The organism is Pseudodonghicola xiamenensis DSM 18339 (assembly GCF_000429365.1).
Taxonomy (GTDB): Bacteria; Pseudomonadota; Alphaproteobacteria; order Rhodobacterales; family Rhodobacteraceae; genus Pseudodonghicola; species Pseudodonghicola xiamenensis.
The window spans coordinates 55,960-113,630 of the sequence record NZ_AUBS01000001.1; the positions used below are offsets into that span (position 1 = coordinate 55,960).

The following is a 57,671-nucleotide window of genomic DNA, read 5'->3' on the forward strand; positions in this document are numbered from 1 at the left end:
GCGGCGGAGCGGGTGTTGCCCATCGCCTTGGCCATCTCCGGCACCTTCGGGTCGTGCAGGGTGCAGATCACCGCATTGTCGGCAGGCAGGCGCGGGCGGGTGATGCCTTCGGAGACCATGCGCGCATCGCAGAGGATCGGCGCCCCGGCCTGAAGCGCGGCGCGCGCGGCCTCGGCCATGCCGGCAGAGAATTCGACGTCGCGCTCCAGCCCAACCAGACCGGCGGCATGGATCATGCGGACGACGACGGGCTCCTCCTCGGGGGTGAAGCGGGCGAGATCGGCCTCGGCGCGGATGGTGGCGAAGCTTTCGGCATAGATCGCGGCGCCATCGGTTTCGTAAGCATGGGGCATTCAGGGGCCTTCGTCGGTCAAAGGTTCGGGATGGGATATCAGCGTTTCGGGGCTGAGATCGCGGCGGTTGGGTGGATCGCTGGCGCGGCCCTGGCGGATCAGATCGAAGCGATCCGGGCCGGTGGCGACCAGCGTTAGCGGTGCCGGGCCCGGGTGGGCGCAGCCCTTGGCGCAGCCGGAGATATGGAGGCTCTGGGCCGCCGTCAGATACGGTGCCAGCACGCGGGCGAGTGTCCGGGTGGCGGCGAGCGCCTGCGGACAACCGGGCGCGCCGGTGCAGGCGGAGATTCGCAGGCGCGGGTCTTCGGGATCGGTGATCAACCCGGGCAGCGCCGGAGCTGTCCCGGCCCCTTCGATCAGCAGCATGCGCCAGGGGGAGAGCCGCAGTGGCCCGAGATCGGCGAGGTGGGTGAGCGTTTCAGACCGCATCTGGCCGAACTCCAGTGCCACCAGTACACCGCCGGGGCAGGGACCCGGGCCGGGGGCAGGCGCGGCTTGGGCCATGGCGGCCTGGCCAAAGCGGCCGGGCGGCACGGCGCCGCGGCCGAGATGCCGCGCCATGCGTCCGCGCCCCTCTGGCGCGCCACCGCTGTCGAGGAACCAGCGTGCAAGGCTCAGCGCGGTGCTGGCAGCGGTGGCGATGGTCACCCGCGCGCCATGCGTCTCGCCGTCGGCGCGGCAGATCAGCCCGCCATTGGCGCCACGTTCCAGCCGGATATCGGCGGGGGTGTCGGCCAGGACCGGCGCGGGGCCACAATCGATGGCAAAGCCGAACTTGCCGGGCAGATCGGGTGCGTCATCCCTCATCACCGCATCGGTCAGTGTGCGGGCGATGCGGTGGCTGGCATCGCCCGACCTCCAGAACGGCGTCAGCAGGATGTTGCGCCGGGTCTCGACCGCGATGCTGCCATCGACCAGACCCAGCGTGCGCAGCCCGTCGATCAGCGCGGTGTGGCTGGCTGGGGTGATGCCGCGCAATTGCAGGTTGGCGCGGGCAGACAGGTCGATCAGCCCATTGCCATATCGGTCCGCCAGATAGGCCAGACCGCGCGCTTGTTCCGGGGTGAGCCGGCCAAGGGGTGCGCGAATGCGCACCACCAGCCCATCGCCCGAGGCCATCGGGCGCAGCGCGCCGGGGCACCAGCCCTGAATGACCGGATCGCTCATGCCGCCCCCTCCAGCGCCGCAGCGATGGAGTTGCGCCGGGTGATCCAGAGGCCCGCCGCCTGCAACGCGCGAAAGCGGTTGCGCAGCGCTTGCAGTGCCTGCGGGTTCTCGCGCGCCATGAAGTCGACCAGATCGGCGCGCCCCAGGGTGGCGTCGAAATAGAGATCGAACAGATGCGCGGGAACCACCCCCGCCAGATGCGCGAAGGCGGCCAGATGATCGAGCGTCGCCGCAATCTCCGCCGCGCCGCGAAACCCGTGGCGCATCATGCCGTTGGCCCAGTCGGGGTTGGCGGCGCGCGCCCGGGTGACGCGGGCGATTTCCTCGCCCAAGGCACGGGCGCGCGGCGCCTCGGGGCGGGTCGCGTCGAGGTGATAGAGCGCCGGGGTTTTCGCGCCAAGATGCGCGGCGGCAGCGGCGAACCCAGCCTCATGCGCGGCGTAATCGGCGGCCATCAGCAGATCGGTCTCTGTCAGATCCTGCAGATGGACGAAGGCATCGGCCTGCCGCACCCGGGCTTCCAGCGCGGGGCGGTTCGGGTTGATTTCCCCTTTTACGTCAATGCTGTGAGAAGAGGAGTTGATCCAGGCCTCTGCCGCCAGGGCGCGTCCCTCGTCGCCATAATCCTCCAGCGCTGCGCCCATGTTCAGCCCGTAGGCGCCGGGCCGGGGCCCGAAGACGCGCGGGGTGCGGGTGAGATAGGGGTTGTCCTCCGCCGTCTCCTCTCGCGCGGCCAGCGCCTCGGCCCCGGCCTCGAACATCTGCGCCAGCCCCGGAAAGACATCGCGGAACAGGCCGGAGACCCGCAAGGTGACGTCGATCCGGGGCCGGTTCAGCAGGGTCAGCGGGATGATCTCGAAGCCGCTGACGCGTTCGGAACCCTCGTCCCACGTCGGCGCCAGCCCCGCCAAGTGCAGCGCCATGGCGAATTCCTCGCCTGCGGTGCGCATGCTGGCCGAGCCCCATAGGTCGATCATCAGCCCGCGCGGCCAGTCGCCATGATCCTGCAGGTGGCGGCGCAGCAGTTCCTCGGCCAACTTGACCCCCTGCGCATGGGCGGCGCGCGACGGCACCGCGCGCGGGTCGGTGGTGAAGAGGTTCCGTCCGGTGGGCAGCACATCCGACCGCCCCCGGAAGGGGGAGCCGGAGGGACCTGGCGCCACGAAACGGCCCGCCAGCGCCGCCAGCAACCCGGCGCGTTCCTCGGCGCCGCAATCGCCGCTGCCGAAGACATGCAGTCCCTCGCCGAACTGGCTTTCCTTGATGTCGCAGACGAACCGGTCGATGCGGGTGATCGCCTCGGCGGCAGAGGTATCGGGACCAAGCCCCAGATCGTCCTCTACCCCGGTTCCCCGCGCCTCGGCCCGGATATCGGCGATCAGCCGGTCGCGGCGGCCCGGGTCCAGCCCGTCGGCGGTGGAATATTCGTCCAGCAGATGCTCCAGCCGCCCCAGCCCCTCGGGCAATTGGGTCTGCGCAAGGGGCGGCGGCAGATGGCCGAGCGTCACCGCGCCGATGCGGCGCTTGGCCTGCGCCGCCTCGCCGGGATCATTGACGATGAAGGGATAGATCACTGGCAGATCGCCGATCAGCGCCTCGGGCCAGCAGGCGGGCGACAGGGCGACGGATTTGCCCGGCAGCCATTCCAGCGTGCCATGGGCGCCGATATGGATCAGCGCATCAGTCTGCGCGCTGAGCCAGAGATAGAAGGCGACGTAAGAGTGGCGCGGAGTGCGCGACAGGTCGTGATACTCCTCGGCGCGGGCCTGAACCGTGCCCCGTTCCGGTTGCAGCGCGATCAGCGAATTGCCGCTCCGGATCGCGGCGAAATGGAAGGCGCCGTCACGCACGCCCAGGTCATCCTCTGCCGCGCCCCAGGCGGCGGTCAGATCGTCTTGCAGCGCCTGCGGTAGGGCGGAAAGCGCCGTGCGGTAGTCGGCGACAGGCCAGCTCAGCGTTTCGGTCATCAGGCTTTGCCCGAGGTCGGGCAGGTGCGCGGTGGCGTGACTGGTCTCCCGCAGCTCGGAGAGGATCGCGTTGCACGAGGCCAGGGCGTCCAGCCCCACTGCATGGGCCAGTTGATGCGCCTTGCCCGGATAGGTCGACAGCACCAGCGCCAGCCGCTTGTCGGCGGGCTGCCGCGTTGCCAGCCGGTGCCAGCCCGCCACACGGTCGGCCACGGCGGCAATGCGTTCGGGGTCGGGTCGATGGGTCAGCCGGGCGAATTGCAGATCGGGATCGCGGGCGCCCGCGGATTTGAAGCTGATCACCCCGGCGAAGATGCGCCCGTCAACCTCTGGCAGGACCACATGCATCGCCAGATCGGCGGGGGACAGGCCACGGTCGGCCTCGGCCCATTGGCGGCGCTCGGCGGTGGAAAGGGCGACCTGGAACACCGGGCAGGCGCCGGCGTCGAGCGGCGAGGGTGCTCCATCGCCGCCCTTGGCGGAAAAGGCGGTGGCGTTGACGATAGCGGCGGGTTTGAGGCGGGTGATCTCGGTGCGCAGCCAGGTGGCGGCGCCGGGCTCCTTCAAACTGGGAGCGAAGGCGCCGATGGCGGTGAACCCGCGCGCCTCGAGCGCCGCGATCAGCGCGTCGATCGGATCGGTATCGGCGGAGGTGAGGTAGGAGCGATAGAAGGTGACAAGGGCAAGCGGCCGCTCGTCCGGCTCGGGCGCTGCGACCACGCCAAGGCCGGGGCGATAGAAGCCCGCTTCGGACACCGTCTTGGCGCCGGCGACGGGGCCGGCGTAGAGACCAGCAGAAAGGGCAAGCTGCGCCAATGCCGCCTGGGCCGCCACCGCGCCACCGGCGTCGCAGAGCATCTGCAAGCGGCGCAAGGTGCTGGTGGGCAGGGTGGAGAGCGCGTCAAGGCGCGGATCGGGGCGGCCATCGGCGGCGAGGATCGCCAGCGCGGTGCCCTGATGGCGTGCCATGTCCTGCAGCACTGCCAGCCCATAGGTCCAATAGCTTTCCCCGCCGATCAGCCGCACCAGCACGCCCTTGGCGCCGTGCAGTGTCTGCTCGGCATAGGTATCGACCGACAGCGGATGACGCAGCGCTGCCAGATTGGCCAGCCGCAGCGAGGGCAGGCCGCCTGCCGCGCGTTTCCAGCCCGCCGCGAAAGCGCCGAGATCGCTGTCGGAAAACGACAGCACCACCAGATCGGCCGGGCTCTGGCCCAGATCCTGCGGGGTGTCGGTGTCCTCCAACCCGTGACTTTCGCGGAAGACGACGTGCATCAGTGGGCTCCGCCTGCAGTCATGCATAGAACACCGGATCGCTTGCGATCCGGATCGCGCCCGACCCCGCCCCCCAGTGCGGGCGCGATTGCGCCCCCCCTCGGCGTCGGGAGCGATCCTGCGGTGTTCGGTGGAAATAGTCGGCGTCCGCTCATCCTGCCTCAGGCCCCCAGGATGGCGCGGATCGCCGGTTCGTCGATGTCGTGATGTTCCGCGATCACCACCAGATGCGACCGGCGCGGCGCGTCCCCCCAGGGGCGGTCGTATTGGGTGCGCAGACGTTCCCCCACCGCCTGAACCAGCAGCCGCATCGGCTTGCCGGCCACGGCGACATAGCCCTTCACCCGCAGCACATGCTGATCGCGGGCGAGCCTGAGGATCGCTGCCTCCAGCGCGGCGGTATCGGCGATCTCGCCCAGATCGACGACGATACTGTCGAAATCGTCGTGTTCGTGATCGTCGGCGCCGTCGTGATGCGAGGGCCGCGCGTCGAGGTCGTCCTCGGCCGCCGCTTCCAGCCCCAGCACCACGCGTGGGTCGATCACCCCTTCGGTCATCGGCAGCACCGGCAGCTTGCGGGGCGCCTCGGCCTCGATCACCGCAAGGGCGGCGGCAAGGCCTGCCTCTCCCGCCAGATCGGCCTTGGAGAGGAGCACGATATCGGCGCAGGCGATCTGATCCTCGAAGACCTCGGACAGCGGGGTTTCGTGGTCCAGGCTGTCGTCGGCGGCGCGCTGCGCCTCGACCGCGTCGACATCGGGGGCGAAGCGACCGGCGGCCACCGCTTCGGCATCGGCGAGCGCGATCACCCCGTCCACGGTGATGCGCGACCGGATCGCCGGCCAGTCGAAGGCCTTCAGCAGCGGTTTCGGCAGGGCGAGACCGGAGGTTTCGATCAGGATGTGATCGGGACGTTCGGGCAGCGCCATCAGCGCCTCGATCGTCGGGATGAAATCGTCGGCGACGGTGCAGCAGATGCAGCCGTTGGCAAGTTCGACGATATTCTCGGCCGGGCAATTGTCATCGGCGCAGGATTTCAGGATGTCGCCATCGACGCCGGCGGTGCCGAATTCGTTGACCAGCACGGCCAGGCGCTTGCCCTGCGGGTTGGCCATCAGGTGACGGATCAACGTGGTTTTCCCGGCGCCGAGGAAACCGGTGATGACGGTGACGGGGGTTTTGGTCAGATCGGACATGCGCGGTTACTCCTGCGGCGGTAGGCGGGCGATGGATTGTTTGCGAAAAATCACCGGACGGTCGCGCCAGGGCACGATGCCATCCGCGGTCGCGGCATAGGCGGCGATGCCGTCGAGGATTTCGGGCAGATGGATGTCGGGATCGAGATCGCCATAGATATAAGTCCAGCGATCGGGCCCGCCGCTCAGCGCCAGCGTGCAGCCGCGTGAACAGGCCGAAAGGCATTCCACCGGGCGCAGCGTCACGCCCTCGGGCAGATCGGCGACTTCGAGAGCCGACAGCATCCGTGTGCCCGGACGCGGTGCCTCTGCCTCGGCGGGTTGGCCGCGCCGGCAGGTGGTGCAGACTGTGATCGTGACCCCGGCCATGATCCCCTCCTGTCAGAGGGCGAGGGGAGAGAAGAGGCCAGCACGGGTATCCGCCAATGGGACAGCCCAAAGCCGGTCGCGAAACACCCCGTTCGCCCGTTGCATCAACATCTGCTGGCAGGTCTCCCGGCTTGCGGATGTCGGAGCCTTTCGGCCCCGGTGGTCTGCCCACCTTCCCAGCCTGTCGGCCAGTGGTCGGGCGACCTCTCCGGTCACGGTCGCGGGGGCGGCTGCGCTTTGGCCCTGACCCTTACGGGCGGTGGACCTATCGCATTCCCTCTTGGCCTGTCATGGACAGGAACCAGCAGCGCCACCTGAGGCAAGCAGGCCCCGATTGTCAAGCCGCCCCGTTCCCTGACGGGGGGGGGCAAGTGGCCGGCCAAGGTAAGATCGTTGCATTGGGAGATGTCGTGCAGGGCCTTTTGCCATTTGCGAAAAACTGATCGTGATGTCCCGCAGGCGGTGCCTTCGGCACGATGGGCAAGCCGCCGTCGACCTGGGCATTCGGAAAAAGATGGCTGCATGGCGGTGCGGTGGCGGCCAGGCATGCCGGGCGGGCCTGCATGACGCGCGCTGTGCCGGTCTCTCCGCCGCGGCGGACAGGAGGATTTTCCGGCCTTTTCCGGGGGGCGGATCCAGGCCGCAGAAAAATCTGCGAAAATGTGGAAAGGCCGCTTGACGGGGCAGGGGGAGCACCATAATACAGCGCAACGTTCCGGGGCGACCCGGACGGCAGCGAGCGGTTGTAGCTCAGTTGGTTAGAGTACCGGCCTGTCACGCCGGGGGTCGCGGGTTCGAGCCCCGTCAACCGCGCCATCGCTGCCCAAACCCCGGTCCGGGGGTCATCGGACCAAATGAAAGTTGATGCGCGGTTGTAGCTCAGTTGGTTAGAGTACCGGCCTGTCACGCCGGGGGTCGCGGGTTCGAGCCCCGTCAACCGCGCCACTTTCATTTCTTTCCCAAACGTCTCTGAGACGCCGATTTCCAAATCGGCAGCAATAATCCCAGATCGGTACCTATTGGGAGCTTTCGGACCACAGGTGTCGGCGGGATTGCCTGCCCCCCTTGATCCAATCTTGACAGATTTACGACATTTGACTGACCTTTGGGAACCTTGGCTCCCCGTTGCTTGCGATGGCGCTGCGTTCGAGGCTGTAACGCCCTCCGGGTGGCCGTTCTTGTAAGCTCTGCAGCAATCGAGAGCCTTGGGCGACTGTCCGTCCGGCGTGACTGCAGAGGCCGGATTGCCAGAAGCTGGAAGGAGCCGAAGAAGCTGGAAGGAGCCGAAATAGTGACTCAGCCATCCCTCGTTGCGCGGGGAAAGCGAGAAGTCTTCACCCTCATGGGGCTGATTCTTCACGATGCCGTCGTCGTCCGCATGTTTCTGACACTGCTGGCCGCGACCATGGTGATGATCGTGCTTTACGTGATCGCCGGCATCTGGGATGGCGAATACGCCCTGGCGCATGTCATACGGCATAATTTCGACCTCGGGCTCGATGACGTCTTTGCCGAGAACTTCAATCACGGGCTGTCATTTCTGGTCGCGGTGCTGATGCTCTTGAGCTTTTTCGAGATCCGATCCCGGGCGCTGATGTTTCTGGTCGTACTCTACAGCTTCATTTGGTTCGATGATTCCTCACAGTATCACGAACGGGCCGGGGGAAAGATCGGCGCGGCGCTGCATATCCCGGTGTCGCATGGGCTCGGCCCGCAGGAATATGGCGAACTGCTGGCCTGGGTTATCGCCGGGCTCTGTGTCGGGGCGGTCTTCCTCTGGGCCTGGTTTGGGCGTCGCCCCGGCGATCTGGGGGTGCTGCTGCCCTTCTTCATGTGCTTCGTACTGCTGGTGATCTGCGCCGTGGTGGTGGACATGCTGCATGCGGTGCTGCCGGCGGGGTTCAGCGAATTGGCTGGGGTGGTCGAGGATGGCGGCGAGATGCTGGCAATCACTGCCAGTGCCGGCCTGGCGATCGGCCTGTCGCGACATGCGCGGGAGTATTATCGCGCGGTCTCGCCCGCTGCCGCCGAAGGGTGAGCGGCAGGAGAAGAGACAAACGGCGCGCCCTCGGGGGACGCGCCGTTGCTGTTTTCGCGATGCGACCGCCTCAGGCTGCCTTGGTCAGCGCTGCCAGCACCCGTGCCCAGGAGCGGATGCCCTTGTGGAAGCTTTTCACATCGTATTTCTCGTTCGGGCTGTGGATGGCGTCGTCGTCATTGGCGAAGCCGATCAGCATCGAATCGAGATCGAGGATCTTCTTGAAGAAGCCGGCGATCGGGATCGAGCCGCCCATGCCAGTAAAGACCGCCTCGCGCTCCCATTCGTCCGACAGCGCTCCGCGTGCCGCTTCGAACTCCGGCCGGGTGATGTCCATCACCGGCGCGCGGGAGCCTTCCAAGTCATTGTCCCAGGTGACCTTGGCGTCGGTCGACAGCCGGTCTTCCACATGCTTGCGGATTTTCAGCCGCAGCGCATCCGGATCCATATCGCCGACCAGACGGCAGGTGATCTTGCAATGCGCCTCGGACGGGATCACCGTCTTGGAGCCGGCACCGTTGTAGCCGCCCCAGAGCCCGTTGATCTCCAGCGTCGGGCGGGCCCATTGCTGTTCCAGCGTCGAATAGGCCTTTTCGCCATGGGGTTCGGTGAAGCCGACCGAACTGAGGTATTCCTCTTCATCGAAGCCGCAGGTCTTCCATTGGCGCAGTTGGTCTTCCGGCACCTCATGGACGCCCTCATAGAAGCCTTCCACCGCGACGCGCCCGGTCTCTTCATCATAGAAGGACGTCACGAGGCGGGAGAGTTCGCGCAGGGGGTTCAGTGCCGGGCCGCCGTAATGGCCTGAATGCAGGTCAATGCGCGGGCCGGTGATGGTGAATTCATCCTTCAGCATGCCGCGCAGTTGCGAGGCGATCGACGGCACGCCGCGCGACACCATCGAGGTGTCGCAGATCAACGCCAGGTCGGCTTTCAGTTCCGCTGCGTTCTCCTGCATGAAGGGGATCAGCGACGGCGAGCCGGACTCTTCTTCGCCCTCGAAGAAGAAGGTGATGCGGCAGGGCAGGCTACCGTGGATTTCTTTCCAGGCGCGGCAGGCCTCGACAAAGGTCATCAATTGCCCCTTGTCGTCCGAGGAACCACGGCCGCGGATTACCGGGCCGTTCGGCGTGTCTTCGATCTGCGGTTCGAACGGCGGGGTTTTCCACAGGGTCAGCGGATCGACTGGCTGCACGTCATAATGGCCGTAGAACAGCAGATGCGGCACGCCTTCGGCGGCTTCGCCGACATGGCCCACCACCATCGGGTGGCCGGGGGTGGGGCGTTTCTCGGCCTCGATGCCCAGGGATTTCAGATCGGCGACCAGCCAGTCGGCGGCGGTGTCGCAGTCGGCCTTATAGGCCGGATCGGTCGAAATCGAGGGGATCCGCAGAAACTCCATCAACCGGTCGGTGGCCTTGGGCAGATCGGCATCGATTCGCGCGAGCACGGCATCGAGGGACATGAGAACACTCCTGGAAGTAGTTTTGATGGCGGGACACTAGCACCGCACTCCGGGGTGTCCAGCGCCACCGGGGATTTTACGGCGTGCCTTCGGAGCCTTTGCCCCGATGGAGGCAGCGCGACATGCAAGCCCTCGGGCCTCTGGCAGTCTGCGCTCCCGGTCTCGTGTCTTGACACAGGTCAAGGAAAGGACGTAGCGGCACATTATAGCCTGTAAAAGTGGCAGGCTGCCCCCTATAACTGCTCCATTCGGAGAGGAGGGGGCGCTGGAGGCCAAGGCCGAAACTGGGCCATTGACCCGGCGCGCCGGAATGTCAAAGCGAAGAGGAAGACGCGTGGACTATAACGCACAACTGGATTTCGCGATCGACCGTCTGCATCAAGAGGGCCGTTATCGGACTTTCATTGATATCGAACGCAAGCAGGGTCAGTTCCCGCATGCGACTTGGCGCAAGCCCGATGGCAGCGAACAGCAGATCACCGTCTGGTGCGGCAACGATTATCTGGGCATGGGCCAGCATCCTGTCGTTCTGGCCGCGATGCACGAAGCGATCGACGCCACCGGCGCGGGGTCTGGCGGGACACGCAACATTTCCGGCACAACCGTTTACCACAAGCGGCTGGAGGCCGAACTTGCCGATCTGCATGGCAAGGAAGGGGCGCTGGTCTTCTCTTCCGCCTATATCGCCAATGACGCGACGCTTTCGACCTTGCCGAAGCTTTTTCCGGGGCTGATCATCTACTCGGACGAGCTGAACCATGCCTCGATGATCGAGGGGATCAAGCGCAACGGCGGTGCGAAGCGGATCTTCCGCCACAACGATCTGGATCACCTGCGCGCACTGCTGCAGGCCGACGATCCGAAGGCGCCGAAGCTGATCGCCTTTGAATCGGTCTATTCCATGGATGGCGATTTCGGGCCGATCAGGGAGATCTGTGATCTGGCCGACGAATTCAACGCGTTGACCTATCTCGACGAGGTTCATGCGGTCGGCATGTATGGTCCGCATGGCGGCGGCGTGTCCGAACGTGACGGGCTGGCGCATCGGATTGACATCATCAACGGGACGCTGGGCAAGGCATTTGGTGTTTTCGGCGGTTATATCGCGGCCTCGGACAAGATGTGCGACGCGATCCGCTCTTATGCGCCGGGCTTCATCTTCACCACCTCGATCCCGCCGGCGGTGGCGGCCGGGGCGGCGGCGTCGATCCGGCATCTGAAGACCGATCAGGCGCTGCGCGACAAGCATCAGGAACAAGCCAAGGTCCTCAAGCTGCGGCTGAAGGGGCTGGGCCTGCCGATCATCGACCACGGCAGCCATATCGTACCGGTGGTGGTGGGGGATCCTGTCCACACCAAGATGCTGAGCGATATGCTGCTCGAGCGGTATGGGATTTACGTGCAGCCGATCAATTTCCCCACCGTCCCGCGCGGGACCGAACGGCTTCGGTTCACGCCGTCGCCGGTGCATGGATCCGATGAAATGAACCAACTGGTTCAGGCAATGGACGAGCTTTGGTCCCACTGTGCGCTGAATCGTGCCGAACTGGCCGGGTGACCTCACTCTTTTGTGCAAATCTTCTTGCGGTGTGGTAGTTTTGTCTCAACAACAAGCACAGGCGAATCTGGCAGGCGATTCCACTGTGTGACTTGGAATTTCGCGGCAGGCGGCACGGGGCGGCAGGGATGATCGGGCGCAAGCTTCAGCGCAAATCTGAAGAAGACAAGGCTGTCGAACTGAAAGGTTTCGACGATTTCGAGGTCCGTCTCGGCGACATGATGCGCGGAGAACGCGCAACCATGGGGAAGTCCCTGCTTGATGTGCAGCGAGAGTTGCGCATCAAGGCCAATTACATCGCAGCGATCGAGAATACCGACCCTTCCGCTTTCGATACGCCCGGTTTCATTGCCGGCTATGTGCGCTCCTATGCCCGATATCTGAACATGGATCCCGATATCGCTTTCGCGGCCTTTTGCCGGGAAAGCGGTTTTACCGTGGCGCATGGCATGTCGTCGCAAGCCTCTGGGGTCAGGCCTGGGCGGGTGGTAGAAAAGAAGCTTTCCCAAGGGGGGGAACGCGACCCATTCACCGCCCCGAATACGCCCTTCATTCCCGAGCGCGAAGGTTTTTTCAGCCAGATCGAACCGCGTGCGGTGGGCTCTTCGCTTGTGCTCCTCGCCCTGATCGCCGGCATTGGCTATGGCGGCTGGACCGTGCTGAAGGAAGTCCAGCAGGTGCAGGTGGCGCCGGTCGAACAGGTGCCTATGGTGCTGTCCGATCTCGATCCGCTGAAAGGCGCTGTCGCATCGCGTGCGGCGGGGGATGAAAACGACGCGCCGAGCGCCGAGGCGCTTGATCGTCTTTATCGGCCGCAGGCGCTGGATGTGCCGGTTCTGATGGCCCGCGACGCACCGATTTCCACCCTCGATCCGCGTAGCGTCGGAACGCTGGCTGCGCCTGAGCTGCCGCAGGTCCAGATTGCATCGGCCGAACCGGTCCGACCGGAAGAGAGCGTGCCGCAGGTGGTCGAACAGGCCGCGCCTCATCTGGCCATGGTGGCGGTCCGTCCGTCTTGGGTCCGGGTGCGTGCCGCCGACGGATCGGTGATCTTCGAAGGCATCATGGAAAGCGGCCAGACCTATCAGATCCCCGCCACCGAGGAACCGCCGACGCTGCGGGCCGGCGAATCCGGGGCGATCTATTTCGCGGTCAACGGCAAGCACTACGGTCCGGTGGGGGAACGCGGGGTGGTAACGTCGAAACTGCCGCTGTCGATCGATGCCGTTACTCAGCGTTATCAGGTCGCGGATCTGCAACAGGATCGCGATCTGGCCCGCATGGTCGCAGAGGCGCAGACCACCCAGACCGAGGGGCAGTAGGCCTTTGCCCCGGGCCGGGGCTGGTGCCGGGGAAGGGGGGTGACCAATCCCCACAGGGGCTGATTGCCAGAGTGCCATTGCGGATAGGACGCGACCGGCCTATTTAGCGGGCAACGGACACCAGCAAACGGACCGCCGTCATGTCGCTGAACCAGGTGCGCCCTTGGCGCAACATCTATCGCCGCAAATCTCGTCAGATCATGGTGGGTAATGTCCCCGTGGGGGGCGATGCGCCGATCTCGGTGCAGACCATGACCAATACGCTGACCACGGATGTTTTTGCCACTGTGGCGCAGGTCCAGGCGGCGGCAGAGGCCGGCGCCGATATCGTTCGGGTTTCGGTGCCGGACGAGGCTTCTGCCAAGGCGCTGAAGGAGATCGTGGCCGAAAGCCCGGTGCCGATCGTCGCCGATATCCATTTCCACTATCGTCGCGGTATCGAGGCGGCCGAGGCCGGCGCTGCCTGCCTGCGGATCAACCCGGGCAATATCGGCAGTCCCGAGCGGGTGCGCGAGGTGATCAAGGCGGCCCGCGATCACGGCTGTTCGATGCGGATCGGCGTCAATGCCGGGTCGCTGGAAAAGCATCTGCTTGAGAAATACGGTGAACCCTGTCCCGAGGCGATGGTGGAATCCGGGCTGGAGCATATCCGCATTCTCGAGGACAATGATTTCCACGAGTTCAAGATCAGCGTGAAGGCCTCGGACGTGTTCCTGGCCGCCGCCGCCTATCAGGGCATCGCCGAGGTGACCGATGCGCCGATCCACCTGGGCATCACCGAGGCCGGCGGGCTGATGTCGGGCACGATCAAATCCGCCATCGGCCTGGGCAACCTGCTGTGGATGGGGATTGGCGACACCATCCGCGTCAGCCTGTCCGCCGATCCGGTGGAAGAGGTCAAGGTCGGCTATGAGATTCTGAAATCGCTGGGGCTGCGCCATCGCGGCGTCAATATCATCTCTTGCCCGTCCTGCGCGCGGCAGGGGTTCGATGTGATCAAAACGGTGGAAATCCTGGAAAAACGGCTGGAGCACATCAAGACGCCGATGTCGCTGTCGATCATCGGCTGCGTGGTCAATGGCCCGGGTGAGGCGCTGATGACCGACGTGGGTTTTACCGGCGGCGGGGCGGGCTCCGGCATGGTCTATCTGGCTGGCAAGGCCAGTCACAAGATGTCGAATGACCAGATGATCGACCACATCGTGATCGAGGTTGAAAAACGTGCCGCCGCGCTTGAGGCCGAGGCGGCAGCCGAGGCACCGGAAGCCGCCGAATAACCGGCTGGTCTTTCGCGACGAAAGACATATCTGCAAGTGAGCTTTGCGCTTTTGCCGGGGCCGCAGGGCTGGCGGCGGCTGTTCCTCTGGGGCAGAAAGGGCGCGATAGCCAGAGATCGAGCCAGAAGAGGGGCACCTGCCGATGACCACCCGCGAAGCCGTATTGGAAGAGCTGAAGCAGATCACCGATCCCGTCAGCGGCCAGGATATCGTCAGCGCCGGTGTCGTGCGCGCCCTGACTGTCGAGGCGGGGGAGGTCCGTTTCGTGATGGAGATCGACCCGAAGCTGGCCGAGCGGATGGAAACCGTCCGCGCCCTGGCCGAGGAGCGGCTGCGCCGCCTGCCGGGGGTGGAAAAGACCTCGGTCATGCTGACTGCCCATTCCGACAAGGCACCGCCGGATCTGAAACCGGCGGCGAAACCCAAGCCCGCCGGTCCGCAGCGGGTGCCGGGGGTCAAGCATGTCATCGCCATCGCCTCGGGCAAGGGCGGCGTCGGCAAATCGACCGTGGCTGCCAACCTCGCCGTGGCGCTTGCCGCCGAAGGAAAGCGCGTCGGGCTGCTGGATGCCGATATCTATGGCCCCTCCCAGCCGCGCATGATGGGGGTGAACAAGCGGCCGGGCAGCCCTGACGGCAAGACCATCATCCCGCTGCAGGCCCATGGCGTCACCATGATGTCGATCGGCCTTATGCTGAAGGACGAGACACAGGCGGTGGTCTGGCGTGGCCCGATGCTGATGGGCGCGCTGCAACAGTTGATGATGCAGGTCGAATGGGGCGAACTTGACGTGCTGCTGATCGACCTGCCGCCGGGCACCGGCGATGTGCAGCTGACGCTGGGCCAGAAGTTCGTGGTCGATGGTGCCATCATCGTCAGCACGCCGCAGGACGTGGCGCTGCTGGATGCGCGCAAGGGCATCGACATGTTCCGCCAGCTCAAGACCCCGATCCTCGGCATGATTGAAAACATGTCGACTCATATCTGTTCGAATTGCGGGCATGAGGAGCATATCTTCGGCCACGGCGGCGTTCAGGCCGAGGCCGAGAAGCTGGGCGTGGCGCTGCTGGCGGAAATTCCGCTGCATCTGGATATCCGCCTGGCAGCCGACGGTGGCACCCCGATCACCGCCGCGCAGCCCGACAGCGCCCAGGCCGCCGCCTTCCGCGAGGTGGCACAGAAATTGATCGCGTCGGGGCAGGTCTGAAACTGTGTCGGAGGCGGTCGTGGATGCTGTCAGGCAGGCTTAATAGACATATGCGGTTGTGAGGGCGGCGGAAACTTCGGCTTCCAGCGCATTAAGCAGGGTGATCGAATTGGTCACCGCCGCATCGCTGAGCGTGATGACAACATCGTCGCCTGTCTGCGTTACCTCGACCGCATCGAGACCGCCGATCCGCCCCAGATAGATCGTGTCGCCCACTTCGAAATCGGTGATCACATCGGCACCGCTGGCATTGTCATCGCCGAAAGTGCTGAAAATGAACCGATCCTCGCCGGCGCCGCCCGTCATGGTGTCGTCGCCGTCACCTGAATCGAGATAGTCATTTCCACTGCCGCCGATCAGGATATCCTTGCCGGCGCCGCCATGGAGACGATCCTGACCCATACCGCCGTCCAGCCGGTCGCGGCCGTCGCCGCCCGAGACCGAATCGCGCCCGATGCCGCCAAACAGCCTGTCGGCACCTGTCCCGCCGCCGACGTAGTCATGCCCGTCCCCGCCGCGCAGGACATCGTTCCCGCCGCCGCCATAGAGATAATCGTTGCCGGTTTCCCCGAAGATGTGATCCTGGCCGACCCCGCCCTTGATGTAGTCCTGCTTTGCCCCGCCATAGAGCCAGTCGTCTCCGGCGTCGCCATAGATGGTATCGAGCCCGGCCCGCCCGCGGATCACGTCATCCCCGGCAAAGCCGTGCAGGGTGTCCTTGAATTTGGTACCGGTGATATCGTCATCGCCCCCCAGCATGGTGAGCAAGGGCGCGCGGCCTCCCATCATCTCGGCCCAGATGATGCTGGCGTCGCCATCCACCTCGGTGATGGTGGCGAAAGGGGCGCCCTCTATGGTCAGCGTTATGCTCGTTACCGTGCCGGCCACGGTTCCCAGCACGCCATAGGTGAAACTGCCCTCAAGCAGAAGGTCGATATGTGTCCACTGAATCCCGTCTTCCGACAATGCCGTGCTGTATTGACGGGTCGATTGGGCCAGGATCGTACCGTCGTCACCGGACAGCGGCCCGTCGATCTTGAGGATGTTGCCCAAATTCCGCGTCAGCTCGTCGAACTCAGCCGGCAAGGCGTTGAAAGAAATGATAGCCATGGATAATCCCCCCAATGAGATTGGTTGCCACACTGCCCGGCGCCCAGGGCGGTGAATTGGAGGGGGAGCGCCACACTGCCACTTTAGCAGGGTTGGGTGTTCGGGGAAGGGGCAATCTGCCGCCCCTCAGTTCAGATCTTCCAGCAGCCGGCCATGGCGGCGGGTTTCCTCCAGCAGGGCACCCAGCGTCTCAAGCCCTTGCGCCTTCAGCATCGGCAGCATGCGGCACAGAACCTCTGCCGTGGCGCGGGCGTCTCCCAGCGCGGTGTGGCGTCGGTCCTTGGGGATGGCGATGCCGAGGCGGGTGCAGATCGCATCCAGCGTGTGGCTTTCCGTTGTCCCGAACAGCACCGCTGACAACAGCACGGTGTCGAGGATCGGATGATCCCAGACCAGCCCGCTGTGCTTGGCCTGCCGGCGCAGAAAGGCCATGTCGAAGGGGGCGTTATGGGCCACGATCACCGCGCCGTTGGCAAAGCGGTTGAAACTGGCCGCGACGCTGTCGATCCCCGGCGCGCCGGCCACCATGGCATCGGTGATCCCGTGCACCCGGGTCGAGGCCGGCGGGATGCGCCGCCCCGGATCGACCAATTGGTCGATCTCTTCGCCCGGAAGGATGCGGCCGCGCAGCACCCTGACCGCGCCCAGTTGCACGATCTCGTCCTTATGGGGCAGAAGCCCGGTGGTTTCGGTATCGAAGACGACATAGGCCAGATCCTCCAGCCGCCGCGCCTCCAGCGCCAGATCGTGGGGCTGATCCAGCAGGGCGAAATCATAGACCAGCGGGCGGGGGGCCTCGGGGGCGATCTCTGCGGTACTGTCGTCAAGGATCAGCAGATAGCCCGGCGCGTCGCCCAGCGGTTTCATTCGGCAGCGAAAGCTCAGTTCGCCATGGGTGCAGGGGGCAACCAGCGTCACCTCCTGGCCGGTCTTCGCCAACCGCGTATAGGCGGTCTCGATCGCGCCCCGGTCCAGATAATCGAACAATGAGGCGTTGAGCCGGGGATGCGCCACCTGGGCCAGCATCCCGGCGGCTTGTCCGTCATAAAGCACGATCTGATGGCCCGGGTTCAGCAGAACCGTGGCGATCGGCACCTCGGTCAGCAGTGAGGCGAGCCTTGCCTTCTCGGCCTCGAGCCGGGCGGTCTCTGCCGCGACCGCGCCGGCGGTCGCCAGCGTGCTGGCCGAGAGCTGCCCCGCCATTGCCGCCGCTGCCGGTCCCAGATCGCCCAGATAGCGCACCCCATGCAGATCGAGATCGGCCTCCACCCCGGCATGGGCGCGACCGCGCAGCTGGGCCGCCAGCCGTTCGATCGGCCGGGCGACATTTTCGTCGAACAGCAGCCAGATACCCACCGTCAGCGCGCAGAGCCCCAGAACCGCGATCAGCCCGGCAATCACGAAGCTGTCGACAGCCTGGCCCACGCCCGCACGGGCGTAGCCGGCCCAGAGGCCGAGCCCGATCGCCGCGCTGCCCCCGAGCGCGAGCAGGCAGAAGAACAGAAAGATCCGCAGCCGCAACCGCATCAGCTGCCTCCGGTACAGAGCGCCGTCATCAGCGGGTCGTCCATCCCGGTCACCTGCCAGTCGGCGCCGGAGATCTCGCCATCGGAGGTGAAATCCGCCTCCACCCCCAGAAGCGCCTGCCGTTCGCCGGGACAGTCGACCGCGACGGTGACCCATTTCGGCGCCGACCAGCGGGCAAACAGATAGAGATCGGCCAGATAGAGCCCGGGCCGCGCCGGGTTCTGCCGCAGGCTGCCCCGGTCCAGCGCGATGAATCGTTCGGTGATCGGTACCAGATAGGTCCAGGGCCGCCAGCCCTGGCGCTGGCGCACCTGTTCGATCACCTCGACCCCCTCGGGCAGGGCGGCGACGCTGCGTCCGTACCAGCTGTATTCGCTGCTCAGGGTGACCGTGATCATCGCGATCCCCGCCGCCGCCGGCACCAGCCAGCCGGGCAGCCGGCCACGGCTCAGCCGACGGATCAACAGCATGACGCCGCCGGTGGCGATCCCCGCCACGATCACCGCGATCAGTTCCAGTACCATATGGTCTTTCCTTCGTTTGCCATCGTCGCCGCGTCTGCGGCGTCGTCTTTGTCCGATATTCCCGCCCGAGGGGCTGGCCGTCCAGCCCTGGCGTTCTTCAGCCCAGCATGCCCTTGCCCTGACCCAATGCCGATTGCAGCGTCTTCACCACCACGAAGGCGTCGCGCAGGTGGCTGCGTTCGAAATCCGACAGATCGGCGGGAGAGAGGTAATTGTCCGGCCGCCCGCCGGCGCGGACCTGCGCCGCCTGATGCGCCAGCCGGGTTTCGGCGATCAGGTCATAGGCGTCCAGAAGATCGCGACCGCCCGATCCGCTCAGCAGGCCTGCCGCTGTCGCCGCTTCCAACCGCGCCCGGGTGCCGACCGGGGGGAGCTGTCCCTGCAGCGCGTAAATCCGGCCCAGATCGACGACAGGCACCACCCCGGCGTGTTTCATGTCGATCGTGTTGCGATGTTCACCCGAGCGGATGGTCGCCAATCCTCTGAGCAGCCCGAGCGGCGGCGTGTGTTTCAGGGAATTGGCGATCATATGGGCGACGAAGATCGAATTCCCCGAAGCCGCTCTGAGCGTTTCCGCCTGCAGCCCGTCGAACAGCGCAGGGTCGCCACCGATCGGGCGCAGGTCGAACATGACCGAGGCCAGCATCTGCGCCTCGGGGTCGGGCCGGGCGATCCAGCCCGCGAAATACTGCCGCCAGACGCTCAGCGGCTGACGCCAGCGCGGGTTGGTCGCCATCATGTCGCCGGGGCAATAGAAATATCCGCAGGCATCGAGCCCGTCGCTGACGTATCGCGCCAGATCGGCGAAATAGCCGGTCCTCTGCGTCTCGGTCACATCGTCGCTCAGGATCAGGCAATTGTCCTGATCGCTGACCCCGGTCTGCTCTTGCCGGCCCTGGCTGCCGCAGGCGAGCCAGAGATAGGGCACCGGTGGCGGGCCGAACTTCGCCTCGGCCAGCGCCAGCAGCCGGCGGGTGGCGGTATCGGCCAGATCGGTGATCAGCCGGGTGGTGACCTCGTGCCGGGTGCCGCCGGCGATCAGTTGCACCAGAAGACGCGGAATGCGCGCGGTGGTGCGGGCCATCTCTTCTCCGCTCGTGGCCCGTGCGAGGGTGGCAACCAGTTCGCTCGAACTCAGCGCCTGCACGCGGGTCAGGTCGGTCTGGGTGACGATGCCCAACAGTTGGCCCGCCTCGATCACCGGCACATGGCCGATGCGATGCTCCATCATCAGATGCAGCACATCGGCGCCGATGGCGGTGGGCGGCAGGCTCTGGGGATCTGTGGTCATGATCTCGGCCACCGGCGTGGTAGGCGCACGCCCTTCGGCCAACAGACGGGCCAGATCGCGCAGGGTGAGGATGCCGGTCAGCCGGCCGGTCTCGTCTGTGACGCAGAGGCAGGAGATATGCGCCTCGCCCATCCGGCGGGCCGCCTCGGCCGCACTGTCATCGGGCCGGCAGGTGCGGGGGGAGGGGGCCATGAAACTGTCGATCCGGGCCGAGGATAGATCGGTCCCCGCGCGGGTGGCGGGGCGGCGACGGTCGAAGAACCGGGCAAAGCGCGGCTCGGCCTGCATCAGCCTGTCGAACTCTGCCCGCGGCAGCAGCAGCAAGAGCGTCGGCGCGGTGGCATGGGCCGAGGTGGCGGCGAGCCCGTCGCGGATCAGCCCGCGCTCGCCGAAGGAATTGCGCGGCCCCAGCAGCGACAGGGGGATGGCGTTGTCGTCGCGCACCTCGACTTCGCCGTGATGCAGAAGATAGAGCCCCTCCAACCGGTCGCCGATGGTATAGACCGGATCGCCTGCAGCGAGCTCGATCAGCCGGAACTTCGGTGCGAGGCTGGTCAGCCGGTCGCCCTCGAATGTGTCATAGGGGTGCACCGAGGTGAGGAAGCGGATCAGGTCGGTCTGGGAGAGGGGCATGGGCAATCGTCGCTTGAATGCAGTGTCTGGAAATTCACGTTTCCGGCGGGTCAGCCGCTGATCGCTCCTGACCCTCCCGCCCAGGGGCAGAGGCGATGCGTTCCCCTCGGGGCCGGCGATCCTGAGCGCTTGAAGTCAACTGTAGTCGCCACGTCCGCCGCAAGAGAAGAAATTGCTGGGACGTCTGATCTGGGCTGTAAACTCCAGCCACGCCCCGGCGAAACTCGGGACGTGGCGCAGAGGAGGCCGACGTTGCGGAAGGGAGAAGGCCGCCGCGCCGGCGTCGCGCCCCGGGGGGACCCGGGACGCCGAGGGATCAGTGATCCTGTGCCGCGCCGGCACCGCGCGGGATGCGCACGCTTTCGACCAGATCCTTGATCTCCTGCGGGGTCTCCTTGGTCATGCCGGAGACCGCATAGGCGACCACGAAGTTGATCAGCGCACCCACCGCCCCGAAGGAGGTCGATTTGATCGGCCCCAGCAGCGGGTCGGCATCGGTGAAGCTGTTGGTACCCGGTACGAAGAACCAGCCCTTGTGCAGGAAGATATAGACCAGCGTCACCACCAGGCCGGTGACCATCCCTGCGACCGCGCCGACATTGTTGATGCGGGTCGAGAAGATGCCCATCATCAGCGCCGGGAAGATCGAGGCGGCGGCCAGACCAAAGGCCAGCGCCACGGTCTGGGCGGCGAAGCCCGGCGGGTTCAGACCCAGCCAGGTGGCCACGACGATGGCCACGGCCATGGCGATCCGGGCTGACAGAAGTTCGCCCTTTTCGCTGATGTTGGGGGTGAACTGGCCCTTCATCAGATCGTGGCTCACGGCCGAGGAGATCGCCAGCAGCAGGCCCGCAGCGGTGGAGAGAGCGGCGGCAAGGCCGCCGGCGGCCACCAGGCCGATCACCCAGCTGGGCAGGTTGGCGATTTCGGGGTTGGCCAGAACCAGGATGTCGCGGTTGAACTTGGTCAGCTCGTTGCCCTTCCAGCCGGCGGCTTCCGCCCTGGCCTGCATCTCGGGGCTGGCGTCATTGTAATACTGGATCAGCCCGTCGCCGTTCTTGTCTTCCCAGCCGAGCATGTTGGTCTTCCGCCAGGTCTCCATCCAGGCGTATTTCGGATCGGTTTCGATCTCTTCGACCGAGACCGCATCCCCATCGGTGCCATTGGGCCACATCATATCGGTGATGTTCAGCCGCGCCATGGCACCTACCGCCGGGGCGGTCAGATAGAGCAGCGCGATGAAGACTAGCGCCCAGCCCGCCGACCAGCGCGCATCGGCGACGCGGGGCACGGTGAAGAAGCGCATGATGACATGCGGTAGACCGGCGGTGCCGATCATCAGCGACAGGGTGAACAACAGCATGTTCAGCGTGTTGCCCTGCTGGATGGTGTATTCGGCAAAGCCCAGATCGTGCACGATCTGGTCGAGCTTGGCCAGAAGCGGCTCGCCGCTGGCGGCATGATCGCCGAACAGGCCCAGTGCCGGCACCGGGTTGCCGGTGAGCTGCAGCGAGATGAAGATCGCCGGGATGGTATAGGCGAAGATCAGCACGACATATTGCGCCACCTGGGTATAGGTCACCCCCTTCATGCCGCCGAAGACGGCATAGGCAAAGACGACCACGGCACCGATCAGCAGGCCGGTGGTGTTCGACACTTCGAGAAAACGGCCGAAGGCGACGCCGACGCCGGTCATCTGGCCGATCACGTAAGTTACCGAGGCGATGATCAGGCAGATCACCGCGACCAGACGCGCGGTCTTGGAATAGAAGCGGTCGCCGATGAACTCGGACACGGTGAACTTGCCGAACTTGCGCAGATAGGGCGCCAGCAACAGCGCCAGCAGCACGTAACCGCCGGTCCAGCCCATCAGATAGGCCGAGGTGTCATAGCCGCCGAAGGCCAGCAGCCCGGCCATCGAGATGAAGGAGGCCGCGGACATCCAATCCGCCGCCGTGGCCATGCCGTTCATCACCGGGTGAACCCCCCGGCCAGCGGCATAGAATTCCGATGTGGAGCCGGCTCGGGCCCAGATCGCGATACCGATATAAAGCGCGAAGGAGGCGCCAACGAAAAGCAGGTTGATGGTAAACTGATCCATGGCGCTCACTCCTCGTCCACGCCGTATTCACGGTCGAGAGCGTTCATCCGCCAGGCGTAGAAGAAGATCAGCGCCAGGAAGACCAGGATCGACCCCTGTTGTGCGAACCAGAAGCCCAGATCGGTGCCGCCCACGGCGATCCCCGACAGCATCGGGCGCAGCAGGATGCCGAAACCGAACGAACAAAGCGCCCAGATTACCAGGCTGATCAGAATGATGCGCAGGTTGACCTGCCAATAGGCCTTGCCGGCCCCCGGACCTTGGGCCGAGCCTTGTGTTTTATCCGCCATCGCGGTTCCTCCTTGCTTCCTCCTGGGTGCCGGCCCCTGTCGTCGGACGGGAGGGTCGGGCGCCCGCTCCTTATGTGCCGCCGGTCCTGCCGGCAGGCATACCTCCCCCGGTCCGCCAGGGCGGTCCGCTGGAAAATCTCGATGTTCGGGTCTTAGGGTCTTGCGGTGCGGGGCCCCGCGATCAGGGCCCCGGTCTTGCGATGTCTCAGGCGATGGCGGCGCTGACGATGCGCGCCATTTCCCCGGCAATGGTGTCGATCTGCCCCATGGCGTCGATCGCTTGCAGCACGCCCTTGTCGCCGTAATAGGCGATCAGCGGCGCGGTCTGGGCATGATAGGCCTCGAGCCGGCTGGCGACGGTTTCGGCCTTGTCGTCGGCGCGGCGTTTCATTTCGGTGCCGCCGCATTTGTCGCAGGTGCCCGCGACCGCGGGCTGTTTGAAGCTGTCGTGATAGCCTTCGCCGCAGCTGCCGCAGGTGTAGCGGCCCGAAATCCGTTCGACCATGGCGCCGTCATCGACTTCGAGGCTGATGGCGGCGTTGATCTTCTGGTCGCTCTCGGCCAGCAGATCGTCCAGCGCTTCGGCCTGCACGGTGGTGCGCGGGAACCCGTCGAGGATCACGCCACGGGCGCAGTCGGGCTCGGCAATGCGGTCGCGCAGGATGGCGATGACGATCTCGTCACTGACCAGTTGGCCTGCCTCCATCACTGCCTTGGCCGCCTTGCCAGCCTCGGTGCCGGCGGCGACAGCGGCGCGCAGAAGATCGCCGGTCGACAGCTGCACCAGGCCGAAGTTTTCTTCCAGCATGCGCGCCTGGGTGCCCTTGCCGGCGCCCGGAGGGCCGAGCAGGATCAGAACGGCGGGGGCGGTGGTCACTTGAGTGGTCCCATCCATCATGCCGTCCTCACGTGTTCGCACGATTGGCGATCAGATCGTCGACAACGGACGGATCGGCCAAGGTGGAGGTGTCGCCGAGTGAGCCGAAATCGTTTTCGGCGATCTTGCGCAGGATGCGGCGCATGATCTTGCCCGAGCGGGTCTTCGGCAGGCCCGGTGCCCATTGGATCACGTCGGGGCTGGCGATCGGGCCAATCTCGGTGCGGACCCAGTTGCGCAGCTCCTTCTTCAGCTCGTCCGACGGCTCCTGTTCATGCATCAGGGTGACATAACAGTAGATGCCCTGACCCTTGATCTCATGCGGGTAACCGACCACGGCCGCCTCGGCCACGGCGACATGGGCCACCAGCGCGCTTTCGACCTCGGCGGTGCCCATCCGATGGCCCGAGACGTTGATCACGTCATCGACCCGGCCGGTGATCCAGTAATCGCCATCCTCGTCGCGGCGGCAGCCGTCGCCCGAGAAGTAATAGCCCTTGTAATCGGCGAAATAGGTCTTTTCGAACCGCTCGTGATCGCCCCAGACGGTGCGCATCTGGCCCGGCCAGCTGTCGCGTAGACACAGAACGCCCTCGGTGGGAGATTCAGGGATTTCCTCGCCCGACTGCGGGTCCAGAACCACCGGCTGCACGCCGAAGAAGGGTTTCATCGCCGCCCCGGGCTTCAGTGCATGGGCGCCGGGCAGGGGGGTCAGCAGATGGCCGCCGGTTTCGGTCTGCCACCAGGTGTCGACGATCGGACATTTTCCCTTGCCGACCACCTCGTGATACCAGGTCCAGGCCTCGGGGTTGATCGGCTCGCCGACCGAGCCCAGCAGCCGCAGGCTGGAGAGATCGCATTTGCTGACGAATTCGTCGCCCTGGCCCATCAGCGCGCGGATCGCGGTGGGGGCGGTATAGAATTGGGTGACCTTGTGCTTCTCGCAGACCTGCCAGAAGCGCGAGGCATCCGGGTAGGTCGGCACGCCTTCGAACATCAGCGTGGTGGCGCCATTGGCCAAGGGGCCATAGACGATATAGCTGTGGCCGGTGACCCACCCCACGTCTGCGGTGCACCAGTAAACATCTCCCTCGTGATAATCGAAGGTGATCTCATGGGTCATCGCGGCATAGAGCAGATAGCCGCCCGAGGTATGCACGACCCCCTTCGGCTGTCCGGTGGAGCCGGAGGTATAGAGGATGAACAGCGGATCTTCGGCGTTCACCTCGACCGGGCGGGAGTAGTCGTTGGCCTCCAGCACCATCTCGTTATAGTCGAAATCGCGGTCGGCGATCCAGGTGGTCTGGTCGCCGGTACGCTTGACCACAAGGCATTTCACCGTGTCCTTGCAATGCAGCAACGCTGCATCGGCGTTCGATTTCAGCGGCGTCTTGCGGCCGCCGCGCGGGGCGTGGTCGGCGGTGATCACCAGCTTGGCATCGCAGCCGTTGATGCGTGCGGCTAGCGCATCGGGCGAAAAGCCGGCGAAGACGATGGAATGGATCGCCCCGATCCGGGCGCAGGCCAGCATGGCATAGGCGGCCTCGGGGATCATCGGCAGATAGATCACCACCCGGTCGCCCTTGCGCACGCCCAAGGTCTCAAGGATGTTGGCCATCCGGCACACCCGGCGGTGCAGCTGGGCATAGGTGATGTATTCGGCCGGCTCGTCGGGATTGTCGGGCTCGAAGATAATCGCCGTCTGATCGGCGCGGGTTGCCAGGTGACGGTCCAGGCAGTTGGCAGACACGTTCAGGGTGCCGTCGCCGAACCATTCGATATGCACATTGCCAAGTTCGAAACTGGTGTTCTTGACCTGGCTGTAGGGCTTGATCCAATCGAGCCGCTTGCCCTGTTCGCCCCAGAAGGCTTCGGGATCATTGACCGAAGCGGCATACATTTCCTGATATTTCGCGGCATCCACATGGGCACGGGCAACGGTATCGGATGCAGGCGGAAAAACCCGGATCTCCGGGTGCGCAGGACTATTCATGTCAGGCTCCTCCCTCTGACTGTCTTCAATTCGAACTCTATCGCAGAGTGAGCTGCGAGGCGTCGAATATCGTCTCTCCTCGCCTCATAATACCGGGTATTGAAAATATTGAAATAAGCTTCGGTAATAAAAGGGTTTATTTGTAAATCTATTTCTGTATTGAAACGTTGTTTGTCAATTTTCTGGCGATTTTTGTGAAAAAACTGTTTTTTGATAGTGGGTTGCAAGTCAACTGAATTGCCTCTGTTTCGGGGCATCGACGGTGCCGCAGCGCGGGATCGGCAAGATGTGCGTGGGGTTTCTCAAGGTCGCAGGAGGGTCTTGCGACAGGCCGGGATGAACACGTTTGCGTGAGTCGGTGGCCGGGCCACCGGCGGTCCACCTTGGTTTGGGGGCGTGCGCTTCGCCTTTCTCCCGGATGGGATCTGTGCGACCAAAGGGTGGTTGCAGCTTTCGGGAGAAATGGAATGAATATCAGCCTCGATCAGGCGCGGGTGATCATCGCCGCGGCCCTTGCGGCGGCGCGGGCGCAGGAGATGCGGCCATTGTCGGTGGTGGTGTTGGATGCCGGCGGTCATGTAATCGCCTTCGAGCGCGAGGATGGTGCGCCTCCGGGACGGTTCGCTGTCGCCCAGGGCAAGGCTCACGGTGCGGTGATGATGGGCATGGGGGGACGCAAGCAGATGGCCAGGGCCGAGGCGCAGCCCTATTTCATGTTGGCGCTGAACGGGGCCTATGGCGGCAAGCTGGTGCCGGTGCCGGGCGGGATTCTGGTGCGTGACACCGATGGCCAGGTTGTCGGCGCCGTCGGGGTGAGTGGCGAGACCTCGGACAATGATGCCAGCATCGGTCTGATCGGAGTCGCTGCCGCCGGTCTGCTGGGCGAGGATTAAGCGACCGGTGGGGCGGTGCAGGCTGGGATTTGCCCGTTTCTTGTGCGGATGGGCACAACCGGTTGCGCCGTGGCGCAGGGGCGGACTGTTGCGGCGTTACGCCTCACTTTATATCTAGCAATGGAGACATTGGAGATATTTCCCTATGGCGCGCCCTGTTGTCGGCATCATCAGCAATTCTTTCCTGCTCAATGACAGCTATCCCGCACATGCTGGCGGGACGATGAATTTCGAGGCGGTGTCCGGGGTTGCCGATTGCGCTGCAATGCTGATCGCCGCCGATCCCCGGTTTTCCCCGGTCGAGGAACTGCTCGAGCTGTGCGACGGCTTCCTGCTGACTGGCGGGCGCCCCAATGTGCACCCCGCCGAATATGGCGAGGAGGAGACCCCGGCGCATGGTGATTTCGACCGGGCGCGCGATGCGGTCACCCTGCCGCTGGTGCGTGCCTGTGTCGAGCGTGGCCAGCCGTTCCTGGGCATCTGTCGTGGCTTTCAAGAGGTCAACGTCGCCATGGGCGGCTCGCTGTATCCCGAAATCCGCGATCTACCGGGGCGGATGAACCACCGGATGCCTCCGGATGGCACCATAGAAGAGAAATTCGCCCTGCGTCACCGGGTGCGCTTTGTCGAGGGGGGGGCCTTTCATCGGTTGCTCGGGGCCACTGAGGTGATGACCAACACCCTGCACGGTCAGGGGGTGAAGCGCGCGGGCGAGCGGATCGTGGTCGAGGGCTGGGCCCCCGATGGCACCCCCGAGGCGATCCGGGTCCGCGATGCCAAGGGCTTTACCATGGCCGTGCAATGGCACCCCGAATGGGACGCGTCGAACGATCCGGTCTCGCGCCCGCTGTTCACGGCCTTCGGTCAGGCGGTGCATGATTGGGCCGCGGCGAAGCAGGTTCAGCCGCTGAAGTGCAGCGCCTGAGCGAGACCGGGCAGGCTGCGCCCCGGCGTATCCTGATCTCCTATGCCAGCACCGACGGCCAGACGCGCAAGATTTGCCGTTTCGCAGCCGAACAGTTGATCGCCCAGGGACGAAGCGTTGAAATGTTGCCGGTCGGGGATGCGGCTGAGATCGCGCTGGCGGCTTTCGATGCGGCGATCCTGGCGGGATCGGTGCATCTGGGCCGGTTGCAACCCGAATTGTCCGATTTCTGCGCCGAGCACGCCGGTACGCTGAACCGGATGCCGACATTGCTTCTTGTCGTCTCGCTTGCCGCCGCCGGCAGCGATCCGGCAGAACGTGCGGAGCTGGATCGGATCGCTGACAGGTTCACCTCCGCAGCCGGCTGGCGGCCCGACCGGGTGGAACATATCGCCGGTGCCTTTCGGTTCAGTGCCTATGGTCCTCTGCGCCGCTTGGCGATGCGTTGGATCGCCTGGCACAAGGGGCAGCGGGTGGCACGGGGGCAGGACCGCGAATATACCGACTGGGCGGGCTTGGCGGCGCTGCTCAAGGGCTGGCCTGGCTAGATCATCAGATCGAAATTCGGCGGCAGCGGCCGCCGGCGCGGTCGAGGGCCGGTCAGACTGAGTATCGCGTTGCCAAGGGCGGCCATGGTCGGCGGCGTGCCCGGTCGCGGGCGTTGGCGATCTGGTCAAGGCGGGGAGGTGCTGCTGACGGGGGTCTATGCCTCATGGTGCGCGCGGGCTGGGGAGCGGCCTGACCGCTGCGCCGGTGGTTCTCGCGGCAAGGCTGAGCTCAGCGCGGAAGGGATCAGGAGGACGGGACCGGGTTCCCCCGGCCATCAGCCGCGTGTCGATCAGTTTGCAGCGTCGATCAGGGCCGGGCAGACGCCACGCCGAGCGCGCGGCGCCTGCGGGGCTCAGATCTGGCCGCCGGCGATTTCGATGCACTGGCCGTTGATGCTTTGCGAGCCGGGGCCGACCAGCCACAGGGCGGCGGCGGCAACCTCTTCCGGTTCGATCAGGCGGCGGTGGCGGTTCTCGTTCACCATCATGTCGCGCGCCTTGTCGGCGCTCAACCCGGTGCGCTGGGCGATGGTCTCGGTATTGCGGGTGACGATCGGGGTGTCGACATAGCCCGGGCAGATCGCGTTGAAGGTGAAACCGGTGCCGAGATAATCCTCGGACAGCGACCGGGTCAGCCCGATCAGCCCGTGTTTCGAGGCCGAATAGCCGGCGGCGCCCTTCAGCCCGTGCAGCCCGGCGATCGAGGCCACGGTGATGACCCGGCCCCAATCGGTCTGCACCATGCCGCGCAGGCTTTCCCGGATGGTCAGGAAGGCGCCGTCGAGGTTGGTGGCCATGATGTTGCGCCACATCTCGAGCGAGGTCTTGTGCAGTGCGCGGCCCTCGGCGATGCCGGCATTGGCGACGCAGATCTGGATCGGGCCGCGGGCCTCGACGGCGGCGGCGATGGTGGCGACGACCTCGTCTTCCGAGCGCACGTCCATTGCCATGCCGGTCATATTGGCGCCGGCAACCTGGTCCAGCACCTCTTGCCGGCGTCCGGTGATGGTGACCTGAGCCCCCTGAGCCGCCAGCGCCTGGGCGATCGCCAGGCCGATCCCGGTGCCGCCACCGGTGACGAGCGCGTGTTTTCCTGTCAGTGTCATCTGAAATCCTCCCTTGAGCGGGGGCAGACTAGTCACTGGAGGGTGTGGCGCAAGAAGCGTCGTACCGTCACTTCGTCAGACGATGCTGCATTTTGCCGTAAGCGGTTTTGACCGTCATGGAAAGCGGCTATGATGGTGAGGAACGTGTTGGCGACGAGAGGCGAGCGTGCAAATTTCTTCGAAGAAATTTGTCAAGATTTTTGAAAAAATCTTGGGGGATCAATGATGCGGTGGCTCGATGTGCCGCCGGTTTGGCTGTTGGCCTGCGCCGTTCTGGCCTGGGCGCAGGGCCGGTTCCTGAGCCTGGGTCTGGGCTTCGGCGGGACTTGGGCTCAGCTTCTCGGCGGGCTTCTGGTCGGGGCCGGTCTGTTGCTGATGCTGCTTGCCGTGCATGAGCTGCGCCGTCAGCGTACCACGGTCCTGCCGCATCGGACCCCTGACAGGTTGGTGCAATCGAGCATCTACAGCCGCAGCCGCAACCCGATCTATCTGGGCGACGTGTTGCTGCTGGCCGGGCTGGTCCTGCGGTTCGACGCGGTTCTGGCGCTGCCGCTGATCCCGATCCTGACCTGGGTGCTGGAGCGGCGTTTTGTCATTCCGGAAGAGAACCGTATGCGGCGCAAATATCGGGCGGAGTTCGCGCGATACGAACAGAAGGTACGCAGATGGGTGTAGCTCATATGTACCAAATGATTGGACGATCTTATGCTGCGCTTGCGAAATTTTCTTGCGCAGGATAGGTGACGAATTTGCAATCAATACTCAAGTCGCGCCCCGAGGAGGGCGGTAGAGGGGGACTGAATAGGTGAAAATAGGGACACCGAAGGAAATCTACGAGGGCGAGGCGCGGGTCGCGATGACGCCTGACTCGGCTTTGCAATTGCAGAAGCTGGGGTATGACTGCGCCATCGAAACCGGGGCCGGCGCGGCTGCGGGGTTTTCGGACGCGGCCTATGAAGCGGCCGGGGTCGAGATCGTCAAAACCGCGGCGGCGCTGTGGAAAGAGGCGGATATCATCGCCAAGGTGCGGCAACCGTCCGAGACCGAGCTGAAGCGGTTGAGCGGCGACAAGACGCTGATTTCCTTCTTCAATCCGGGCGGCAACGCCGAGGGGCTGGAACTGGCGAAAGCCAAGGGCGCCTCGGTCATCGCGATGGAGATGGTGCCGCGGATTTCCCGCGCGCAGAAGATGGACGCGCTGAGCTCGATGGCCAATATCGCCGGCTATCGCGCGGTGATCGAGGCCGGCAACAACTTCGGTCGCTTCTTCACCGGTCAGATCACCGCCGCGGGCAAGGTGCCGCCGGCGAAGGTTCTGGTTGTGGGGGCGGGCGTCGCCGGTCTGGCCGCCATCGGCACCTCGACCTCTCTGGGGGCTGTGACCTATGCCTTCGACGTGCGCCCCGAAGTGGCCGAGCAGGTCGAATCGATGGGCGCCGAATTCGTCTATCTCGACTTCGAGGAAAAGCAGCAGGACGGTGCCGCCACCGGTGGTTATGCCTCGGTCTCCAGCCCCGAATTCCATGCCGCCCAGCTCAAGAAATTCCGCGAGCTGGCGCCTGAGGTCGATATCGTCATCACCACCGCGCTGATCCCCAACCGCGAGGCGCCGGAACTGTGGACCGAGGACATGGTGCAGGCCATGAAACCGGGCTCGGTGATTGTCGATCTGGCGGCCGAGAAGGGTGGCAACTGCAAGCTGACGGTCAAGGACGAGAAGATCGTCACCGACAACGGCGTCACCATCATCGGCTATACCGACTTCCCCAGCCGGATGGCGACCCAGGCTTCGACGCTCTATGCCACCAACATCCGTCACATGATGACAGACCTGACCCCCGAGAAGGACGGTCAGATCGTGCACAACATGGAAGACGACGTGATCCGTGGCGCCACCGTCACCCATGAGGGCGAGATCACCTTCCCGCCGCCGCCGCCGAAAGTGCAGGCGATCGCGGCACAGAAGCAGGAAAAGCCCAAGGAACTGACGCCGGAAGAGATCAAGGCGCAGGAGGCCGCGGCCTTCAAGGCGCAGACCAAGACGCAGGTGACCCTGCTGGTGGTTGGTGCGGTGTTGCTGCTGGGCGTGGGTCTGATCGCCCCGGCCAGCTTCATGCAGCATTTCATCGTCTTCGTGCTGTCGGTCTTTATCGGCTTCCAGGTGATCTGGAATGTCAGCCATTCGCTGCATACGCCGCTGATGGCCGTGACCAACGCCATCTCCTCGATCATCATTCTGGGGGCGCTGATGCAGATCGGCTCGGGCTCCTGGCTGGTGATCGTCCTTGCCGCCCTGTCGGTCTTCATGGCCGGGATCAACATCTTCGGTGGCTTCCTCGTGACGCGGCGCATGCTCGCCATGTTCCAGAAATCGTAAAGGGAGGTGGAGACAATGGACTTCGGATTCACCACGGCGGCCTATGTGGTCGCAGCCGTCCTGTTCATCCTCTCGCTTGGGGGGCTGTCGGGGCAGGAAAGCGCCAAGCGTGCCGTCTGGTACGGCATATCGGGCATGGCGCTGGCGGTTTTCGCCACGCTGATCGGGCCGGGCTCCGGCCTGTGGCTGCTGTCGTTGATCCTGATCGCGGGCGGCGGGATCATCGGCTATTTCGTCGCCAAGCGGGTGCAGATGACGGAAATGCCGCAGCTTGTGGCTGCCATGCACTCCCTGGTCGGTCTGGCGGCGGTCTTCGTCGGCTTCAACGCCCATATCGAGGCCGCACGGATCGCCACCATGACCCCCGAGGCGCGCGAGGCGCTGACCGGTTTCGCGGCACTCGTCGCGCATAAGAGCCCGGTCGAGCTTAGCATCCTCAAGGTCGAGTTGTTCCTGGGCGTGTTCATCGGCGCGGTGACCTTCACCGGCTCGGTCATCGCCTTTGGCAAGCTGGCGGGCAAGGTGACCTCGAAGGCGACCAAGCTTCCTGGCGGTCACATGCTGAACGCGGCGTCGGCCATCCTCTCGGTCATCCTGCTGATCATGTACATGAACGGTGCCGGCGGCTGGACCCTGATCGTGATGACGCTGCTGGCCTTCTTCATCGGCTATCACCTGATCATGGGCATCGGCGGCGCCGACATGCCGGTGGTGGTGTCGATGCTGAACAGCTATTCGGGCTGGGCCGCGGCGGCGATCGGCTTTTCGCTGGGCAACGATCTGCTGATCGTGGTCGGCGCGCTGGTCGGTTCCTCGGGCGCGATCCTGAGCTACATCATGTGCAAGGCGATGAACCGCTCCTTCGTCAGCGTCATCCTCGGCGGCTTCGGTGGCACCACCGGCCCGGCGATGGAGGTCGAGGGCGAGCAGGTTGCGATCGACGCCGAAGGCGTGGCGGCCGCGTTGAGCGAAGCCGACAGCGTGATCATCGTGCCGGGCTATGGCATGGCGGTGGCGCAGGCGCAGAACGCTGTTTCCGACCTGACCCGCAAGTTGCGCGGGTTGGGCAAGAACGTGCGCTTTGCGATCCACCCGGTGGCGGGTCGTCTGCCCGGGCACATGAACGTGCTTCTGGCCGAGGCGCGGGTGCCCTATGACATCGTGATGGAGATGGACGAGATCAACGACGACTTTCCGGATACGGATGTGGTCATCGTGATCGGCTCGAACGACATCGTGAACCCAGCCGCGCAGGAAGATCCTAATAGCCCGATCGCCGGCATGCCGGTGCTCGAGGTCTGGAAGGCGAAACAGGTCTTCGTGTCGAAGCGTGGTCAGGGCACTGGCTATTCGGGAATCGAAAACCCGCTGTTCTACAAGGAGAACACGCGGATGCTCTACGGCGACGCCAAGGACAGCGTCGACAAGCTGATCCCGCTGATCGACTAAGCGATCAGCTGCCTTGCCGGGCGTGCTTTTCCAGCGCGCCCAGCAGGAACGGCAGACCATGGCGAGGCAGAACTTGCCTTGGTCTGGTCCCCGGCTATCGCCGCCTTGGGTACAGGCCCGGTCGCAAGACCGGGCCTGTGTCATCTCCGCGGAAAGCATTCGCGGCGGGGGCGCCGCCGTCGTCTCTGGCGGGCCGATTGGGTCCTCCCCTTGACCGCGCGAGCTTGTGCGCAGCCCTGAGGGAGGGAAGGCGCTTTTCTTTCCTCACCTTTCTCCCCCTTTTTCGGCCCCATGCCCGGACGTAAGGCCGCGTCGGCCAGCCTCTCATGTCTCGGCCTGCGGGGGCCTTGCTCTGCGCTGCTTCCGACCGGGGGGATTTTTTTCTGACATCGCAAAAACGGCTTGAGCTGGAGTGCACTCCAGCCCGTAAGCTTGGAACGACTCAGACAGAAAGGGGCACGTGATGAAGATTTCCGAACTGTCGAAACGCTCGGGTCTCAGCATCGACACGCTGCGGTTCTATGAAAAGATTGGGCTGATCGAGCCGCCGCCGCGCGATGATGCCGGTCGGCGCGATTACCCCGAGGCGGTGCTGGGGTGGATCCGCTTTCTCGATCAGCTCAACGCCACCGGCATGAAACAGGCCGATCGTATCCGCTATGCCCGGCTGCGGGCCGAGGGGCCGGCCACCTATGCAGAACGCCGCGCCATGCTCGAGACGCATCGCACCGAGATCGCCCGCCGCCTGGCGGAGCTGGAAGAGACGCTCGCGTTGATGGACCGCAAGGTCGCCCATTACCGCGCGCTGGAAGACGAGACACAGAAGGAGACGACGAATGTCTGACGCATTGCAAAAGGGCCGCGACCTGCTGGCCGAGATGAACCCGGGGCTCGAGGCCGCCCTGGCCAGCCGCTATGACGCGACCATCCCCGACATGGCCGAAACCCTGGTCGAATGGGCCTATGGCCGGCAATACGCGCGCGAGGGGCTTGATTTGCGCACTCGCCAGCTTTGCACCGTGGCGGCACTGACCGCGATGGGTGGGCAAACCGGACCGCAACTGAAAGTGAATATCGAACACGCGCTGGCCGCCGGCGCCAATGAACGCGAGGTGCTCGAAGTGATCTGGCAGATGGCGATCTATGGCGGGATGCCGGCAGCGATCAACGGTCTGAACGCGGCGATCGAGGTTTTCGACCGGGCCGCCTGACTGGATGTATACGGTGGTATTCCGGTAACTATTTGAAATATAAAAAGAGTTTTGAAATTTGGGCGGCAGGCGTATAACGGGGCTTCTCTGATGGAGTCCCTGCCATGCCGCCCTTTGAAGATCATCCGCTGCGCTATGCTCTTGCGAACGAGCTGCACGCACGTCCGTTTCCGGTTGTTTGTCCGCCGGCGACGATTGTCTATCTGGCGATCAAGCAGCCCGATCAGGCGGTCAGCCGTGATCGCGGTGCCGATCTGGCCCATCTGGCCGAATTGCTGGACCGGCACGGCGCGCCGCGTCCGCAGCCCGGGGCCACGCACTATTCGGGACAGATCGGGCGGCATATGCTGAAATGGGAGCAGCATACCGAATTCGTCACCTATACCGCGATTTGCGAGGGGACCGGTGAACGCCCCTTCGATCCGGCGGATTTCGCGGTCTTTCCACAGGACTGGCTGGATCACGCGCCGGGGCAGCGGATCACTGCCGTCAGTATCCGGGTCTGCGAGCGGCCCGATGATGCTGGGATCAATGCGGCGCTCGCAGACTGGTTCGTTGCCGAAAGTACTGCGGTGGGCCGTGTGCTGGACGATGCCGCCGTTGCCGCCGGCGATTTCCGTATCGACCCCGCCGGCATCATGCGCTTTGCCCTTTTCGTGAACGCGGGGACCGGCCCGCGCCGGGTCGGGCGGGTGGTGCAGCGGCTGTGCGAGATCGAGACCTACAAGGCGATGTCGATGCTGGGATTCTCCCGCGCCAGGGAATTGGCACCGCAGATCGACGGGCTCGACGCGCGGTTACTTGACCTGATGACGGACATGACGGTGAGCGCCAGCCCTGCAGAGCGGACCCTGACCGGATTGTTGTCGATCTCGACCGAGCTGGAGACATTGGCGGCGCGCAGCGCTTTTCGTTTCGGGGCCACCGGTGCCTATGAGGCGATCGTGACCCAGCGCATTGCATCCCTGCGCGAGGCGCGGTTTCAGGGGCGGCAGAGTTTTGTGGATTTCATGCAGCGCCGCTATGAACCCGCGATGCGGACGGTGAAATCCTCCGAGCGGCGGCTGCAGGCCCTGGCGGATCGCGCCATGCGGGCGGGCGAACTGTTGCGAACCCGGGTGGATGTGGAGCGCAGCGCGCAGAACCAGGCACTTCTGGCCAGTATGGACCGGCGCTCTGACCAGTCGCTGCGTCTCCAGCATACGGTCGAGGGGCTGTCTGTGGTGGCGATCAGCTATTACGCGGTCTCGCTGGCCTCCTATCTGCTCTACCCGGTGGCGGCAGTAAGCGGTCTCAGCAAGGGGGGGCTGACGGCGGCGCTGGTGCTGCCGGTTGTCGGGGCGGTCTGGGCCGGGGTGCGGCGGGTGCGGCGGCGGCTCGAGGGCGGCGCCGGTCACTAGGGTATCGGGGCAGGGCAAACGAAAACCGCCGCCCCTTGGGGCGGCGGCGGCGGTCTGTCTTTCTGCATCGGGATGGATCAGCGGCCGCGAATGCGCGGATCGAGCGCATCGCGCAGACCATCGCCCAGGTAGTTGACGCTGAGCACGGTGAGCGAGATCGCCAGACCCGGCCAGAACACCCGCTCGGGGTATTGCTGCAGATAGTCGGTGGCATCGAACAGCAAACGGCCCCAGGTGGGGAAATCCGGCGGGAAGCCGAGGCCCAGAAAGCTGAGCGAGCTTTCGGTGATGATCGCGGTGGCGATCCCCAGCGTGGCCGAGACCATGATCGGCGACAGCACGTTGGGCAGGATGTGGCGCAGGATCATCTTGGTGTTGGTGGTGCCGATCGACCGGGCGGCCAGCACGAACTCGCGCTCCTTGATCGCCAGCACGTCGCCCCGCACGATCCGTGCGGTGGGCATCCAACTGGTCACCCCGATCGAGACGACGATCAGGATGAAGATGCCCTGCTCGGGCCCGAATGCGGCGTTCAGCGGATCGCGGAACAGCAGCATCATCACCAGCAGCAGCGGCAACAGAGGCAGCGCCAGGAACAGATCGGTCAGCCGCATCAACAGCCCGTCGAGCCGTTTGAAAAAGCCCGCCAGCACGCCTACCAGCGATCCCAGCCCCAGTGCCAGCAGCATCGCGGTGATGCCGACCGAGACCGAGGTCTTGCCGCCCGCCATCATCCGCGAAAACGTATCGCGGCCAAGCTGGTCGGTGCCGAAGGGATGTGCCAGGCTTGGGCCCTGGTTGCGAGCGCGGATGTCGATCTTGGTGGGGTCGAGATCCCACAGCAGCGGCCCCAGATAGACCCAGAGGATGATCACCAGGAACAGCAGCCCGCCATAAAGCGCGCCCTTGTGGCTCTTGAACTGATGCCAGACCTCGCGCCACTGGCTTTGCGGCGGTTTGGTGAACTCTTCCAAGGTACCGGCAGCCGGCACCGCGGTCGAGGCCGGAGCGAGCCCCTCGTCGGGAACCAGGCGGTCTTTGTCAGTCATAACGGATCCTCGGGTCAAGCAGGCCATAGAGCACGTCTGCGATCAGGTTGAACAGCACGATAAGCACCGCGAAGATGAAGGTCAGCGTCTGTACCATCGGCAGGTCGTTGGCCTGGATGGCGCCGATCAGCAACTGGCCGATGCCATTCACCTTGAACACCTGTTCGGTGATGATCGCACCGCCGAAGATCGACGGCACCCCCAGCGCGATGACGGTGACCACCGGGATCATCGAATTGCGCAGGACGTGAACCAGCACCACCGCCCTTTCGCCAAGGCCCTTGGCGCGGGCGGTGCGGACGTAATCCTGATTGAGATTGTCCAGCATCGAGGCGCGCATGAAGCGGCTGATCTGGGCGGTGATCTGCAATGCGAGCACCATCACCGGCATGATCATCTGCCTGAGCTGGATCATGAAGCTGTCCCAGTCGACGACCTTGTGGGTGGTGTCATAGATCGAGGGGAACCAACCCAGATTGACCGAGAAGACGACGATCACCAGCACGCCCGAGAAGAAAGGCGGCACCGAAAAGCCGATCATCGACACGAATGTGCCGGTCTGGTCGAACCAGGAATATTGCCGATAGGCGGAATAGATCCCGATCGGCAGCGCGATCAGCACGCCGACGACATAGGCGGTGCCGACCACCCAAAGGGTCTGGGGAATGCGCTGGATCACGATATCCATCACCGGGCTGCGGGTCTGCCAGGAGATCACCCGCAGATCGCCGGCCGAAAAGCTGGTCCCGAAGATATGATCGACCAGCACCTGGGGTTCGATCCAGAAGAACTGGACCAGCCATTTCCAGAACCGGATATGTGCCGGTTGGCCAAGCCCCAGTGCCTCGCGCATTTTTTCTTTGACTTCCGGCGGCACGGTGAGGGGGACCTGGGCCATCGGATCACCCGGAGCGAATTCCAGCAAAAGGAACAGCACCAGGCTGATAAACAAGAGTGTCGGCACGGCAAGAACCAGGCGCCGGACGGTGAAGGTGAGCATGGATATTACACCCTAAATCCAAGCCGCCCCCTGAGAGGGGGCAGCCCTGCAAGAGAGAACAGCCCCGGCAAGGCCAGGGCTGTCGTTGACCGTATCACTTGATGCGATACCAGTCGGCTGCATTCCAGAGTTCGGAGTCCCAAGTATTCAACTTGACCCCACCCAGGGTGTTGGAATGCGCCGACACACGGCCCCGGTCGACCAGCGGAACGATGGTATAGCTGTCCTTGGTCAGCATTTCGTTCAGGCGGATGGCGATTTCACCGCGCTTTTCCAGCTCCCCGGTGCGGGCCAGCTCGTCCAAGAGCTTGTCGTATTCCGGATCGCAAAAGCGGTTGATGTTTTCGCCCTGCCATTGGCTGGAGGGTTTCGGTTCGTTGCCGCAGCGATACATCGACAGATAGGCCTGCGGGTCGGTGCCGTCGAAGTTGTTGGCGTACATCTCGACGTCGGCATAGAATTTCTGGAAGGTATCAGGCGAGCCCGGGTCCCCACCGAAGAAGACCGATCCGGAGATGTTACGCAGCTCGGTCTCGACACCGATTTCGCTCCACCATTGCTTGATCAGCGCCTGGAAGTCCTGGCGCACGGCGTTGGTCGAGGTCTGATACAGCAGCTTCAGCTTCATGCCGTCCTTTTCGCGCACGCCGCCGGCGCCCACTTTCCAGCCGGCCTCTTCCAGCAGCGCCTTGGCGCCTTCGATGTCCTGGGTCAGACAGTCGGTGTTCGGCGAGGCATAGCGCGCCGGAGCCGGCACCAGGTTGCAGGTGGCCCGTCCGGCCTGACCATAGCCGATCTCGGTCAGAAGATTGCGGTCGATCGCCATCGACAGCGCCTTGCGCACGCGCAGATCGCTCAGGATCGGGTGCGGTGCCTCGCGGGTGGCGCGAATGTCATCGGGCAACGAGGACGACGGATCGGTCAGGTTCATCTCGATGCGTTCGACCAGCGTGCCAAAGGCCGAAACCGGGACGCCCTTGCCGGCCGCAGCCATCTGCGCGATCACCTCGGGTGCCAGCTGCAGGTTCCAGGCATAATCGTATTCGCCGGTTTCCAGCACCGCGCGACCGGCTGCGGTGGCATCACCGCCGCCCTTGAAATTCACCTTGGCAAAGGCAGGCTTGGCCGGATCGCGATAGTTGGGGTTGGCCGACAGGGTGATCACGTCATTGGGACGGAATTCATCCACCACGAAGGGACCGGTGCCGATCGGGGCAAAGTTGGCCTCGGTGCATTCGGGGGCCTTGGCGCCCAGGCAGTTCTGGAACTGGGCCTTTTGCAGGATCGGCGACTGGGCGCCCATGAAGGGGCCATAGGGGTTCGGCATCGGACGTTCGAAGGTGACCTTCACGGTCAGATCGTCCAGCGCCTCAACCGATTTGACGCCGTCGTATTTCGACAACTGCGCGCAGCCGCCTTCGGGATGCATGCAGTATTCGGCGGTGAAGACCGGGTCGGCCGAGGTGACGGGGCTGCCGTCAGACCATTTCAGGCCAGGTTTCAGTTTCCAGGTGATCGAGGTCAGATCGGCGCTGACGCCACCGTTTTCGACTGTTGGGATTTCTTCCGCCAGAAAGGGGACGAGATTGCCGTCCGGATCGTAGCGGCCCAGCGGTTCGAGCACCAGAGAAGAGGCTTCGATATCCTTGGTGCCGCCAGACAGATAGGGCGTCATGATCGACGGCGCCTGCCAGTAAATGATATTGACGGTGCCGTCGCTGCCTCGTTCTGCCATGGCGGCGGGCGCCAGGGCGGTCGAGGCAATAGCCCCGAGCAATAGGGATTTGATCTTCATTCTACACTCCATGCTGGACACCTTGATGTGTCACTTGGGCCGCTGATAAAAGCGGGTGCTTTTGGTTCCGTCACGTCAAACAAGTAATTGGGACTCAAGGCAAACATCCAGTTCGGATCGTGCCGGAGAAAACCCGCCGTGACGAATACCTGACCATCGAAACAAAGTTTGAGAAAAAAGCAAGCCTTGCGGCGACGAAATTCTGTTCCGGGGTTTGACACCGGCGGCTCCAGCGCCTTAGCGTCGATCAATAAAGATAAAGAGGGGAGTTGTCGTGCTGGACAACCCGATTGCCCGGATCGAAGGGCTTCGCGTCGAATTCGAAACCAAGGATGGCCCCGTTGTCGGGGTTGAGGATGTATCGTTCTCCGTCAATCCCGGCGAAACCGTCTGCATTGTCGGTGAATCGGGGTCGGGCAAATCTGTCTCGTCCCTGTCGCTGATGCGGCTGGTGGAATTCGGCGGCGGAGAGATTGCTGCCGGGCGCCTAATTTTTGATCGCCGTGATGGGGGGGCGACCGATCTCGCCCGGGCCGATCAGGACTTGATGCGCCATATTCGCGGCAATGAGATCGGCATGATCTTTCAGGAGCCGATGACGGCGCTGAACCCGGTGTTCACCGTGGGCCGGCAGCTGACCGAAGGGCTGCGGGTGCACAAAGGCATGACCAAGGCCGAGGCCCGCGACCGGGCGGTGGAGATTCTGAGAGAGGTGCGGATCCCGGAGCCGGAACGGCGGATGGATCAATATCCGCACGAACTGTCGGGCGGCATGCGCCAGCGGGTGGTCATCGCCATGGCGATGGCCTGCGAACCGCGTTTGCTGATCGCCGATGAACCGACGACGGCGCTGGATGTGACCATCCAGGCCGAAATCCTGGCCCTGATGGACCGGCTCAAGCGCGAGACCGGGACGGCAGTGATGTTCATCACCCACGACATGGCGGTGGTGGCACAGATGGCAGACCGGGTCGTCGTCATGTTCCGCGGCAACAAGGTCGAAGAAGGTCCGGTCGAGCAGATCTTCGAAAGCCCGCAGCACGACTATACCAAGGCGCTTCTGGCCGCGGTGCCGAAGCTGGGCGAGATGCGCGGAAAAGCCGCGCCCGAGCCGATGAAGCTGATGGGCGTCGAGAATCAGAAGATCGAACCGATCCCTGGCACCGATGAGGTGTTGCTGCGGGTTAAAGGGCTGACCACGCGCTTTGCGGTCAAGGGCGGGTTCTTCCGTCGCACCGTCGCCAATGTCCATGCGGTGGAAGATGTCTCCTTCACGCTCAACAAGGGGCAGACGCTCAGCCTGGTGGGTGAATCAGGTTGCGGTAAGTCGAGCTGTGGCAGGTCTGTGTTGCGGCTGGTCGAACCGCTCTCGGGCGAGATCGAGCTTGATCGCAAGGACATCATGTCCTTGAACGACCGTGACCTGCGCAAGGCGCGGCTCGACATGCAGATGATCTTCCAGGATCCCTTCGCCTCGCTCAATCCGCAGATGCAGCTGATGGATCAGGTGGCCGAACCGATGCGCAACTATGGCATTGCCTCAGGGTCGGAGATTCAGGATCGCGTCGCCTCGCTGTTCGACCGGGTGCAATTGCCGCGCAGTTTCATGCGCCGCTTCCCGCACGAGATGTCGGGCGGACAACGCCAGCGGATCGCCATCGCGCGTGCATTGGCGCTCAATCCCAAGCTGATCGTGTCGGACGAGGCGGTCTCGGCGCTCGATGTCTCGGTGCAGGCGCAGGTGCTGAACTTGATGATGGAGCTGCAGGCGGAACTGGGGCTGTCCTATCTCTTCATCAGTCACGACATGGCGGTGGTCGAACGGGTCAGCCACCATGTCGGGGTGATGTATCTGGGCCGGATCGTCGAGATGGGGCCGCGCGCTGCGGTCTTCGAAAATCCGCAGCACCCCTATACCCAGGCGCTGATGAAGGCGGTGCCGATCGCCGACCCGCATCGCCGCAAGGCTGAGAAGGATCTGAATTTCAAACCGATCCCGTCGCCTATTCATTCACCGGACTATCGGCCCGAACCCTCGGTTTATAACGAGGTTGCGCCGGGTCATCTGGTGCTGGTCACCGACAGCGGCTATTGAACCATGCGATCCGGGCCGGAGGCCGGGGCGCGATCGCGCCTCTCCCTGGCCCGGGATTTCCCCTACCGAACGGATCCCCGATGCCGACCCGATTGACCCCGCGCCAGATCCTCACCCAATTGGTGAGTTTTCCCACCGTCAGCCGCGACAGCAACCTTCCTCTGATCGACTGGGTCGAGGAATATCTGGCCAGCCACGACATCACTGCCCACCGCCACTATAACGAAGATGGCGAAAAGGCCGCGCTTTTCGCCCATGTCGGTCCTTGGGAGGAGGGCGCCGTGGTGCTCTCTGGCCATACCGACGTGGTCCCTGTCGACGGCCAGCCCTGGACCGATGATCCCTTCGTTCTGACCGAACGTGACGGCAAGCTCTATGGCCGCGGCGCCGCCGATATGAAGGGCTTCGATGCCCTGGCGATCTGGGCGCTGGTCGAGGCACAGGCGCGCGGCGTAAACCGTCCGCTGCAGATCGCGCTGAGCTATGACGAGGAGATCGGCTGCACCGGGGCGCCGCCGATGATCGAGGCGATGCAGAAGGTGCTGCCCAAGGGCTCGGCCGCCATCATCGGTGAGCCGTCGATGATGAAGGCGGTGACCGGTCACAAATCGGGCAACGGCTATTGGATCGACGTCTGGGGGCATGAGGTTCACAGTTCGATCCTGAATACCGGCGTGAATGCGATCATGGAGGCGGCCAGGATCATCGCCTGGGAAAACGAGGTCAACGCCGAGCAGAGGGTCAAGACCCCGACGCCGATCGCGGCGATGTTCACCCCGCCCTGGACCACGCTGCACACCGGGCTGATCGAAGGCGGCACGGCGGCCAATATCACTGCCAAACATTGCCGGTTCGACTTCGGCGTTCGTGCCGTGCCCGATGAAACGCTGGATGACTGGCATCTTCGCCTGATGGCCAAGGTGGCCGAGGTCGAGGCGGGGATGAAGGCGGTGGTGCCGGAGACCCGGATCGAGGTGACCGAACGATTCTCGGTTCCCGGGCTGCGGCCCGAAACCGAAGGCGAGGCCGAAGAGTTCATCCGCCAGGTCACCGGTGACAATGCCACCCATGTGGTCAGCTATGGCACCGAGGCCGGGCATTTCCAGTTCGCCGGCTATTCGGCGGCGGTCTGCGGACCGGGCGATATCGCCCAGGCGCATCAGCCCGACGAATTCATCACTATCGCCCAATTCGAGGCCGGCACCGCCTTCATGGACCGCCTCGTCACCCGTCTGCAGGAGGTCTGAGATGCCGATCAAGAACCGGCTGGCAGAGATGCACACAGAAATCACCGGCTGGCGCCGCCATCTGCACGAGAACCCCGAGCTGGAATTCGACTGCCAGAACACTGCCGCCTTCGTGGTCGACCGGCTGCGCGATTTCGGCATCACCGATATCACCACCGGCGTCGGTCAATCCGGGGTGGTGGCGCGGATCGAGGGCAAATCCAATGCCTCGGGCCGGGTGATCGGGCTGCGCGCCGATATGGACGCGTTGCCGATCCTAGAGGCGACTGGCAAGGATTATGCCTCGAAGACGCCGGGAAAGATGCATGCCTGCGGGCATGACGGCCATACCGCGATTTTGCTGGGTGCTGCCAAATACCTGGCCGAGACGCGCAATTTCGACGGCACCGTGGTGCTGATCTTCCAGCCGGCCGAGGAGAACGGCGGTGGCGGTCGCGCCATGTGCCGCGACGGGCTGATGGATCGTTGGGGCATTCAGGAGGTCTATGGGCTGCACAACATGCCCGGCCTGCCCGAGGGCGCCTTTGCCATGCGGCCCGGCGCCCTGATGGCCTCGACCGACCAGTTCGAGATCACCCTGACCGGACGCGGTGGCCATGCCGCGGCGCCGCATCAGGCGATCGACACCAATCTTGCCGCAGCCCAGGTGGTGGTGGCGCTGCAATCCATTGCCTCGCGCAACGTCAATCCGCTGGATCACGTCGTGGTCTCGGTCTGCACACTGCGCTCGGATACCGAGGCGTTCAACGTCATCCCGCAGACGGTGTTGCTGCGCGGCACGGTGCGGGCGCTGTCGAACGAGGTGCGCGATCTGGCACAGGAGCGTCTGACCAGGCTCGCGGCCTCCACGGCCGAAGCCTATGGCTGTGTGGCCGAGATCGACTATCTGCGCGATTACCCGGTCACCGTGAACGACGCCGACAGCGTCGAGATCGCTGCCGAGGTGGCGGAGATGGTGACGCCCGAGGTTGACCGCGACACGCCGCCGATCATGGCCGGGGAAGATTTCTCCTTCATGCTGGAGGAACGTCCGGGCGCCTATGTCTTCCTGGGCATCGGCGACAGCCCGGGGCTGCACCATGCGAAATATGATTTCAACGATGCGGTGATCCCGGTGGGGTGCAGCTGGTTCGCCGAACTGGTCGAGCGCCGGATGCCGGCGGCCTGATCACGCGCCCACTGCAACGACACCGAATGCAACAACACTGACGTCATGCCGATCAAGAACCGTATCGCCGAGCTTCACGATGAGATCGCCGCCTGGCGGCGGGATATCCACCAGCACCCGGAACTGTTGTACGACACGCCCCGCACTTCGGCGCTGGTTGTCGAAAAGCTGACTGAGGTGGGCTGTGACGAGGTTGTCACCGGCATCGGCAAGAGCGGGGTGGTCGGTGTGATCAGGGGCAAGGCCACCGGCTCGGGCCGGGTGATCGGGCTGCGCGCCGATATGGACGCGCTGCCGATCTTCGAGGCGACCGGGCTGCCCTATGCCTCGAAGGTGCCGGGCAAGATGCATGCCTGCGGTCATGACGGCCACACCGCCATGCTGCTGGGCGCCGCGAAATACCTGGCCGAGACGCGCAATTTCGATGGCACCGTGGTGCTGATCTTCCAGCCGGCGGAAGAGGGCGGCAAGGGCGGGCTGGCCATGTGCCGCGACGGGATGATGGACCGCTGGGGCATTCAGGAGGTCTATGCCATCCACAATCTGCCGGGGCTGCCGGCGGGAGCGATGGCGATCCGTCCGGGGCCGCTTCTGGCGTCGGTCGACACTTTCACGATCCAGCTGCAGGGGCAGGGCGGCCATGCCGCCGATCCGCATGTAACCGTGGATCCCACGCTGATGATGGCACATGTGATCCTGGCCTTGCAGTCGGTGATCGCGCGCAATGCCGATCCGGTGCAGCAGGGGGTGCTGTCGGTGACCTCGGCAGTGACCGGATCGACCGCCTATAACGTGATCCCGGGCCGGGCAGAGCTGCGTGGCACCGTGCGCACCCATGATGCCGAGCTGCGGAGCCAGATCGAATGCCGGCTGAACCAGATCGTCGAGGGGATCGCCGCCAGTTTCGGCGGCAGTGCCGAGGTGATCTATGAGCGTGGCGTGCCGGTCACGGTGAACGCCGAGGCGCAGACCGGCTTTGCCGCCGAGGCGGCGCGGGTGGTGACCGGGGATTGCGGGCTGGTGGCACTGGGCATGGCAGGGGAGGATTTCTCCTTCATGCTGGAGGAACGTCCGGGCGCGATGATCAACCTGGGCAACGGGGCGGGTCCTGACCTGCATCACCCGGGGTATGACTTCAACGACGATATCCTGCCGGTGGGCTGTAGCTGGTTTGTCGAGTTGGTCGAACGGCGGATGCCCGCGGGCTGAGCGGCGCAGGGGAACAATCAGCCCCATCGCCGACCGATCAATGATAAGACATCAGCGATAAGATAAAGAGCGCGACAAGGAGTAGCACAATGCCGGTCAAGAACCGTTTCGCCGAACTTCAGGACGAGATCACCGCCTGGCGGCGCGATCTGCACGAACATCCGGAAATCCTCTACGAGACCGAGCGGACCTCGGGTGTGGTGGCCGGCAAGCTGAAGGATTTCGGCTGCGATGAGGTGGTCACCGGCATCGGACGCACCGGCGTTGTCGGCGTGATCAGGGGCAAGGCCACCGGGTCGGGCAAGGTGATCGGGCTGCGCGCGGATATGGACGCGCTGCCGATTCTCGAGGCGACCGGGCTGCCCTATGCCTCGAAGACGCCCGGGGCGATGCACGCCTGTGGCCACGACGGCCATACCGCGATGCTGCTGGGGGCGGCCAAATATCTGGCCGAGACCCGCAATTTCGACGGCACCGTGGTGGTGATCTTCCAGCCCGCCGAAGAGGGGGGCGCCGGTGGCAAGGAAATGTGCGACGACGGGCTGATGGAGCGCTGGGGCATCCAGGAAGTCTATGGAATGCACAACTGGCCCGGGATTCCTACCGGGCAGTTCGCGATCCGTTCCGGCGCCTTTTTCGCCGCCACCGATCAGTTCGACATCTATTTCGAGGGCAGGGGTGGCCATGCCGCCAAGCCGCATGAGACCGTCGACACCACCGTGATGGCGGCGCAGGCGGTCATGGCCTTGCAGACCATCGCCAGCCGCAACGCCGATCCGATCGAACAGGTGGTGGTGTCGGTCACCTCCTTCGAGACCTCGTCCAAGGCGTTCAACGTGATCCCGCAGAAAGTGCACTTGAAGGGCACCGTGCGGACCATGAGCAAGGATATTCGCGTCCTGGCCGAAGAGCGGATCAAGGCGATCTGTGCCGGGGTCGCGGCTACCTTCGGTGGCACGGTCAATGTGCAATATCATCCGGGCTATCCGGTGATGGTCAATTCCGAGGCGCAAACCGACTTCGCCGCCGAGGTCGCGCGCAAGGTCTCCGGCCAGTGCGAGGAGGTGCCGATGGTCATGGGCGGCGAGGATTTCGCCTTCATGCTGGAAGAGCGCCCCGGCGCCTATATCCTGGTCGGCAATGGCCCGGGGGCCATGGTCCATCATCCGGAGTACAACTTCAACGACGAGGCCATTCCCGCCGGTTGCTCCTGGTGGGCCGAGATCGTCGAACAGCGCATGCCTGCCGCCTGAGCGGCGCGGGAACAGCCGGAGGGAGGGGGCTCTGCCCCCGGTGCGGCGCTGCCGCACCTCCCCCGCCGTATTTGAGGACGAGAAGAAGAGGGCAGGCCGGAGCTGTGGTTAAGGTTGCGCCCAGAGCCCTTGATAGACCGTCTCGATCCCCTCAGCTTCGGCGCGGGCGCTGAAGCTGAGCTCTGCCAGTTCGCGCGCGGCCTCGGCCATGGCGGCCTGGCGCGCCGGATCGCTAAGCAGGGTGCGGGCGGCCTCGGCGGCCTCGGGCGCCGCCTCGAGCGGCACCACGATCCCGCTGCGGCCCTGCGCCGAGAAGGCGCGGTAATAGCCGGCGTCCGAGGCGACGAAGGGCACGCCGCTGGCCATGCCCTCGAGCGGCGCCATGCCGTAGCCCTCATAGCGCGGCATCTGCATTACCAAGGACAGCGCGCGGATCAGCATGGGCAGGTCCGCTGCCGGGATCTCGCCGGGAAAGAGGATGCGGTCGGAGAGGCCGGCGGCGGCGATCTGGTCCTTCAGACCTTGCAGGAAGCCCTGATGTTCGCGCGCGGCGCGACCCAGCACCAGCGCGGTGGCGCCAGGCAGGTCGGGCAGCAGCCGTAGCATCGCCTCGACGAAGAGATCGGTGCCCTTTTCGGGGCGGATACGGCCGATGGTGGCAATGCCGAGTTCGCCGCCATATCCCAGGGCGCTCCAGGCGGCGGCGCGGTTGTGGGCGGGGCTGAAAAGCTCGGTATCCACGCCATGCGGCACCACGGCGCGGACATGGGGGACGAAGCTTGCCGCCACCTCGGTGGTGGCGATCACCGCATCCATGCGCGAGATCAGCCAGCGCGGCAGCGCCGAATGCCGCCGTTGGGCGGCCGAGGTGAAGACAATGCGGATCGGCAGGCGCAGCACGTCGCGGGCCCAGATCGCGGCGCGCATCTCGGTATTGCGGCGCACGTGCCAGATTGCGAAGGGGCGGTCTTTCGGCGGCTGACGCGACAGCGTCCGTGCTTGGGCAAGCGCGATCGGATCGGGGCAGCCGGGCAGGGGGTGGCCCACCAGCGCCAGATCGTGGGTCTTGACCTGTTGGCGGATCACATTGGAGGCGGTCGAGGACACGCCGGTGAAATTGCGGTTGAAATTGGTGACGAAGAGCTCAGGCATCGCCTGCCTCTAGATGCAGCGCGGTGCAAAGCCGCTGCGCGATCTCCTGCAGGGCGCTGTCCTGATCCTGCACCAGCCGCCGGGCACCATCCTGGGCCCGGTCCAGCGCTGCCGGATCGTCGAGCCAGCGCGCCACGGCGGCGGCGAGGGTGGAGGCATCCGATACTTCGGCCAGACCGCCGGTGAGGGCGAGCGCCTCGAATGCAGCGCGGTTGTTGTCGCGTGAGGGGCCGACGATCAGCGGCACGCCGAATTGCGCCGGCTCGATCGGGTTGTGGCCGCCCTTGTCGGCCAGGGTGGCGCCGAGAAAGGCGAAGGGGGCCAGGCTGTACCATGTGCCGGTCTCGCCCAGCGTATCGGCGAGATAGACCTGGGTGTCGGGGGTCAGCGCCTCTGCGGTACCGCGCCGGGCGGTTTGCAGGCCGGCCCTGGAGATCAGCTCTGCGACCTCGGCCCCGCGTTCGGGGTGGCGGGGGGCGAGGATCAACAGCAGGTCGGGGTGATCGGCCAGCAACTGCCGATAGGCGGCGAGCACGATCTCTTCCTCGCCCGGATGAGTGGAGGAGGCGAGCCATATGGGACGGCCGGCGATGGCCCTGCGCATCTGGGCCAGCAGCGCGGGATCGACCGGCGGCGGTGTCGTGGTGGCCTTGAGGTTGACTGACAGTGCCACCCGGTCGGCCGGGGCCCCGAGCGCGATCAGGTCGTCGGCGGTTTGCCGGTTCTGCGCCAGAAGCAGTGTGAAGCGGTTGAGAATGAAGCGCGAGGTGCGCGGCCATTTACGCCAGCCGTCGACCGATTTCGCCGACAATCGCGCGTTGACCAGGGCCAGCGGTGCACCTTGGTCGGAGGTTTCGACGATCATCAGCGGCCAGAGTTCGCTTTCGACGAAAAGCGCCGCCGCCGGCTGCCAGTGATCGAGGAACCGCCGCACCGGTCCCGGCGCATCGAGCGGGGCGAACTGGTGCCGGGCGCGGGGCGGCATGCGTTTCGCCACCAGCTCGGCCGAGGTGGCGGTGCCCGAGGTGATCAGGAATTCGGTATCCGGCAGGCTTTCGCCCATTACCTCGATCAGTCGCAGGACAGACAGGCTTTCGCCGACGCTGGCGGCATGGAACCAGACCAGCCGGCCGGTGGCGCGGGGCTGGCTGGCGTGGCCCAGCCGTTCGCGCGCGCGCGCAGGATCAACCCCGTGATCGGCCAGCCGGCGCGAGACAGACCGCCAAGCGAGCGGCAGCAGCACAGGGGTCAACAGCCGGTAAAGGCGATAGAGCGCCGGAGGCCCTGCCATCAGCCGCCCGTATGGCTCATGTGGCGGGTCATCTGCCCGTCTGGCCGCTGGCGGGAATAGTCGAAATCATGTCCCTTGGGTTTATGGGCGATGGCCGCACGGATTGCCTGCTGCAGCGGTTCTTCGGTGTCCGGATGATTGCGCAGGGCCGGGCGCAGATCGGCCATGTCCTCCTGCCCGAGGCACATGTAAAGCTCTCCGGTGCAGGTCAGCCGCACCCGGTTGCAGCTTTCGCAGAAATTATGACTGAGCGGGGTGATGAAACCGATCTTCTGTCCGGTCTCCTCCAGCCGGACATAACGCGCCGGCCCACCGGTGCGTTCGGCCAGATCGGTGACGGTGTAGTGGTCGGCATAGCGCGCGCGGACATCCTTCAGCGACCAGTATTGATCGAGCCGGCTTTCGTTGCCGATATCGCCCATCGGCATGACTTCAATCCAGGTCAGATCCATGTCGCGGTCGGCGCACCATTCGGTGAGGCGCGGCAACTCATCCTCGTTCACGCCTTTCAGCGCCACCGCGTTGATCTTGACGCGCAGGCCCGCCCGCTGCGCTGCATCGACCCCGCGCAAGACCTGGGCCAGGCGGCCCCAGCGGGTGATGGTGGCGAATTTGTCCTGATCCAGCGTGTCGAGCGAGATATTCACCCGCCGCACTCCGGCATCGTACAGATCCCCGGCGAAGCGTTCGAGCTGGGAGCCATTGGTGGTGAGCGTCAGTTCCTTCAGTGCCCCAGAGTCCAGATGCCGGGTCATGGCGCGGAAAAAGGTCATGATATCACGGCGCACCAGCGGTTCGCCGCCGGTGATGCGCAGCTTTTCGACCCCCATGTGAACGAAGGTGGTGCACATGCGGTCGAGCTCTTCCAGCGTCAGAAGCTCTTTCTTCGGCAGAAAGGTCATGTTCTCCGACATGCAGTAAACACAGCGGAAATCGCACCGGTCGGTGACGGAGACGCGCAGGTAGGTGATTGCGCGGAGAAAGGGGTCGATCAGCGGGGCGCTCATAGAGGCATAGGTAAAGCGCGGCAGGGGGGGCGGCAAGGGATAAGGTGGGCGGATTCCGTCTGGCAGGGGTCGAGGGCGGCGGCTATGGTCGCGGCCATGAGATATGCGTTGATCCTTTCTATCGCCCTGGTGACGGGCTGCACGCAGGTTGGTGGCCTGAAGGACCGGGTGAATTCCGGGTTGACCGATTTCACGCTGCTGGATGATATCGGCGGCATGGTCGATGGCCGGGGCACCACCGCGGCGCGGGCCCGTGCGGCCGAGGCGGCGCAAACCGCTGCGCCATTGGTGACAGAGCTGCCCGAGACACCGCCGGTTGCCGCCGTGCCGCAGGCGGCCAATGGCCGGCTGGGGGCCACGGTGGCCAGTCTTGGCGATCCGGGCAAGGCCGGGCTCTGGCTGGAAACTCCGCTGGTCAAGACCGCTGGCAAGGGCCGGGTGGTCTGGCCCAGTTCCGGCCGCTGGATTGCGGTCGCGCTGTTGCCCGCCTCGGGAGAGGTGACGGCGGGCAGCCGACTGTCGCTGGACGGGTTCCGGGCGCTCGGGGCGCCCCTGACCGATCTGATCGAGGTCGAGGTCTACGCCGGCGACTGATCCGTGTCGGGCAGGTATTTTCCGGCCTCTTTCCGGGCGAAGGCCTTCATGCGGTCGCCGTGGTTGGCCAGAAAGCCGCGGGTGCGGTCGGGATCGTGCTTGCTGAGATCCCGCAGCCACCAGGCGATGGCCTTCTGGATGAACCAGTCGCGATCATCGACATAGCCCGCCGCCCAGCCGAGAATGCGATCGCGGGCGGCCAGTTCCTCAGGCTTGGGGTGGTTCTGCTTGGCCCAGGGCAGGGTTGAGACCAGCGCGGCCCGCCGGGTCCACATGTGATCGGACCGGGTCCAGGCCTCGACCGTATCCAGCCGGGTTGGATCAGCGACCAACCGTTTCTGCGCGGCGATGGCCACCGCGTCGGCGATGGCCCAGGCGTCGAAATCGGGCAGCCAGCAACAGATCAGGTTCCAGACCGCATCGTCGGGCCGGATACGGGCCTGGGTCAGCAGCTTGGCCGCCAGAATACGGGCCTCGTGGATATCGGTTTGCCATAGGGCATCGGCAAGCGCGACGCGTCCGGCGATGTCCAGATCCTGCCGCCAGTCCTGCGCCAGCTCCATCAGAACCGGATTGGAAACGCCGAGATAACGGCGCGCCACCTTGTGATAGGCGGCCATTTCTGCCGCCTTCTGCGCGTCTCCCCGCGCTTCGATCAGATCGAGATAAGGGGCAAGCATCCACTGTCCTTTCATGAGGGCCTTTGCCCCGCTATGGCAGAGCCGCCCGCCAGCTTTGGGCGGGACGGACGGGGACGGCTCTGCCGGTGCTTTCGGTTTATTCGACGGTGACCGATTTCGCCAGATTGCGCGGCTGGTCCACGTCGGTGCCCTTGGCCACGGCGGTGTGATAGGCCAGAAGCTGGGCGGGCAGCGCATAGAGGATCGGTGCCAGAAGCGGCGCGACCTTGGGCATGCGGATCGCCGACCAGACACCATCCTTTGCCTCGTCGATGCCGTCCTCGTCCGAGATCAGCATGACCTTGCCCTTGCGCGCCAGCACCTCCTGCATGTTCGACACCGTCTTGTCGAACAATCCGTCCCGGGGGGCCATCACCACCACCGGCATGGTCGGGTCGATCAGCGCGATCGGGCCGTGCTTGAGTTCTCCAGATGCATAAGCTTCGGCATGTATGTAGCTGATTTCCTTTAGCTTCAATGCGCCCTCAAGTGCCAGAGGGTACATCAGTCCGCGGCCCAGGAACAGGACGTCACGCGCCTCGGCCAATTGCAGGGCCGCGCGATGCACCGGCTCTGCCCCATCGAGCGCGATATTCATCAACTGCGGCAGGCCGCGCAGGGTGGCGATCTGATCGGCCAGTGCCTCGGGGCTTAGCGCGCCGCGGTCGGCGGCGGCCTTCAGCGCCAGGATCAGCAGCACGGTCAACTGGCAGGTGAAGGCCTTGGTCGAGGCGACGCCGATCTCGACGCCCGCGTGGATCGGCAGCGCCAGATCGCTTTCCCGCGCGATCGAGCTTTCGGGGACGTTGACCACCGACAGGATGTGATCCGCCTTGCCCTGACAATAGCGCAGGGCGGCCAGCGTATCCGCGGTTTCGCCCGACTGGCTGACGAAAAGCGCGGCAGTGCGGGGGGGGATCGGCGGTTCGCGATAGCGGAATTCGCTGGCGACATCGACCTCGACCGGGATGCGGGCAAGCTGTTCGAACCAGTATTTCGCAGTGAGACAGGCGTAATAGGCGGTGCCGCAGGCGACCATTGTCAGCCGGTCCACCTTGGTGAAATCCAGCCCTTCGCCCGGCAGGCGGACGCTGTCGTCGCCGGCGGGCAGATAATGGCGGATCGCCTCGCCGACCACGGCGGGCTGTTCGGCGATCTCCTTGGCCATGAAGTGCTTGTACCCGCCCTTGTCGACGCGGGCGGCGTCAATCTGGATGGTCTTCATTGCGCGGTCGACCGGTGCGCCGGTTTCATCGAAGATCTGCACGCCAGCGCGGGTGACCACGGCGCGGTCGCCCTCTTCCAGATAGGTGATCCGGTTGGTCAGCGGTGCCAGTGCGATGGCGTCGGAGCCGACGAACATCTCACCCTCGCCATGGCCGATGGCCAAGGGCGATCCCTTGCGGGCGGCGATGATCAGATCGTCTTCGCCCTCGAACAGGAAAGCCAGAGCGAAAGCGCCCTTGAGCTGGTCGATGGCAGCGAAGGCGGCCTCGACCGGGGCCTGACCGGCCTTCATGTTGCGTTCGGTCAGCAGCGCCACGGTTTCGGTATCGGTATCGGTCTGAAAGTTGACGCCGCTCTGCGCCAGCTCGGCGCGGAGTTCACGGTAATTCTCGATGATGCCGTTATGCACCACCGCGACGGCTCCGGCGCGGTGGGGGTGGGCATTGGCGACGGTGGGGGCGCCATGGGTGGCCCAACGGGTGTGGCCGATGCCGGCCTTGCCGGCCAGCGGTTGGTGCACCAAAAGGTCAGAGAGGTTGACCAGCTTGCCCACTGCGCGGCGGCGGTCCAGCAGCCCATTGTTGATGGTGGCAATTCCGGCGCTGTCATAGCCGCGATATTCCAGCCGCTTCAACGCTTCGACAAGGGTGGGCGCGGCCTCATGCTGGCCGAGAACCCCGACAATTCCGCACATTATCCGGCCTCCTGATCGCGTTTCGCTTTGCGAGCCTTTAACATTTCGAACAATTTCCGCGCGCGCCCCGGTTTGTTGACCTGGGCGGCACGCGCCAGAGCCAGCGCATCGGGCTCAACATCGCGGGTGATCACCGAACCGCTCGCCGTCAGGGCGCCGTCGCCGATGGTGACAGGGGCAACCAGCATGGTGTTCGACCCGATGAAGGCATTCCGCCCGATCTCGGTATGATGCTTCATCACCCCGTCGTAGTTGCAGGTGATGGTGCCGGCGCCGATATTGGTGCCGGCGCCGACGCTGGCGTCGCCGATATAGGTCAGGTGGTTGGCCTTGGCGCCTTCGCCGATATAGGCGTTCTTGATCTCGACGAAATTGCCGACATGGCTGTCTTCGCCCAGTTCGGCGCCGGGACGCAGTCGGGCATAGGGGCCGACGATGGCGCCGCGGCTGACGTGACAGCCCTCGAGATGCGAGAAGGCGCGGATCGTCGCTTCGCTCTCCACCGTGACATTCGGGCCGAAGACCACATTCGGTTCGATCACCGTGTCGCGGCCGATCACCGTGTCGAAGGCGAGGAACACCGTCTCGGGCGCGGTCAGCGTCACCCCGATGTCGAGCAGCTCTGCCCGGGCGCGGGCCTGGAACACGGCCTCGGCGGCGGCCAGATCGGCGCGGGAGTTGACGCCGAGGGTTTCGCTTTCGTCGCAGGCCACCGCGGTTACTGCAAGACCGCGGGCGGCGGCCAGTTCAACCACATCGGTCAGGTAATATTCGCCGGCGGCATTGTCATTTCCCACCGTCGCGATCAGACTGAAAAGCGTTGTGGCGTCGCAGGCCAAAAGTCCGCTGTTACAAAAGCTTATCGCGCGCTCTTCATCAGTGGCGTCCTTGTATTCGACAATCCGTTCCAGTCGGTCGCCAGCCATGACCAGCCGGCCATAGCGGGCCGGATCAGCAGCCTGAAAGCCGAGGATGACCAGATCGTTCGCCTTGCGCGCAGCGATCATCCGTTCCAGCGTTTCCGGGCTGACGAAGGGGGTGTCGCCATAAAGGACGACGACATCGCCCTCGAAGCCTGCCAGCGCGGCGCGGGCTTGATCGACCGCATGGGCGGTGCCGAGCTGCTCTTGCTGGATAACCACCTGGGCGTCCTCGTCGATCCCGGCGACCGCGCGGGCGACCGCATCGGCACCATGGCCGGCGACGATAACGGTGCGGGCGGGCTCCAGCGCGGCGCCGCTTTGCATCGCGTGGGCCAGCATCGGCGCCTGGCCGATCGGGTGCAACACCTTGGGCAGGTCTGAGTTCATCCTGGTGCCTTTGCCTGCGGCCAGGATGACGAGGGCAATGCTCATTACGTTTTCTCTTTGTGTTTTGGCTTGGCCCGTTTTATCGGCTGGAGGCAGAGGCGCAAGCTTTGGCGCGATCAAACAAGGTTGCGGGCTGCAATACGGGCGGGCGGAAACATGCCGAAAGGGGGCAGGACATGCGTACGGTGATCTTCGATCTGGACGGAACTCTGGCCGATACCTCGGGCGATCTGATCGAGGCGGCGAATGCCTGTTTCCGGCAGTTGGGGCTGGGCGATGTGCTGGACCCCTCCCGCGATCAGGGGACGGCCCTGCGGGGCGGCAAGCGCATGCTGACGGTAGGGCTGGAGCGCACAGGACGCTATGACGCCGAGGTGGTGGAGCGGTTCTATCCTGTGCTGCTTGAGGCCTATGCCGGCCAGATCGACCGGCACACGGTGCTTTATCCCGGCGCGATGGCGGCGGTGGGGGCGCTGAAACAGGCGGGGTATGGTGTCGGCATCTGCACCAATAAGCCTGAGGCGCTGGCCGAGAGATTGCTGCAAAGCCTTGGGGTGCGGGACGATTTCGCCTCTCTCGTCGGGGCGGATACGCTTGCGGTGCGCAAGCCCGATCCGGAACCGTTGCGCGAAGCCGCGCGTCGTGCCGGCGGTGATCCGGCCCGGACCCTGCTGGTGGGAGATTCCGATACCGATCGCAACACCGCCCGCGCCGCTGGCGTGCCCTCGGTCTTGGTGACCTTCGGGCCGGCAGGTGACGACATGGCGGCGCTGGCGCCCGAGGCGCTGCTTGAGCGGTATGAGGACCTGCCGGGGCTGGTGGCCCGGCTGATCGGCGCGGCGGGCGGCTGATCGTTGGCGTCTGCCACGGGCTGGGGCTCGGGCGGTGTGACGATTTGCTTTCATGCTTTGCGGTGACGCGATCTGCAGCAATCGGTTGCGGCGGATTATGTCAGCTTGATGAAATCTCCTCTGCGCGCTCTTGACCGCCCAGCGCGCGAGTTTCACAAACACTTCATGACAGAGACATTCACCGGCAATTTCACCCAGCAGGAACCGATCCCCGAAGAGGCGATCGAGGCCGCGCTTTCCGTTCTGCGCCATGGCCGCCTGCACCGTTACAACACCGCCCCCGGAGAGCTGGGCGAGGCCGCGCTTCTGGAACAGGAGTTCGCCGCCCAGATGGGGGCGAAATACTGTCTGGCGGTGGCCTCGGGTGGTTATGCACTGGCCACCGCCTTGCGCGCAGTAGGGGTCAAGCCGGGCGATAGGGTGCTGACCAACGCCTTCACGCTGGCGCCGGTGCCAGGCTCCATCGCTTCGGTCGGGGCGGTGCCGGTCTATGTCGGGGTGACCGAACAACTGGTGATCGACCTTGATGATCTGGAAACCAAGCTGGATCAGGCGAAGGTGCTGATGCTGAGCCATATGCGTGGCCATCTGTGCGATATGGACCGGCTGATGGCGATGTGCGACGCCGCCGGCGTGACGGTGATCGAGGATTGTGCCCATACCATGGGGGCCTCGTGGAACGGGGTGCCGTCCGGCCGGGTCGGGGCGGTGGGGTGCTATTCCTGTCAGACCTACAAACATGTGAACTCCGGCGAAGGCGGATTGCTGATCACCGATGACGAAGAGATCGCGGCGCGGGCGGTGATGCTGTCGGGGTCTTACATGCTGTTCGAACGCCATCTGGCGGCGCCGGGGGCAGAGGTCTTCGAACGGATCAAATACGAGACGCCGAATATCTCTGGCCGCATGGATAACCTGCGTGCGGCGATCCTGCGGCCGCAGTTGCGCATTCTGGATCAGCAGGTCGCGCGCTGGAACGAACGGTATCGGGTGATCGAGGCGGGGCTGCGCGGCACCCCCGGCCTGACGGTGATCGAACGCCCGGAACAGGAGGTCTATGTCGGGTCCTCGATCCAGGTCCTGCTGCTGGACTGGCCGGCGGAGAAGATCGGCGAGGTGCTGAAACGCTGTGCCGCCCGGGGGGTGGAACTGAAATGGTTCGGCGCGGCGGAGCCGCATGGGTTCACCTCACGCTATGACAGTTGGCGCTATGCGCCGTCGGAGCCGATGCCGCAAAGCGACCGGGTGCTGGCGGGAATCGTCGACATGCGGGTGCCGCTGACCTTTAGCCTTGAGGATTGCGCGCTGATTGCCCGGATCATCCGGGCCGAGGTCGGTGCGGTGTGGCAACAGGCGGCGATTGCCGTCTGAGGCCTGTGAAGTGCGACCCGGTTGTGCTGGGATATCGCCTTTATCTGCTGTGTCTTAAATCGTCCGAAATGCTGGAAATATCGGCTGAACAACGATTTTTTGCGTGGTTGTGTGGCGAAATTTCACCATATGATGGTTTGGTGCAATTTTAGGTTGATTTTTGCGGGGGGGCATCGCGTATGTTATGTAAGTGGCACGAGCAGGCCATGCATTAAATAATGCGAGGACAATAACAGGGGCATGCGTATGAACGCGAGTGCGGCCCAGCCGGACCTTACCAGTCTATTCCCTGGACGGGGGCAGGCCGGTTCTGGCCGGGGGGAGGGCTTTTTCGTCGAGGCGCTGGGAGAGCATGCAGTCATCAGCGTGGCTGATGCCAATGGGCGCATGATCTACGCCAATCGGAAATTCGTCGAACTGACAGGCTATTGCCTGGAGGAATTGATCGGAAGCCCATATGGGCTCCTCAAGTCGGAATATCACAGCCCGGGTTTTTTCCGCGAGATGTGGCAGACGATCACGAGCGGTCAAAGCTGGCAGGGTGAGTTCAAGAACTATCGCAAGACTGGCGAAGCGTTCTGGATGCGGGTCACCATCGTTCCCTATCTGGGGGCGGATAGAAAGCCCGAGAAATACTTGTCGATCGGAACCGATATCACCGAAACCAAGATGATCGAAGGGGCGCGACAGCAGCGGCTGTCCTTCGATCTGATCAAGGACGAGATCTATCTCTTCTGGCCCGGGACGCTCGACGTGTTTTACGCGAACCGTGGGGCGCGGATCCGGCTGCGGGCGCTGGGGCAGACGATGATGGGGCTGACATTGCCCGCACTGCTGCAGGATCTGCCTGAGGAAAATATCTCGGGACGATTGGCGCCGCTGATCGAGGGGCGGCGCAAGTGGGTGTCCTTCGAGGCGAGCCAGCAGCGCCCCGACGGGCGGACCAACCCGGCCGAGGTGACCATTCAGATGATCGCGCCTGACAGGGAGGAACCGCATTTTCTGGCGCATATCCGCAATATCAGTCAGCGCAAGCAGGCCGAGATTGCCAAGCAGCAGTTCGTCGCCAATGTCAGCCACGAATTGCGCACGCCGCTGACCACCATCAAGGGGGCGTTCGAGCTGATCCGGTCCGGCCTGTGCAACGCCACGCCCGAGCGCGCCGGCCAACTGGCGGCGATGGGGTTGAAGAACACCACGCGGCTGGAAAACCTGATCGAGGACCTGCT

At 64.7% G+C, this 57,671-nt stretch carries 47 protein-coding genes, 2 tRNA genes and 1 riboswitch (2 of these 50 only partly in view); of the genes, 25 read left to right on the top strand and 24 right to left on the bottom strand.

All coding sequences use genetic code 11. From position 1 onward, the window contains the following. The 5 genes from G455_RS0100280 to G455_RS0100300 form a co-directional block, all read right to left on the bottom strand. Positions 1–353, bottom strand: partial view of a precorrin-8X methylmutase gene (locus G455_RS0100280; protein ID WP_028091838.1) — the 5' portion only. Its footprint begins 277 nt before the window's first position; 353 of the gene's 630 nt are visible here — the first part of the coding sequence; its start codon is at positions 351–353; its stop codon lies beyond the left edge, outside the window. Then, positions 354–1,520, bottom strand: coding sequence for a precorrin-3B synthase (gene cobG / locus G455_RS0100285; protein ID WP_028091839.1), 1,167 nt, complete (start codon positions 1,518–1,520; stop codon positions 354–356). Beyond that, positions 1,517–4,762 (bottom strand): cobaltochelatase subunit CobN, encoded by a 3,246-nt coding sequence (gene cobN / locus G455_RS0100290; RefSeq protein WP_028091840.1) that lies wholly within the window; start codon positions 4,760–4,762, stop codon positions 1,517–1,519. Before cobN ends, cobG begins: the two co-directional genes overlap by 4 nt. 161 nt (positions 4,763–4,923) lie before the next feature. Continuing rightward, positions 4,924–5,958, bottom strand: coding sequence for a cobalamin biosynthesis protein CobW (gene cobW / locus G455_RS0100295; protein ID WP_028091841.1), 1,035 nt, complete (start codon positions 5,956–5,958; stop codon positions 4,924–4,926). A 6-nt stretch (positions 5,959–5,964) separates the two neighbouring features. Then, positions 5,965–6,327 (bottom strand): DUF1636 family protein, encoded by a 363-nt coding sequence (locus G455_RS0100300; RefSeq protein WP_028091842.1) that lies wholly within the window; start codon positions 6,325–6,327, stop codon positions 5,965–5,967. A 99-nt stretch (positions 6,328–6,426) separates the two neighbouring features. After that, a riboswitch (cobalamin riboswitch) is annotated at positions 6,427–6,648 on the bottom strand. A gap of 418 nt (positions 6,649–7,066) precedes the next feature. Here G455_RS0100300 and G455_RS0100305 point away from each other — a divergent pair. The 3 genes from G455_RS0100305 (at position 7,067) to G455_RS0100315 (ending at position 8,365) form a co-directional block, all read left to right on the top strand. Further along, positions 7,067–7,143: transfer RNA gene (locus G455_RS0100305), tRNA-Asp, on the top strand. 52 nt (positions 7,144–7,195) lie between these two features. Next, a tRNA-Asp gene (locus G455_RS0100310) sits at positions 7,196–7,272 on the top strand. Between the two features lie 397 nt (positions 7,273–7,669). Next, positions 7,670–8,365 (top strand): hypothetical protein, encoded by a 696-nt coding sequence (locus G455_RS0100315; protein ID WP_028091843.1) that lies wholly within the window; start codon positions 7,670–7,672, stop codon positions 8,363–8,365. Between the two features lie 70 nt (positions 8,366–8,435). Here G455_RS0100315 and G455_RS0100320 read toward each other — a convergent pair whose 3' ends face one another. Next, complete coding sequence (locus G455_RS0100320; RefSeq protein WP_028091844.1) at positions 8,436–9,830, bottom strand: M20/M25/M40 family metallo-hydrolase; 1,395 nt, start codon at positions 9,828–9,830, stop codon at positions 8,436–8,438. Positions 9,831–10,164: 334 nt separating this feature from the next. On the opposite strand from G455_RS0100320, the gene hemA reads away from it, so the two are divergent. The 4 genes from hemA to G455_RS0100340 all read left to right on the top strand — a co-directional run bounded on the left by hemA (position 10,165) and on the right by G455_RS0100340 (position 15,194). After that, positions 10,165–11,388, top strand: a complete 1,224-nt coding sequence (gene hemA / locus G455_RS0100325) for a 5-aminolevulinate synthase (protein WP_028091845.1) — start codon at positions 10,165–10,167, stop codon at positions 11,386–11,388. Positions 11,389–11,516: 128 nt separating this feature from the next. Continuing rightward, positions 11,517–12,710, top strand: coding sequence for a helix-turn-helix domain-containing protein (locus tag G455_RS0100330; protein ID WP_028091846.1), 1,194 nt, complete (start codon positions 11,517–11,519; stop codon positions 12,708–12,710). A 140-nt stretch (positions 12,711–12,850) separates the two neighbouring features. After that, a complete protein-coding gene (gene ispG / locus G455_RS0100335; protein ID WP_028091847.1) occupies positions 12,851–13,987 on the top strand; it encodes a flavodoxin-dependent (E)-4-hydroxy-3-methylbut-2-enyl-diphosphate synthase in 1,137 nt (378 codons plus the stop codon). Positions 13,988–14,129: 142 nt separating this feature from the next. Continuing rightward, complete coding sequence (locus G455_RS0100340) at positions 14,130–15,194, top strand: Mrp/NBP35 family ATP-binding protein (protein ID WP_028091848.1); 1,065 nt, start codon at positions 14,130–14,132, stop codon at positions 15,192–15,194. 39 nt (positions 15,195–15,233) lie between these two features. Here the strand turns inward: G455_RS0100340 and G455_RS0100345 are convergent, their stop codons facing one another. The 8 genes from G455_RS0100345 to acs form a co-directional block, all read right to left on the bottom strand. Then, positions 15,234–16,304 carry a calcium-binding protein gene (locus G455_RS0100345; RefSeq protein WP_051312072.1) on the bottom strand — a complete coding sequence of 357 codons (1,071 nt, stop codon included), beginning with the start codon at positions 16,302–16,304 and terminating at the stop codon, positions 15,234–15,236. A 126-nt stretch (positions 16,305–16,430) separates the two neighbouring features. Next, positions 16,431–17,831, bottom strand: coding sequence for a 3'-5' exonuclease (locus G455_RS0100350; RefSeq protein ID WP_035365873.1), 1,401 nt, complete (start codon positions 17,829–17,831; stop codon positions 16,431–16,433). After that, on the bottom strand, positions 17,831–18,355 hold the full coding sequence (locus G455_RS0100355) for a hypothetical protein (RefSeq protein WP_028091851.1): 525 nt from the start codon (positions 18,353–18,355) through the stop codon (positions 17,831–17,833). The genes G455_RS0100350 and G455_RS0100355 overlap by 1 nt, the downstream gene beginning before the upstream one ends. A gap of 97 nt (positions 18,356–18,452) precedes the next feature. Beyond that, positions 18,453–20,279, bottom strand: coding sequence for a DUF294 nucleotidyltransferase-like domain-containing protein (locus G455_RS0100360; protein ID WP_028091852.1), 1,827 nt, complete (start codon positions 20,277–20,279; stop codon positions 18,453–18,455). Between the two features lie 316 nt (positions 20,280–20,595). After that, positions 20,596–22,380 carry a sodium:solute symporter family protein gene (locus G455_RS0100365; RefSeq protein WP_028091853.1) on the bottom strand — a complete coding sequence of 595 codons (1,785 nt, stop codon included), beginning with the start codon at positions 22,378–22,380 and terminating at the stop codon, positions 20,596–20,598. 5 nt (positions 22,381–22,385) lie between these two features. After that, positions 22,386–22,670: a DUF4212 domain-containing protein gene (locus G455_RS0100370; RefSeq protein WP_028091854.1), complete on the bottom strand. Its 285-nt coding sequence runs from the start codon at positions 22,668–22,670 to the stop codon at positions 22,386–22,388. Positions 22,671–22,875: 205 nt separating this feature from the next. Continuing rightward, positions 22,876–23,565 carry an adenylate kinase gene (locus tag G455_RS0100375; protein WP_028091855.1) on the bottom strand — a complete coding sequence of 230 codons (690 nt, stop codon included), beginning with the start codon at positions 23,563–23,565 and terminating at the stop codon, positions 22,876–22,878. A gap of 10 nt (positions 23,566–23,575) precedes the next feature. Continuing rightward, entirely contained in the window at positions 23,576–25,540 is a 1,965-nt protein-coding gene (gene acs, locus G455_RS0100380; RefSeq protein ID WP_028091856.1) for an acetate--CoA ligase, read from the bottom strand. Between the two features lie 467 nt (positions 25,541–26,007). Here acs and G455_RS0100385 point away from each other — a divergent pair, with 467 nt between their 5' ends. The 3 genes from G455_RS0100385 (at position 26,008) to G455_RS0100395 (ending at position 27,906) form a co-directional block, all read left to right on the top strand. Next, on the top strand, positions 26,008–26,433 hold the full coding sequence (locus G455_RS0100385) for a GlcG/HbpS family heme-binding protein (RefSeq protein ID WP_028091857.1): 426 nt from the start codon (positions 26,008–26,010) through the stop codon (positions 26,431–26,433). A 145-nt stretch (positions 26,434–26,578) separates the two neighbouring features. Further along, a complete protein-coding gene (locus tag G455_RS0100390; RefSeq protein WP_028091858.1) occupies positions 26,579–27,358 on the top strand; it encodes a gamma-glutamyl-gamma-aminobutyrate hydrolase family protein in 780 nt (259 codons plus the stop codon). Then, positions 27,346–27,906, top strand: a complete 561-nt coding sequence (locus G455_RS0100395) for a flavodoxin domain-containing protein (RefSeq protein ID WP_229861696.1) — start codon at positions 27,346–27,348, stop codon at positions 27,904–27,906. Before G455_RS0100390 ends, G455_RS0100395 begins: the two co-directional genes overlap by 13 nt. 353 nt (positions 27,907–28,259) lie before the next feature. Here G455_RS0100395 and G455_RS0100405 read toward each other — a convergent pair whose 3' ends face one another. After that, positions 28,260–29,012, bottom strand: coding sequence for an SDR family NAD(P)-dependent oxidoreductase (locus tag G455_RS0100405; protein ID WP_028091860.1), 753 nt, complete (start codon positions 29,010–29,012; stop codon positions 28,260–28,262). Positions 29,013–29,237: 225 nt separating this feature from the next. Here G455_RS0100405 and G455_RS0100410 point away from each other — a divergent pair, with 225 nt between their 5' ends. From G455_RS0100410 to G455_RS0100435, 6 genes are all read left to right on the top strand, one after another. Continuing rightward, entirely contained in the window at positions 29,238–29,687 is a 450-nt protein-coding gene (locus G455_RS0100410) for a methyltransferase family protein (RefSeq protein WP_028091861.1), read from the top strand. A gap of 130 nt (positions 29,688–29,817) precedes the next feature. Beyond that, positions 29,818–31,389 (top strand): Re/Si-specific NAD(P)(+) transhydrogenase subunit alpha, encoded by a 1,572-nt coding sequence (locus G455_RS0100415; RefSeq protein WP_028091862.1) that lies wholly within the window; start codon positions 29,818–29,820, stop codon positions 31,387–31,389. A 15-nt stretch (positions 31,390–31,404) separates the two neighbouring features. After that, on the top strand, positions 31,405–32,838 hold the full coding sequence (locus tag G455_RS0100420; protein WP_028091863.1) for an NAD(P)(+) transhydrogenase (Re/Si-specific) subunit beta: 1,434 nt from the start codon (positions 31,405–31,407) through the stop codon (positions 32,836–32,838). A gap of 463 nt (positions 32,839–33,301) precedes the next feature. Beyond that, positions 33,302–33,682, top strand: coding sequence for a MerR family transcriptional regulator (locus tag G455_RS0100425; RefSeq protein ID WP_028091864.1), 381 nt, complete (start codon positions 33,302–33,304; stop codon positions 33,680–33,682). Next, positions 33,675–34,049, top strand: a complete 375-nt coding sequence (locus G455_RS0100430; protein WP_028091865.1) for a carboxymuconolactone decarboxylase family protein — start codon at positions 33,675–33,677, stop codon at positions 34,047–34,049. The genes G455_RS0100425 and G455_RS0100430 overlap by 8 nt, the downstream gene beginning before the upstream one ends. Before the next feature lie 104 nt (positions 34,050–34,153). Then, a complete protein-coding gene (locus tag G455_RS0100435; RefSeq protein WP_028091866.1) occupies positions 34,154–35,449 on the top strand; it encodes a DUF3422 family protein in 1,296 nt (431 codons plus the stop codon). Between the two features lie 77 nt (positions 35,450–35,526). On the opposite strand, the gene G455_RS0100440 is transcribed toward G455_RS0100435, so the two are convergent. The 3 genes from G455_RS0100440 to G455_RS0100450 form a co-directional block, all read right to left on the bottom strand. Continuing rightward, on the bottom strand, positions 35,527–36,498 hold the full coding sequence (locus G455_RS0100440) for an ABC transporter permease (RefSeq protein WP_028091867.1): 972 nt from the start codon (positions 36,496–36,498) through the stop codon (positions 35,527–35,529). Next, positions 36,491–37,498 (bottom strand): ABC transporter permease, encoded by a 1,008-nt coding sequence (locus G455_RS0100445; RefSeq protein ID WP_028091868.1) that lies wholly within the window; start codon positions 37,496–37,498, stop codon positions 36,491–36,493. The genes G455_RS0100440 and G455_RS0100445 overlap by 8 nt, the downstream gene beginning before the upstream one ends. A gap of 94 nt (positions 37,499–37,592) precedes the next feature. Further along, positions 37,593–39,293, bottom strand: a complete 1,701-nt coding sequence (locus tag G455_RS0100450; protein WP_028091869.1) for a peptide ABC transporter substrate-binding protein — start codon at positions 39,291–39,293, stop codon at positions 37,593–37,595. Between the two features lie 274 nt (positions 39,294–39,567). Between G455_RS0100450 and G455_RS0100455 the strand changes: the two genes are divergently transcribed. From G455_RS0100455 to G455_RS0100475, 5 genes are all read left to right on the top strand, one after another. Continuing rightward, positions 39,568–41,388 (top strand): ABC transporter ATP-binding protein, encoded by a 1,821-nt coding sequence (locus G455_RS0100455; RefSeq protein WP_028091870.1) that lies wholly within the window; start codon positions 39,568–39,570, stop codon positions 41,386–41,388. 80 nt (positions 41,389–41,468) lie between these two features. After that, a complete protein-coding gene (gene argE / locus G455_RS0100460; RefSeq protein WP_028091871.1) occupies positions 41,469–42,635 on the top strand; it encodes an acetylornithine deacetylase in 1,167 nt (388 codons plus the stop codon). Position 42,636: 1 nt separating this feature from the next. Then, the gene (locus tag G455_RS0100465) at positions 42,637–43,803 is read left to right on the top strand and encodes a M20 aminoacylase family protein (protein ID WP_028091872.1); all 1,167 of its coding nucleotides are present in this window, start codon (positions 42,637–42,639) and stop codon (positions 43,801–43,803) included. Between the two features lie 45 nt (positions 43,804–43,848). After that, on the top strand, positions 43,849–45,012 hold the full coding sequence (locus G455_RS0100470) for a M20 aminoacylase family protein (RefSeq protein WP_028091873.1): 1,164 nt from the start codon (positions 43,849–43,851) through the stop codon (positions 45,010–45,012). A gap of 89 nt (positions 45,013–45,101) precedes the next feature. Continuing rightward, positions 45,102–46,265 (top strand): M20 aminoacylase family protein, encoded by a 1,164-nt coding sequence (locus G455_RS0100475; RefSeq protein ID WP_028091874.1) that lies wholly within the window; start codon positions 45,102–45,104, stop codon positions 46,263–46,265. 108 nt (positions 46,266–46,373) lie between these two features. Here the strand turns inward: G455_RS0100475 and G455_RS0100480 are convergent, their stop codons facing one another. From G455_RS0100480 to moaA, 3 genes are read right to left on the bottom strand one after another with little or no spacing between them, the layout of a single operon-like run. Further along, positions 46,374–47,417, bottom strand: a complete 1,044-nt coding sequence (locus G455_RS0100480) for a glycosyltransferase family 4 protein (protein WP_028091875.1) — start codon at positions 47,415–47,417, stop codon at positions 46,374–46,376. Beyond that, positions 47,410–48,708, bottom strand: coding sequence for a 3-deoxy-D-manno-octulosonic acid transferase (locus G455_RS0100485; RefSeq protein WP_028091876.1), 1,299 nt, complete (start codon positions 48,706–48,708; stop codon positions 47,410–47,412). The genes G455_RS0100480 and G455_RS0100485 overlap by 8 nt, the downstream gene beginning before the upstream one ends. Then, positions 48,708–49,715 carry a GTP 3',8-cyclase MoaA gene (gene moaA, locus G455_RS0100490; RefSeq protein WP_028091877.1) on the bottom strand — a complete coding sequence of 336 codons (1,008 nt, stop codon included), beginning with the start codon at positions 49,713–49,715 and terminating at the stop codon, positions 48,708–48,710. Before moaA ends, G455_RS0100485 begins: the two co-directional genes overlap by 1 nt. Positions 49,716–49,823: 108 nt before the next feature. Between moaA and G455_RS0100495 the strand changes: the two genes are divergently transcribed. After that, a complete protein-coding gene (locus G455_RS0100495; protein WP_154664305.1) occupies positions 49,824–50,309 on the top strand; it encodes a hypothetical protein in 486 nt (161 codons plus the stop codon). Here G455_RS0100495 and G455_RS0100500 read toward each other — a convergent pair. From G455_RS0100500 to glmU, 3 genes are all read right to left on the bottom strand, one after another. Next, on the bottom strand, positions 50,294–50,989 hold the full coding sequence (locus G455_RS0100500) for a DNA alkylation repair protein (RefSeq protein WP_028091879.1): 696 nt from the start codon (positions 50,987–50,989) through the stop codon (positions 50,294–50,296). The genes G455_RS0100495 and G455_RS0100500 overlap by 16 nt on opposite strands. Positions 50,990–51,086: 97 nt before the next feature. Then, complete coding sequence (gene glmS / locus G455_RS0100505) at positions 51,087–52,910, bottom strand: glutamine--fructose-6-phosphate transaminase (isomerizing) (RefSeq protein WP_028091880.1); 1,824 nt, start codon at positions 52,908–52,910, stop codon at positions 51,087–51,089. After that, entirely contained in the window at positions 52,910–54,265 is a 1,356-nt protein-coding gene (gene glmU, locus G455_RS0100510) for a bifunctional UDP-N-acetylglucosamine diphosphorylase/glucosamine-1-phosphate N-acetyltransferase GlmU (RefSeq protein WP_028091881.1), read from the bottom strand. The genes glmS and glmU overlap by 1 nt, the downstream gene beginning before the upstream one ends. A 131-nt stretch (positions 54,266–54,396) precedes the next feature. On the opposite strand from glmU, the gene G455_RS0100515 reads away from it, so the two are divergent. The 3 genes from G455_RS0100515 to G455_RS0100525 form a co-directional block, all read left to right on the top strand. After that, a complete protein-coding gene (locus G455_RS0100515; RefSeq protein ID WP_028091882.1) occupies positions 54,397–55,071 on the top strand; it encodes an HAD-IA family hydrolase in 675 nt (224 codons plus the stop codon). 165 nt (positions 55,072–55,236) lie between these two features. Next, positions 55,237–56,442 (top strand): DegT/DnrJ/EryC1/StrS family aminotransferase, encoded by a 1,206-nt coding sequence (locus tag G455_RS0100520; RefSeq protein WP_028091883.1) that lies wholly within the window; start codon positions 55,237–55,239, stop codon positions 56,440–56,442. A gap of 246 nt (positions 56,443–56,688) precedes the next feature. After that, positions 56,689–57,671, top strand: partial view of a sensor histidine kinase gene (locus G455_RS0100525; protein ID WP_028091884.1) — the 5' portion only. It continues 517 nt past the right edge of the window; 983 of the gene's 1,500 nt are visible here — the first part of the coding sequence; it begins with the start codon at positions 56,689–56,691; its stop codon lies off the right edge, out of view.

Bases quoted from the DNA above. Each gene is read 5' to 3' on its own strand.
- cobG (WP_028091839.1), bottom strand. From the start codon at position 1,520: ATGAGCGATCCGGTCATTCAGGGCTGGTGCCCCGGCGCGCTGCGCCCG.
- cobN (WP_028091840.1), bottom strand. From the start codon at position 4,762: ATGCACGTCGTCTTCCGCGAAAGTCACGGGTTGGAGGACACCGACACC.
- cobW (WP_028091841.1), bottom strand. From the start codon at position 5,958: ATGTCCGATCTGACCAAAACCCCCGTCACCGTCATCACCGGTTTCCTC.
- G455_RS0100300 (WP_028091842.1), bottom strand. From the start codon at position 6,327: ATGGCCGGGGTCACGATCACAGTCTGCACCACCTGCCGGCGCGGCCAA.
- G455_RS0100315 (WP_028091843.1), top strand. From the start codon at position 7,670: ATGGGGCTGATTCTTCACGATGCCGTCGTCGTCCGCATGTTTCTGACA.
- G455_RS0100320 (WP_028091844.1), bottom strand. From the start codon at position 9,830: ATGTCCCTCGATGCCGTGCTCGCGCGAATCGATGCCGATCTGCCCAAG.
- G455_RS0100330 (WP_028091846.1), top strand. From the start codon at position 11,517: ATGATCGGGCGCAAGCTTCAGCGCAAATCTGAAGAAGACAAGGCTGTC.
- ispG (WP_028091847.1), top strand. From the start codon at position 12,851: ATGTCGCTGAACCAGGTGCGCCCTTGGCGCAACATCTATCGCCGCAAA.
- G455_RS0100340 (WP_028091848.1), top strand. From the start codon at position 14,130: ATGACCACCCGCGAAGCCGTATTGGAAGAGCTGAAGCAGATCACCGAT.
- G455_RS0100345 (WP_051312072.1), bottom strand. From the start codon at position 16,304: ATGGCTATCATTTCTTTCAACGCCTTGCCGGCTGAGTTCGACGAGCTG.
- G455_RS0100350 (WP_035365873.1), bottom strand. From the start codon at position 17,831: ATGCGGTTGCGGCTGCGGATCTTTCTGTTCTTCTGCCTGCTCGCGCTC.
- G455_RS0100355 (WP_028091851.1), bottom strand. From the start codon at position 18,355: ATGGTACTGGAACTGATCGCGGTGATCGTGGCGGGGATCGCCACCGGC.
- G455_RS0100360 (WP_028091852.1), bottom strand. From the start codon at position 20,279: ATGCCCCTCTCCCAGACCGACCTGATCCGCTTCCTCACCTCGGTGCAC.
- G455_RS0100365 (WP_028091853.1), bottom strand. From the start codon at position 22,380: ATGGATCAGTTTACCATCAACCTGCTTTTCGTTGGCGCCTCCTTCGCG.
- G455_RS0100370 (WP_028091854.1), bottom strand. From the start codon at position 22,670: ATGGCGGATAAAACACAAGGCTCGGCCCAAGGTCCGGGGGCCGGCAAG.
- G455_RS0100375 (WP_028091855.1), bottom strand. From the start codon at position 23,565: ATGGATGGGACCACTCAAGTGACCACCGCCCCCGCCGTTCTGATCCTG.
- acs (WP_028091856.1), bottom strand. From the start codon at position 25,540: ATGAATAGTCCTGCGCACCCGGAGATCCGGGTTTTTCCGCCTGCATCC.
- G455_RS0100385 (WP_028091857.1), top strand. From the start codon at position 26,008: ATGAATATCAGCCTCGATCAGGCGCGGGTGATCATCGCCGCGGCCCTT.
- G455_RS0100390 (WP_028091858.1), top strand. From the start codon at position 26,579: ATGGCGCGCCCTGTTGTCGGCATCATCAGCAATTCTTTCCTGCTCAAT.
- G455_RS0100405 (WP_028091860.1), bottom strand. From the start codon at position 29,012: ATGACACTGACAGGAAAACACGCGCTCGTCACCGGTGGCGGCACCGGG.
- G455_RS0100410 (WP_028091861.1), top strand. From the start codon at position 29,238: ATGCGGTGGCTCGATGTGCCGCCGGTTTGGCTGTTGGCCTGCGCCGTT.
- G455_RS0100420 (WP_028091863.1), top strand. From the start codon at position 31,405: ATGGACTTCGGATTCACCACGGCGGCCTATGTGGTCGCAGCCGTCCTG.
- G455_RS0100425 (WP_028091864.1), top strand. From the start codon at position 33,302: ATGAAGATTTCCGAACTGTCGAAACGCTCGGGTCTCAGCATCGACACG.
- G455_RS0100430 (WP_028091865.1), top strand. From the start codon at position 33,675: ATGTCTGACGCATTGCAAAAGGGCCGCGACCTGCTGGCCGAGATGAAC.
- G455_RS0100435 (WP_028091866.1), top strand. From the start codon at position 34,154: ATGCCGCCCTTTGAAGATCATCCGCTGCGCTATGCTCTTGCGAACGAG.
- G455_RS0100440 (WP_028091867.1), bottom strand. From the start codon at position 36,498: ATGACTGACAAAGACCGCCTGGTTCCCGACGAGGGGCTCGCTCCGGCC.
- G455_RS0100445 (WP_028091868.1), bottom strand. From the start codon at position 37,498: ATGCTCACCTTCACCGTCCGGCGCCTGGTTCTTGCCGTGCCGACACTC.
- G455_RS0100450 (WP_028091869.1), bottom strand. From the start codon at position 39,293: ATGAAGATCAAATCCCTATTGCTCGGGGCTATTGCCTCGACCGCCCTG.
- argE (WP_028091871.1), top strand. From the start codon at position 41,469: ATGCCGACCCGATTGACCCCGCGCCAGATCCTCACCCAATTGGTGAGT.
- G455_RS0100465 (WP_028091872.1), top strand. From the start codon at position 42,637: ATGCCGATCAAGAACCGGCTGGCAGAGATGCACACAGAAATCACCGGC.
- G455_RS0100470 (WP_028091873.1), top strand. From the start codon at position 43,849: ATGCCGATCAAGAACCGTATCGCCGAGCTTCACGATGAGATCGCCGCC.
- G455_RS0100475 (WP_028091874.1), top strand. From the start codon at position 45,102: ATGCCGGTCAAGAACCGTTTCGCCGAACTTCAGGACGAGATCACCGCC.
- G455_RS0100480 (WP_028091875.1), bottom strand. From the start codon at position 47,417: ATGCCTGAGCTCTTCGTCACCAATTTCAACCGCAATTTCACCGGCGTG.
- G455_RS0100485 (WP_028091876.1), bottom strand. From the start codon at position 48,708: ATGGCAGGGCCTCCGGCGCTCTATCGCCTTTACCGGCTGTTGACCCCT.
- moaA (WP_028091877.1), bottom strand. From the start codon at position 49,715: ATGAGCGCCCCGCTGATCGACCCCTTTCTCCGCGCAATCACCTACCTG.
- G455_RS0100500 (WP_028091879.1), bottom strand. From the start codon at position 50,989: ATGCTTGCCCCTTATCTCGATCTGATCGAAGCGCGGGGAGACGCGCAG.
- glmS (WP_028091880.1), bottom strand. From the start codon at position 52,910: ATGTGCGGAATTGTCGGGGTTCTCGGCCAGCATGAGGCCGCGCCCACC.
- glmU (WP_028091881.1), bottom strand. From the start codon at position 54,265: ATGAGCATTGCCCTCGTCATCCTGGCCGCAGGCAAAGGCACCAGGATG.
- G455_RS0100515 (WP_028091882.1), top strand. From the start codon at position 54,397: ATGCGTACGGTGATCTTCGATCTGGACGGAACTCTGGCCGATACCTCG.
- G455_RS0100520 (WP_028091883.1), top strand. From the start codon at position 55,237: ATGACAGAGACATTCACCGGCAATTTCACCCAGCAGGAACCGATCCCC.